The sequence below is a fragment of the Trichocoleus sp. AS-A1 genome, assembly GCF_039962015.1.
GTDB lineage: Bacteria > Cyanobacteriota > Cyanobacteriia > Cyanobacteriales > FACHB-T130 > FACHB-T130.
This window is the reverse complement of record NZ_JAMPKG010000014.1, coordinates 1-57,671: the sequence shown is the minus strand read 5'-3', so window position 1 is coordinate 57,671 and position 57,671 is coordinate 1. Positions and strand designations below refer to the sequence as shown.

The window sequence follows — 57,671 nt, the reverse complement described above, 5'->3', positions numbered from 1 at the left end:
TACCAAAGTTGCTGCTGTATCTAGAACAGCGGCGACGAAGTTGCGCTCGTCCGGCAACACTTCCTCGGCGTTGAAGGTTACACGACTTTCTGACATATTTTTTGAGATGCTTATTCAGAATTTGTTGATTCTACATGATGGTGCTATTGGTTCAGATTCTTCAGCTACAAAAATTTGGATTAAAACTGTTTAACCAAGACTTGTGTTTGTGGGAAGCAAATTACAGCAGGCGAATCTTAATTTGACTTGGCTAGAACCGATTTTGCGGACAAGCCTGACTGCTTAATCGGAAGATAAATTGCAAATTCTGTTCCTTCATTCATCTGGGAACTCACCATAATTTTTCCATGATGCTTTTCCATAATTTGATAGGAAATCGAAAGTCCTAAGCCAGTTCCCTTCCCGACATCTTTAGTTGTGAAAAACGGGTCAAATATTTTCTCTAGAATTGGTTGTGGGATTCCAGAACCATTATCCCGAATTCTCACAATTATCTGATTTTTTGCTAATACTTGGCTAGAAATAACAATTTGTTTATCTTCCCGCTCTTTCTGAGCCAGCAGTGCATCAATCGCATTACTCAGGATATTCATGAATACTTGATTGAGCTGTGCAGGATAACACTCAACAAGAGGTAACTTGCCATAGTGTTTAATAACATTAATCTCTTTTTTGAGACGGTTATTTAAAATTAACAGCGTATTGTCCATGCCTTCGTGGAGATCAACGGCTTTCATCTCCGCTTCGTCAAGACGCGAGAAGTTCCGTAAGGATAAAACTAACTCGCGAATTCGCTGCGTCCCTATCTTCATAGAAGACAGCATTTTGGGTAGGTCTTGAGCGATAAATTCTAGGTCAATTTTCTCTACAAAACTCTGAATTTTAGGCGCGGCATTAAAATATTGTTGCTGATAAAGTTTCACTAAGTTAAGTAAGTCTTGAACGTAGTCGTTCGTGTGTTGCAGATTGCCGTGGATAAAGTTAACCGGGTTATTAAATTCGTGGGCAATGCCAGCAACCATCTGACCGAGGCTGGACATTTTTTCGGCTTGAATCAGCTGAATTTGAGTTTCTTGGAGTTCTTGCAATGTTTGTTCCAGTTGCAAGGCTTTATCTTGGGCAAGATGGGCAGAATTACTAGCGTCGGCGTAGAGTTCAGCTTGGTTAATCGCGATCGCCATCTGATTAGCGATCGCGCAAAGCAGTGCCACATCAGCATCCGTCCAAGGTTTTGCTTCTTGGATGCGATTACAAATTATCAAGCCAATCCTACCGAATTGTGTTTGAAGTGGTAGCCCCAACACAGAAGCCGCACCCGTTGTCAATAACAGCTGCTGTAACGGCAGATCGTTGTTTAGAGTCTTGACATCATCGACGCGAACAATTTCTTGGCGCAGGATTTTCTCAGTAAATGCACCAAAGGCTTCATCCGGGAAAAAACCCACCCAACTACGAAGATCGGTCTTTTTGGCTTCCTTCACCGCTTCCCAACTAACAGGCTCCATGTCAGGACGGTACCAGGAAAAGATGCACGTATCTAGGTGTAACCGATGATAGATTTCATGAACAGCCGTCTCTAGAATGGTATCCAGTTCTAAAGAGTTACGGATCTGGCTAGCTAAATGATTGAAAAGTTCTTCTTGAGCCGCCAGTTCTCGGAACCGGGCTTCCGATAGCCGCAACGCTTCCTCAGTGGCTTTGCGATCGGTGATGTCGGAGCAGATTGCTAAATACTGGAAAGGATTTCCTCGCTCGTCCAGAACAGGAACGATGGCAGTATCAACCCAGTAATAAGTTTCATCTTTAGCTCTGTTCTTAATTTGACCTCTCCAAACCTTGCCGCTAGAAATTGTTGACCAAAGCTTGCTAAAAAATTCTTGTGGATGATAACCAGAATTAAGAATTCGATGGTCTTGTCCTATCAGTTCTTTTGGGGAATATTTGGATATTTCACAAAATTTATCGTTGACATAGTTAATCATTCCTCTTCGATCGGTAATAGCAACAATCGCCGCCTGATCTAAGGCAAATTTGACGTCTGACAAATCTTTGAGCGATCTTTGGAGTGCTTCCTCTGCCTGCTTGCGTTTAATCCCTATGGCAATTTCATCTGCGGCAAATTCTAGCGCCTTGAAAATAGATTCGCTCAAGGTATGGCGGGTAAACATTGCAATCACCCCTACCATCTGACCTTGGAGCATTAAGGGATAGCCAGCAAAAGCAACCATTCCCTCTCGCTTCGCCCAATCTTTATCGCTAACACGAGGATCGTCGAGGACAGAATTCGTTAAGTGTGGTTTTCGCTCTTGAGCAATCAGACCGATTTTGAATTGTCCGACTTTAACGCGGCGATGATTGCCGTTTAGGTGAGTATATATCCCTGCACTAGCTTGCAGCTCTAGTACGTTTTCCTCAACATTGAGCATCCAAATGCGGGCGAATGCTGCATCTAGGTGTTTAACCACAGCCAAGACGCAGCGTTGCAGGATACCTTGTAAAGTGTCGCTTTGAGTGAGGGCAGATCCAATATCAGCACGAAATGCGGCTAGTCTAGCTCGCTCTGCTAGGGCTTTCTCAGCAGCTTTCCGCTCAGTGATGTCGTGGAAGTAGACAGAAAGCCCCTCTTCACTGGGGTAGGCACGGACTTCAACCCAGATATCGAGAGCTGGGTAAAATTCTTCAAACGTGATAGAGACTTGTTCAGCAGCACTCTGGTGATATTGATTGTAAAAATTTGACCCAATTGCAGCGGGAAACCGATCCCAAATATTCGTGCCCAGAAGTTCGGACCGGGTTCTCTGTAAGAGTAGCTCCGCTTGCTTGTTGATATAGGTGAACTGCCACTGATGGTTGAGGGCATAAAAGGCATCCGTGATGCTTTCAAGAACCTTGAAGACTCGCCGGTTTGATGAGTGTAATGCCTCTTCTGTTTGCTTGCGATCGCTAATATCAAAGATTGCCCCGTTTAGACACAGAAGCTCTCCGGTGGAATTGAATATGCCCTGACCTTTCTCGTAGACCCATCGGATACTTCCATCGGCTCGAATGATTCGGTACTCAATGATAAAAGGCTGTTTTTTCTGCACAGCCTCTTGGATAAGCCTGTCCACTATCGCGGTATCTTCAGGATGAATAATACTGGCAAAACTGCGAACTTGATTGTGAATAAAGTCCCCAGGCGGATAACCAGAAATTTCTGCGATCGCATCGCTGATAAACTCCATCTTCCAGTCGTCATCGCAGCTACACCGATAGATGGCACCTGGAATATTAGCAACCAAAGCTCTGAATTGCTGCTCGCTTTCCTGCCGTGCTGTTTCGGCGTGTATGCGATCGCTAATGTCACGGGCAACCGCATAGATTAAACCTTCTGGAGCAAAGGGGACGCACGTCCACTCCAGCCATTTATAGGAACCGTCTTTACAGCCGTAGCGGTTTATAAAGGAGCTAACCATGACTCCGCTAGCAAGCTTCCTAGCCTCAGCAATGCTGGTTGCTCGATCTTCAGAATGAATAAAATTCAACAATGGCTTTGCTAAAATTTCTTCGCCAGTGTAGCCAAGTGTTGTTTCAAAAGCTGGGTTTATCTGCTTAAAATAGCCGTCAAACCCGACGACACAAAGCATATCGAATGAAAGGTTGAAGAAGCGATGAAGCTGTGCTTGGGTTTGCTTCAGTTCCTGGGTGTGGGTGCCGACGCTGCGGATTAGCTGGTTGAGGGAGGTTGTCAGGCGTCCAACTTCATCCTCGGTGATTACGGGTGCCTGGAGAGTAAAATTTGCTTGTTCGGTAACTTGCTGAGCAATTTGAGTTGCAGTTTCCAGAGGATGCGCGATCGCTCGACTGGAATAGCGGGCGATTATCGCGGCGATCGCCATTGACAGCAACATACTGGTAACAATTATCTGGATTCGCAGTTTCTCTACCTGCTGTAAAGCGATCGCTGTTTCTTCCTCATCGTGATTAGCAACCTCAATCAATTTTGTTAAATCATCTGAGAGACTATCAAACTTAAGCGCCTCCTGAGCATTGGTAAAATTAACCAATGAATTTTGGATTGTCGGAACTGTTTTAGGCTGCAACCCACCATCTTTATCAATTTTCTTTAAGATTACATTTAGGTTTTGGCTATAAACTTCTACAGTTCCGTCGTAAGTTTTCAACCAATTTTCGACTTCTGCAATCTCTTGAGCTGAATGCTTGAATAATTGAGATTCATTACCAAATAATTCTAATTGTGAATAAAGTTTTTCAACCTTTTCAATTTTCTCTACTAAGCGCAAAACTTCGCTGTGAAACTCTTTTGGTTTTCTTAACTGATAAATTAACTGTTGCTGCTGGTTTCTTGCTTCTAGTACAGCAATTTTCAAACTACTCAAAAGATAAGCTTCTTGCTGTGCATATTTGAGTTGCTGGGACATCTGTCGCTGGTAATATTCGCCAACGAGCAGCCCTGCACTCGCCCCCAAAGTTGCTATTCCAATGGCAACTGCATATCCATAACCAATTTTCTGCCGGATACTTAAGCAACGGATTAGCTGTTTTAGCCAATTATTCGGAGGTCTTTTAGAATGGTTTTCCGGAACAAATACATGATCTAATTTTATTTCCTCTTCAGACACTTTTGGCTTGAAAGACTGCATCAACAGAAAACCTCCGTAACTACCATTAATTTAGGCAATTCGTAAAATACTCATTTTTGCCTGAGAAGCTTCGTTTATTTATAAAAAGTTAGTAATATAAAGTTTTGATGAAGCGAATCAACGCTGTATACCTACGCACAAATAAAGTTAATAAATAGGGTGATACTGATAATGACAAGTATGAATATTTAAAATCATCAAACTAAAAGGGTCTAATTGGAATCAGCAAAATAGCTGAATCTTAATATTTATCAAAAACCTATTGTGCGATCTCAGGAAAATTACGACATAGAAGCGTGCAGGACGTTGCTAGAGAGCTTGGCGATCCGATAAGCTTTTGCAAAATGCCTCTGAACTGAGTGCGCTGCACCCAGACCTGTCAATGACTAATACTCCTTCACTGATAAGCCAAGATGCTGGGACGACAGGAGCGATCGCTTCTACCGACACATCCATTTGGCCTAACCTGCTACAACAGCTACTCGATCGGCAATCCCTGCCTCATGACCAAGCCGCCTCTCTCATGCAGGCATGGTTAAACGAGGAAATTCCACCAGTGCTATCGGGGGCGATTTTAGCCGCCCTGCAAGCAAAGGGGGTTTCGGCAGACGAACTCGCTGGGATGGCTCAGGTGTTGCAGTCTCAATCCTCCCCACTCAGCCCACTCGTCGAGAAGGCGAAGCGCCCACAGTCCCCCATCCTCACTCCAGTCATTGACACCTGTGGAACTGGTGGAGATGGGGCATCAACCTTTAATATCTCTACCGCTGTTGCCTTTGTAGCCGCTGCTGCTGGCGTCTCAGTTGCCAAACATGGCAATCGCTCGGCTTCGAGCAAAGTTGGATCGGCGGATGTCTTGGAAGCGCTGGGAGTTAACCTAAACGCCAGCAGTGAGAAAGCACAAGCCGCACTAGAAGAAGTCGGGATTACCTTTTTATTTGCACCCGGTTGGCACCCAGCGCTCAAAGCGGTGGCATCGCTGCGGCGAACCTTGAAAGTGCGGACGGTCTTTAATTTATTAGGCCCATTAGTAAATCCGTTACGCCCTACCGGGCAGATCATTGGGGTGTGCGATCCTAACCTGGTCGTGACGATTGCCCATGCTTTAGGACAGTTAGGAACTCAGCAGGCAATTGTCCTGCACGGACGAGAGAAACTGGATGAAGCTGGATTAGCAGACGCGACAGATTTAGCAGTGCTCTCTGGTGGTGAGGTACAACTGACAACGCTGCATCCCCACGAATTAGGCTTGACACCAGCACCCACCACGTCGATTCGGGGTGGAGATGTTGAGGAAAATGCCGAAATTTTGCGCGATGTCCTTCAAGGAAAAGGAACATCTGCACAGCAAGATGTAGTGGCTTTGAATGCGGCGTTGGCACTCCAAGTTGGCGGCGCGATCGCAATGGGTAGCCATGCGGAGGGCATTACAATGGCTAGAGAAATCTTGGGTAGCGGTACTGCCTGGTCGAAGTTGGAGCAGTTAGTTGAATTTCTGAAAAATTAGCCATTCGCTCATGTTTTTTTGAATGGGCGATGTCTATATAGTAGGTCTCCCGATAGTAGGGGCATGACATTGCCATGCCCCTACTATCCAATACACCCAACCTTGGAATTGCTATCGTCGCCCCTTCAATTAGGAGCTGCCAAATGCGATCGCATTCTCACACAGTACCCCCTACCTCTTATCCCAACGGCTGTGAGATGCTAACTTACCAACTAAGAAGTAATTTCTAAAAACTAACCACTCCCTTATGTCTATTTCTTCTCCTCAACCAGCTCTGCTCGTCCTTGCCGATGGCACGTCGTACAAAGGCTGGTCTTTTGGTGCCCCTGGAACAGCTATCGGTGAAGTGGTCTTTAACACAGGTATCACCGGCTACCAGGAAGTCTTGACAGATCCCAGCTACTGCGGTCAGATTGTCACCTTCACCTATCCAGAATTAGGCAACACTGGTGTCAATCTAGATGATGAAGAATCGAATGGTCCCCAAGTGCGGGGCGCGATCGCTCGTAACATTGCCTCCCGTCCCAGCAATTGGCGTTCCAGCCAGTCTTTGCCCGATTATCTCAAGCAACACAACATTCCAGGCATTTACGGCATCGATACCCGTGCCCTTACCCGAAAGATTCGCTCTGCTGGTGCCATGAATGGCGCGATTTCCACCGAAATTCTTGACCCCGTTGAATTGTTGGAGAAAGTGCAAGAAGCTCCCAGCATGGCAGGATTGAATCTAGTTCGGGAAGTGACGACTGCCAAAGTCTATGAGTGGTCTGACCCCACCGAGTCGAGTTGGGAATTTAGCCCTGGAATCCCCTCCGAAAGCGGGGAACCCCTCACGGTGGTTGCCATTGATTTTGGCATCAAACGGAACATCCTACGGCGTCTGGCGAGTTACGGTTGCCGCGTGGTCGTGGTTCCCGCCAATACACCCCCCGAAGAAATTCTCAAGCACAACCCCGATGGAATTTTTCTTTCCAATGGTCCCGGCGATCCCGCTGCTGTCACCGAAGGCATCGAAACCACCAGGGCATTGCTAGAAAGCCAGAAACCGATGTTTGGGATCTGCATGGGGCACCAAATTCTCGGTCTTTCGCTGGGGGCTGACACCTTCAAGCTCAAATTTGGTCATCGGGGCTTAAATCAACCCGCCGGTTTTGAGAAGCAGCGAGTGGAGATTACCAGCCAAAACCACGGGTTTGCCATTGACGCAGATTCTCTAAATCCAGAAGTAGAAATTACCCACCTAAACCTGAACGACGGCACCGTGGCTGGGTTGCGTCACAAATCTCTACCTTTCTTTTCCGTGCAGTATCACCCGGAAGCCAGCCCTGGCCCTCACGATGCCGACTATCTGTTTGAGCAATTTGTGGAACAGATGAGATCGCATAAGCGTAGCGCCTAGATGCGATTGCATTGTTTCGATAAGACCCGTTAGCGAGTAGATTTCCCCCTCTTTGAGGGAGAGGGGGAAAGAGGGGTGAAGGGTGTCCCGGATGAAGTAGAAAGTCTTAATATCCTTGCTCGGTCGCGAATAACTAAGGACGAATTACAACAGATGCGTATATCCGCGCATTGTGTTTTATAATAAAGCCTCGACTAAGGACAATCCAGCTAGGAGGGTGTTATTCCTGAGCCACTAACCCTAACTGTCAGCTTAAGAGGCACTCGCGAAGTTAGGGACAATTATCAGCTATTCCGCCTCACAGGCTTATTGGATGCTTTTTCCGAACCCACATTTCGGAAAGTTATCAGCAAGTGTATTGAAGATGGACCCAGCAACGTTGTGCTGGATCTTTCCAAAATTGATTTTGTTGATAGCTCTGGATTGGGCGCTCTAGTGCAGCTGGTGAAAAAGGCTCAAAGTCTTGAGGGTAGTTTGCAAATTGTTACAAATGCCCGCGTGACTCAAACTGTCAAGCTGGTTCGCTTAGAACAGTTTCTGTCATTGCAGCCTTCAGTCGAAGCGGCATTGGAGAATGTCAAGCCTGCTTGACCTATACAGAGGCGCGATCGCGTAGCGGCGCGGATGCGCTTTTCGTATGCCGCGATGATTCGGCTACTCGCGCTTGAGGGGCGGGGGCTTTAGAACCCGCCCCAATCATTTTCAAAAGTCCTGAACCGGGAATGATGGGGAAACAAAGAGCAGCGGTGCAGAGGCGTAGGAGACAAGGGAACAGGTAATTACCGATTACCCCCTACCGACTCCCGACTCCCCATACCCCATCCCTGATTTTCAGGCAAAAGCATTAAGATCAACTAGAGGGCGAGGTAGGGCATAGATGTGAGTTCACAGGAGGAAGAGTGTTCAGATTGGCTGAATACTAACCCCGTACTGGGTGAAACCAAAATATCGTTGAACTCGATCTGGGCGATCGCAGATCGTCGCACGCAAATTCAGCGGATTTCCCCGGCGTCTTTAGCTTATCTAGGAGATGCCGTGTATGAGCTTTATATCCGTAGTTTTTATCTACTGCCACCCAAGCGATCCCACGCTTATCATGACATGGTAGTGGCGCAAGTGAGAGCTGAAAGTCAGGCAAAAGCATTGCGATCGCTCGAACCCCACCTCACCAACACAGAATTAGAAATCTTGCGGCGGGGACGTAACGCCGCGGCAGGTCGTCCCAAGCGCCTCGATCCCGAAATTTATCAACAAGCTAGCAGCTTAGAGACGTTGATGGGCTATCTTTACCTAACAGATCCCCAGCGATTGAATCAGCTGCTGAGCTACTTAGAGCTAAATCCACTTCCACAAGTTAAAGATTCTTAACAATATGGCCGATCAACATCGCCGCCCTCAGCCTCCAAGCAGATCCAGCGCCAGTCGAGGGAAGCCCATTCGAGCCAAGCGTGCCTTCCCAAAGCGTCTTGGGGACAATCGGATTGGGAAGCGAATTGTAGAGCAACAGACGCCCCAGGATCGTTCCTTCTCTGATAACGAGGATGTCAATCGGGATTCGCGCCCAGTTGGGAAGCACGAGCAAGTCAAGCCAATTCTCCAGCGCCGGGAGCGTCAGCAAATCCGTCCTGCTTCCCGTCACAAAGACACAGACTCAATTGACACGCGCCGAGAGCGTCAGCAAATCCGTCCTGCTTCCCGCCACAAAGACACAGACTCAACTGACACGCGCCGGGAGCGTCAGCAAATCCGTCCTGCCTCCCGCCACAAAAACACAGACTCAATTGACACGCGCCCGACAGACAACTTCAAGCCAAAGAAGTCAATTCCCAACCGTCACGAACGGGAGATCCCCAGAGGTCGTTTTCAGGACGAGGATCGAGCAGCAGCAGCCGCACCCGAAGAAGAAAGCGATCTGATCTATGGACGGCATCCTGTCCTCACAGCCTTGGAAAAACATCGCCAGCTGAATCGGGTTTGGATACTGCCAAATTTGCGTTATGATTCCCGGTTTCACTCCCTCCTACTGAAAGCCAAGGAACGGGGAACGGTAATCGATGAAGTCAGTGCGCGCCGCTTAGAGCAAATTAGCCACGGGGCAAATCACCAAGGAGTGGTCGCTCAAGTCGCACCCTACGCTTACACTGACCTGAGTGAGTTAATCGCTCAGGCAAAATCCGTCTCGGAGCAGCCAGTGCTGGTGGTAGCGGATGGCATTACCGATCCCCACAATCTAGGAGCGATTATTCGCACGGCAGAAGCTTTGGGTGCCCAGGGATTGGTGATCCCTCAACGACGAGCAGTGGGAATCACATCCGCCGTCATGAAAGTGGCAGTCGGAGCTTTAGAAACTTTTCCTGTTTCCAGAGTGGTTAACCTCAGCCGTGCCTTAGAAGAATTGAAAGCGGCTGGCTTTTGGATTTATGGCACCGCCGCAGGCGATGGTCAAATGTTACACACTACTCAATTTACCGGGCCAGTAGTATTGGTGATTGGTTCTGAAGGTGAAGGATTGAATCTTCTGACACAAAAGTGTTGTGACTTCCTGATTTCGATTCCGCTACAGGGAAACACACCGAGCCTGAATGCGTCAGTCGCAGGGGGAATGGCTCTTTATGAGATATATCGTCAGCGCTGGTCGAATCGGCTCTACTTGAATAATCTTTCAAAAGAGACTTTCAAAAAGAAAGATGACAGAATATAACAGAATGTAAAGAACAACCTTTTAGAAGACTGCTTTGTATCCCCTAAGATAGGCCAAAAACATGAAGGAATTCTTGATTAACATTCTCCACTTCTTTGGATGGGCTTCGTGGGTTGAGATTGTCACAGACAACCCCCGTTGTACTTACTACTTTGGCCCTTTCCTCAGCTCCCAGGAAGCTGATAGAACCAAAGCTGGTTATATCGAAGACCTGGAAGCAGAAGGAGCGAAAGGCATTAAGGCTACTGTGAAGCGCTGTAAGCCAGAGAAGCTGACGATTTACGATGAGTCGGGGGAGCGTTTTGACCGCCAAAGAACAGCCACGTTTTTTAGCGGTCAGCCTTCTTAGGTTTTGAGCTTTTTCACAGGTGATATCCACTTCCTTTGAATCCCCATCTTTGGCACCTTACCCCTAACCCCTCTGGGTTTGCCAGAGGGGTGCGATCGCTAGGAATAGATGCTTCTGGGATGCTAAGAATTCACAAGATTGGAAGGATACCAGACTCGAACTTGCATCCCCTTTGGTCGGGGCTGCATCACTTCGGGACAGGGTGAGGCGACGATGGTATCTAAACTCCGGCTGGCGTCACGACTTGTGGATGGCTATCGAGCCAAGAGTCAATGTCCCGCAGTACCCGTTCGGGAATTTCCCAGGGAAATAAATGAGCGGTATTCGGGTAGCAGTGCCATTGGCAATCCTTGAGGTGATGAGCCGTTTCTAAACTCGACTCAGGGGTGATGTGGCGATCGCTTGCTCCTGCCAACATCAAACTCGGACATTGGATTTGCTGGAGATCCGCCAATCGGTTGTAACCAGCTCTCAGAGCAGTATTGAGGGCCTGTGTTGCTGCCGCTGAGGTTTGCAAGTAAGCTGACATCGCTTCCAATGCGAGGTAGCGGTAAGCGCCAGGGGTATGTTGCCCGATCAGGTAGCGATAGAGCGATCGCTTCCCAAAGGTCTCGATATTCCACTCCCACCCCGGCTGTACCCGGTTCACGATCGAAGCCAGCCCCGTGTAGAAATTATCCTGCCAGCTGATTGGCGGATGATTCCCACGGGGGCGTGCTGCTGTGGCAATCAAAATCAAACCCGTGACTCGCTTTGGCAGCTTCAGCGCCAACTCCATCGCCAAAATCCCCCCTAACGACCAACCCAATACCAGGCAACGCTCAATCTGGAAGCGGTCTAGAAGCGCCTCCAAATCGGTTAAATGGTCTTCCATTCTAAAATTACCCTTGATGCGACTATTGCCGTATCCCCGGAGGTCAGGGGCAAAAGTTTGGAATTTTTGGGATAAGTGGTTAGTGAAGACAGACATACTGCTGCCTAACCCCGGATGACCGTGTAGACAGAGAATTGGAAAGCCTTTTCCCTGGCGGAGAACGCTGAGCTGATGAGATGAAGAGGACGAGTGATGCATGAAGCCTATTTCTCTTTATATCCTCCAGCATAGGTAATCACGCACATCGATTTGTACTTTGCGTGAGACCCAAAAGCCACTCCTGCGACTCGGAAAGCCGGGTTGAAAATGTTTTTTCTGTGACCGCGATCCGGAACTCCATCATCAATGATTAACTGCATGACGATAGATTGAGGGGTGTCAGAGCCGTAACTAATATTTTCGGCTGCGGTGGTTTGCCAGGAACCGTAGCGGTTGATGCGAGAAAACGGATCGCTGCGATCGCTCCCATTGTGACCAACCTTACCTTTTGGTCCTTGGTCTTTCACATGATCCCTAGCCCCCAATGACATCCCTTTAGATGCACTTAGAGGTGGGAGAGGACGAGTGGATTTCAGGAAGCGAATCGCTTCATCGACGGCTTTCACACCTTCTTGGGTTTGTAAAAAGACGTTTCCAGACATTCTCACTTGCTTACCTTGGAAGCGTTTTTTCCAATTCTCCAGTACGGCGGCATAGGCGGCGGGATTTTTCCGCGCCTTATTCATTTCAGCAATCACTCCTTGTTCCAGCGGTGAGAGAGTAGTTGCCTGCGCCAATAAGGTAGATGTTTCTTGAGAAAGACTAACGGGGACAATATTACCGCTAACATTTTCCACAGACTGCCGCGCTTGAGCGACAAAAGGAAAGAAAGTAGCGACTAGGACGATGGGGGCAAATGCCCAAAATTGAATTCGACGCATAAGTTACCTTAAGACTCGCTGCCACGAGTTGATAAACTGTCCGTATTAGATAAATAGACAGCACCCGACGAGAAAGTTTCCCCATTTTGGACTACGAGGGGATCGTCTAAAATTTTCAGTGTTTGTGCTAGCTGAGTTTCATTTTGAATCGCGTTACAGTCGATGTCATCGGTGCGATCGCGTACTACTTAGCCTTGAAGTTAGCTTTGAAGCCGCGTTCAGTAAGTTTGTATAATTCGACGCAATTAAATTCTTGTATTGAACCTGATTCAGAATTTAGGGCGCTGGTAAGGTGGAGTGGTAGCACGCCTCTCACTTGTGTTTGTCAGCGACAAAACTTATCTATATACGCAGAATTCTTCTGTTTTTTTTGCAATTCGTTATTTCAACAAATGTTACTAGCCTTTGTGTAGAGGGAACTCTAGATATTGAATCCTCTTCGTCATCATGCACTTTGGTGTGCAGATGGGGAGGCACAGAAGCCGCAGTATTGGATACTCTCCAGTGTAGGAACCAATCCCTAATTCATGAAACAGCACTTCCCGGCTCAGAGCCAGATGAAGCACGATTGCCTTTGTTTCCAATTCATCGAAAACCTACCCTTAGCGGCTGCCATTCTCGATTGCAACCTCAACTATCTGCTCTTCAGCCAGCGGTGGTTGAGCGAACTGGGACTGAAGCAACCAGAAATTATGGGGCGATCGCATACTGAGGCTTTCAGCTCGGGCTGGGAACCATTACAGGCAGCATACCAACGCTGTTTGACTGAAGCAGTCGAAATGTTGGTTGAAGAACCGTTTCAGCGAACGGATGGCTCAACTGGCTGGCGCAAATGGGAGATTCGTCCTTGGCAAGATGAAACCGGAGTGATGGGCGGCATCATCCTGGCAATCGAAGATATCACGGAGCGCAAACAAGCTGAGGCAGCTTTAGCCGTTAAGGAGGCACGATTTAGAGATACCACCGCGAATCTACCTGGGGTGATTTTCCAGTTTACCAACCGGAAGGATGTCTGGAGAGTAGATTATATGAGCGAAGGAATCTGGAATCTTCTAGGCGTGACGGCTGAGGTGGTGATGGCAGATTTCGGCGCGTTCATTCGTCAGGTGCATCCTGACGACTTAGAAAGCTATTATGCATCGGTCACTGAAGTGATTGAGCAATCCATCCCTTGGCACTATGAAGGGCGATTAATCAAGCCAAATGGAGAGATACGCTGGTGGCAGGGTAGTTCTATCCCTACGAAAAACAATCAGGGTGAAATTATCTTCTGTGGGGTGCTGCTAGATATCACGGAGCGAAAGGAAGCGGAAGCAGCACTGAACCAAGGGAAGCTAGAGCTAGAACAACGAGTCGAGGAACGCACTCAGGAACTCCGAGCGGTGGTGGCACACCTGCAAGACGAAATTCGAGAGCGAGAGCAGGCAGAAGCCGCTTTGAAAGAGAGCGAGGCAGAACTACAAGCGATTATCGATAACTGTCCGGCAGTGATTTATTTAAAGGATATTCAAGGACGACACATTCGGGTTAATCGGGAATTTGAATGGTTATTTGGCATTACCAGAGAGGAGATTAAAGGAAAGACGAATTACGACTTGTTTCCCCAAGAAATGGCTCAGCAGTTTACACAGAACGATCGACGGATTCTGGCAGGGGGAAAAGCCATCGTCTCAGAAGAAGTTATCCTCCATGAAGATGGTTTGCATACCTACGTTTCGGTGCATTTCCCAATTCTGGATGAGGATGGTGTGCCTTACGCTCTAGGTGGAATTTCGACGGATATCAGCGATCGCAAGCGCGTCGAAGACGAACGCAAACAAGCAGAAGCAGACCTGCGCGAACGCAATGCCCTCTTAAACTCTATTTTGGAAAGTACACCAGACTTCATCCTTGTCAAAGATCGGCAGGGGCGTCATATCGCGCTCAACTCTAATTTGGCAAACTTCTTTGGAAAGCCAATTGAGGAGATTCTTGGCAAAGACGATTCTGAACTGCTACCTCCCGACATTGCCCACCAAATCATGGCGAGAGACCGTCAGATTATGGAAGCAGGCGTTACTGAAGCTTATGAGGAAGTGGTTTCTAATGGTGACATCAATACCACCTTTTTAACGACAAAAGCTCCTTGGCGGGATGCTCACGGTAACATTCTGGGTATCGTTGTCATCACGAGGGATATTAGCGATGTCTACGACGAGCTTCGCTTACGCAAACGGGTAGAAGATGCCTTGCGATTGTCCGTTCAGCAGCTAAAAGAGCAAGCACAGCGCGAACAGTTAATTAATCGGCTCACAAACCAGATTCGCAATTCTCTTGACTTTGATGCCATCTTAGAGACAACATTGCACGAAATCCAGAAAGTCCTTCAGACCGATCGATGTCATCTTGGCTGGTATCACGGCAATGTAGAGGAGCCATACTGGGAAATTTCTCCGGAAGTTCGCCTTTCTCACCTACCCGATTTGACCGGGCGCTATCCTGCATCGGCATTCGGTGTGTTAGCGACCAAACTTCTAAAGCTGGAAACCTTACGAATAGAAGATATCGAGACGGTAGAAGATCCCACTTGGCGAGACTTTGTACGCACGCTAGGAATGCGAACAGTACTGATTATCCCCGTTCAGTTACCTGGGGGTATGGTTGTCGCAATTTGCTGTAGCCACAGCACCGAACCGCGTTGCTGGAACGATAGCGAGGTCGAGTTGTTACAGGTCGTGATCGAGCAGTTTGCGATCGCGCTCAACCAGGCAGACCTGTACAATCAAACCCGTACTAAAGCGCAGGAGTTAGAACAAACGCTCAGGGAACTCCAGCAGACTCAGGCGCAATTGGTACAAACTGAAAAAATGTCCAGTCTGGGACAGTTAGTTGCTGGCGTTGCCCATGAAATTAATAATCCCGTCAACTTCATCTATGGCAACCTCACTTATGCCAACAACTATATGCAAGACTTGCTGAGGTTGCTGGAACTGTATCAAACGCACTATCCTCACCCACATTCAGAAATTCAGGAAGAAGCTGAAGCGATTGACCTAGAATTCCTGATGCAAGACCTGCCCAAGCTGCTATCGTCGATGAAAGTCGGAGCCGACCGAATTCAGCAGATCGTACTGGCACTCCGTAACTTCTCACGCATGGATGAGGCAGAAGTGAAAGCTGTCAACATTCACGAAGGAATTGACAGCACGCTAACCATCCTGCACAACCGCCTGAAAGACAAATCTGACCGTCGCGGCATTGAAATTATCAAGGAATACGGAAATTTACCCTTGGTAGAATGCTACGCCGGTCAGTTGAATCAGGTATTTATGAATGTGCTTTCCAACGCGATGGATGCCCTAGACGAACGGGACGCTCAGCGATCGCCTCAGGAGATCAAAGAAAATCCCAGCCGCATCACCATTTGTACCCAGTTACTGAATTCCCAGCAGGTGCAAATCCGCATCGCTGACAATGGACGGGGGATGACTGAAGCGGTTAGACAACGCCTGTTTGAACCTTTCTTTACTACCAAGTCGATTGGTAAAGGCACCGGATTGGGCTTGTCTATCAGCTACCAAGTGGTCGTTGAAAAACATGGTGGTCAGCTGGAGTGCATTTCTTCTCCCGGTAAGGGAGCTGAGTTTCTGATTACACTGCCTTTAGTTACCAAAGTGACAGCCTCTCTGTAGTCTGGCATTCTGTCAACTCAGAACTAAATGACTTAGGCTGTCAGAAGCGCTCAAAGGCAATGAACGCTTAAAGCGCTCCATCCAGATTCAATCTTAATGACGCCGGAATTACTTGGCAGCAGTGAGTAGATTTTCCATATCTGACAGTTGGATAGGGCCGGAGAAAGTCTCAGTATCGATCAAGAAAAAGGGAGTGCCTGCAAGCCCTAAACTCTCGGCTAGCTGAACATCGTGTCCAATCGCAGCACTAGCCGTATCGCTAGCGCGATCGCGGTTAAATTGCTCTAAATCCAAATTAAGTGTTTGGGCAATCTCCACATACAACTCGTCGCCCAATTTGTCTTGCTTGGCAAATAAAGCATCATGATATTCCCAGAATTTGCCTTGCTGCTGTGCCGCCCATGCCGCTTTAGCCGCTGGCATGGCTTCCGCATGGATTGGAGCCAGGGGAAAATGCTTGTAAGCTAAAGTCACTTCATCCGGATGCTTTGCGATCAGCTCTTTTAACGTGTCATGCGCTTGGGCACAATAAGGACATTGGAAGTCTGAAAATTCGATTAGCACAATCTTTGACGACTCGGTTCCCGTCGTCGGAGATGCACCAATCACTGCCTTGGGGTTAGTCTTGAACTCCTGCAAAAATGACTGCTGAGCTTGGCTTAGCCGCTGTTGTTGTTGTTGCTGATATGCCTGAACTGACTCCAAAACTACTTCTGGGTGCTGACGAATCACTTGTAAAATTTGCTCTTCCAAGCGCGGGCTAATTTGGGTCGCTGCTTGCACTGGAAGTGTCCAACCGAAAAATGTTAGAGACAATAGCAATAGGGTTGCGAGTCTCAATAGTTTCTGAGCGAGAAAGCGCATGGGAGCGATCGCGCAAAACTGAAATCGACGCATAATTGACCTGGCGTGTGTTACGGACACGATCCAGTATGCTCGACTTAGAGGGTAACTGGACAGCGTCGGGAAAGGGATGTCTTGTGTAGAACAACCTTCGGTTCGGCATTTCCGGGTTTGCCAAACTTCCCGCTAAAATTTCACAATCCCAAAGGATTGCTGAATTAACCACCGCGTCTAAACCACGACCTATACTAAATATCTGGACTTTGAGTCACTAAAGGTAGAAGCAAAGCATGCCATCCATCCGCGAGTTGCACAAACAACTCATTAGTAAAGAACGCTCCGCTGTAGAACTCACTCAAGAAGCTTTAGACCGCATTCAGGCACTAGAGCCGAAATTGAATAGTTTTTTGAGCGTGACGGCAGAGAGAGCATTAGAACAGGCTCATGCTGTGGATGCCAAAATCGCTGCCGGTGAAGAAATTGGGCTGATGGCTGGCATTCCCATTGGCATCAAGGACAATCTCTGTACCCAGGGAATTCGCACCACTTGCGGTTCCAAGATTTTGGAAAATTTTGTCCCCTCCTACGAGTCAACCGTGACTCAAAAACTGGCGGATGCTGGTGCGGTGATGGTGGGCAAAACGAATATGGATGAGTTTGCGATGGGCAGTTCTACGGAAACCTCTGCCTATCAAATAACGGCTAACCCTTGGGATTTACAGCGGGTGCCGGGAGGATCGTCTGGCGGTTCGGCGGCGGCGGTGGCGGCAAGAGAGTGTGTGGTGTCTCTCGGTTCCGATACGGGGGGGTCTATCCGCCAGCCAGCATCTTTCTGCGGTGTTGTGGGGTTAAAACCGACTTATGGGCTGGTTTCCCGTTTTGGTCTGGTTGCTTATGGGTCTTCTTTGGATCAAATTGGGCCATTTGCGCGGACAGTCGAAGATGCAGCAATTTTACTGGGAGCGATCGCAGGTTACGATCCCAAAGACTCCACCAGTCTTGACGTAAAAATCCCAAACTATGCCAAATCCTTGAGACCTGACCTGAGACCTAGAGGTCAGTTGAGAGTCGGTTTTATTAAAGAAACTTTTGGCGAAGGTGTAGACTCCTGCGTCTGGCAGGCAGTGACAAAAGCGATTGAGCAGCTGCAAAACTTGGGAGCGGAAATTCAAGAAATTTCCTGTCCCCGCTTCCGCTACGGTTTGCCCACCTATTACATCATTGCTCCTTCCGAGGCATCCGCCAATCTCGCCCGTTATGACGGCGTCAAGTATGGCTTCCGGACGCCTGACGCGGATAATCTCTTGTCAATGTATACTCAGACTCGCTCCGCCGGTTTTGGTACCGAAGTTAAGCGGCGGATCATGTTAGGCACTTATGCTCTCTCCGCAGGATATTACGACGCCTATTATCTGAAAGCACAAAAAGTCCGCACCTTGATTAAACAAGACTTCCAACGGGCTTTTGAAAGAGTGGATATCTTAGTGTCTCCCACTGCTCCCACCACCGCATTTAAAGCAGGGGAAAATAGCGAAGATCCCTTGAGTATGTATTTAAATGACCTGATGACGATTCCTTTAAATCTTGCAGGTTTACCTGGATTGAGTTTACCTTGTGGATTCGATGACCAGGGATTACCGATTGGGATACAGATGATGAGTAACGTGTTGCGAGAAGATTTGCTACTGCAAGTCGCTTATGCCTATGAGCAAGCAACCGATTGGCATCTACGCGCTCCAAAACTCTAGATTAGTAATCGGTAATTGGCATCACCGATTACCGATTATCGATTACCAATTACCGATTACCAATTACCAAATATGTCTTTTGTTGGTTTGCACGTTCACAGTGATTACAGTTTGCTGGATGGTGCCAGTCAGTTACCGGAACTGGTGGATCAAGCATTGAAATTGGGGATGCCTGCGATCGCGCTCACAGATCACGGTGTTATGTATGGCGCGATTGAGCTAATTAAGGTTTGTCGTGGGAAAACGATTAAGCCAATTATTGGCAATGAAATGTATGTCGTGAATGGTGATATTGAAGAACAAAAGCGTGGTCGAAAAAAATATCACCAAGTTGTTTTAGCGAAAAATACAAAAGGCTATAAAAACCTAGTTAAACTAACAACAATTTCTCATCTCAAAGGGTATCAGGGAAAAGGAATTTTTGCCCGCCCTTGTATCAATAAAGAATTATTAGCTGAATACCATGAAGGTTTAATTGTTACCAGTGCTTGTTTGGGAGGTGAAATTCCTCAAGCAATTCTTCAGCGGCGACCAGATGTTGCTCGTCGAACTGCTCAGTGGTATAAAGATGTTTTCGGTGAAGATTTTTATTTAGAAATTCAAGATCACGGTTCTCAAGAAGACCGAACAGTTAACGTTGAGATTGTAAAAATTGCGCGGGAACTAGACATAAAAATTGTCGCTACTAATGATTCCCATTTTATTTCCTGCAACGATGTCGAAGCTCACGACGCATTGTTATGTATTCAGACCGGAAAACTGATTTCTGAAGATAATCGGATGCGCTACAGCGGCACTGAATATCTGAAATCCGCTGATGAGATGAAATATCTGTTTCGAGATCATCTACCGGACGACGTAATTGAGGAAGCGATCGCAAATACCCTAGAAGTCGCAGATAAAGTTCAACCTTACAACATCCTCGGCGAACCTCGCCTTCCCGACTATCCTATCCCAGCCGACTACACCGCCGATACCTATCTCGAAAATGTTACTTGGAAAGGTCTCTTAGAACGCTTTGGTTATCGTTCGCGTGCTGAAGTCGATCCCATCTATAAAGAACGGCTGGAATACGAGTTGAAAATGATGCAACAGATGGGATTTTCAACTTACTTTCTAGTTGTTTGGGATTATATCAAATATGCCAGAGATAATAATATTCCAGTGGGGCCTGGTCGCGGTTCTGCGGCGGGTTCTCTAGTTGCTTATGCCTTAAAAATTACTAACATCGATCCCGTCCATCATGGGTTACTATTCGAGCGATTTTTAAACCCAGAACGGAAATCGATGCCGGATATTGATACGGATTTCTGCATTGAACAACGGGACAAAGTGATTGAATATGTCACCCAAAAGTATGGCACGGATAGGGTGGCGCAGATTATTACCTTTAACCGCCTCACGTCTAAAGCGGTGTTAAAAGATGTCGCCAGAGTGTTGAATATTCCCTATGGGGATGCAGACAAAATGGCAAAACTGATCCCAGTGGTGCGAGGTAAGCCCACAAAACTCAAGGTGATGATTTCGGATGATACCCCCGCACCAGAGTTTAAAGAAAAATACAATAATGACCCCATCGTTCGCCATTGGATTGATATGGCAATGCGAATTGAAGGAACGAACAAAACTTTTGGGGTACACGCAGCCGGAGTCGTGATTTCAGCAGAACCTTTAGATCAAATTGTGCCGCTACAACGAAATAATGACGGCTCAGTTATTACCCAGTATTTCATGGAAGACTTGGAATCGCTGGGGTTATTGAAAATGGACTTTCTGGGTTTAAGAAACTTAACCATGATCCAGAAAAGCATCGATCTAATTAAGCAAAATAAAAATATTACCCTCGATCCCGATCAACTCCCACTTGACGAAAGAAAAGCTCAGAAAATCTTAGCCAAAAGTGAAGTTAAAAAAATACCCCCGGATATTCAAAAGACCTACGAAGTATTAGAAAAAGGTGAATTAGAAGGCATCTTTCAATTAGAATCTTCTGGAATGCGTCAGATTGTGCGCGACCTAAAGCCTTCCAGCATCGAAGATATTTCCTCAATTCTTGCTCTCTATCGACCGGGACCATTAGATGCGGGTCTGATTCCTCTGTTTATTAACCGCAAGCATGGTAGAGAAGAAATTAAGTATGTCGATCCCTTACTAGAGCCAATTCTGCAAGAAACCTATGCGGTTCTTGTTTATCAAGAACAAATTATGAAAATGGCTCAGGATTTAGCTGGATATTCTCTAGGTCAAGCAGATTTATTGAGGAGATCGATGGGCAAAAAAAAGGTTTCGGAAATGCAAAAGCATCGAGAAGCCTTTATTGATGGAGCTGCTAAAAATGGGGTAAAGGAAAAGATTGCTGAAGATTTATTCGAGCAGATGGTTAAATTTGCCGAATATTGCTTCAATAAATCCCATTCAACGGCTTATGCTTATGTAACTTATCAAACGGCATATTTAAAGGCAAATTATCCCGTTGAATACATGGCAGCGCTGCTGACCTCTAACAGTGGCGACCAGGATAAGGTGCAAAAATATATCACCACTTGTTTGAGTATGAATATTCAAGTGGAGCCGCCAGATATTAATCGATCGGGAGTTGATTTTACACCCCTGCAAAATAGTATTTTATTCGGATTGTCGGCAGTCCGAAATGTGGGAGAGGGGGCAATTCGGTGTCTTTTGGCAGCACGGGAAACCGGGGGCAATTTTAAGTCTTTGGCTGATTTGTGCGATCGCGTGGATCTTCGCACGGTTAACAGCCGCGCCTTAGAAGCTTTGATCAAATGCGGTGCTTTTGATACCCTCGAGCCCAACCGACAGCAATTAAGCAAGGACCTTGAGCTAGTTCTCCCCTGGGGACAAAACCGCGCTAAAGACCGAGCCAGCGGTCAGGGAAATCTCTTTGACTTTGGAAATACGACAACAGAAAGTAGCTTTGAATCTGCTCCCAAGGCTTCAGCTATCCCTGATTTTTCTCAACACGAAAAGTTACATTTTGAGAAAGAACTGCTAGGCTTTTACGTCTCGGACCATCCCCTTAAATCTGTGCGAAAATCCGCTCAAATTCTCGCTCCGATTAATCTTAGCGAACTCGGCGATCAGCGGGAGGATTCGACTCTTAGCGCCATTGTGATAGTCAGCGGGATCAAACCCGTAGTCACCAAAAAGGGCGATCGCATGGCAATCTTGCAAATCGAAGACTTAACAGGTCAATCTGAAGCCGTCGTCTTTCCGAAAACTTACGAACGCATTCACTTACATCTGGTCGTGGATAATCGCCTGATTATTTGGGGAAAAGTAGACAGGCGAGACGATAAAACTCAGCTGATCGTTGAGGATACAGAACCCATTGAACAAGTGCGGATGGTGATGGTGGAACTGACACCTCATCAAGCGGGTGACATTGCGGAACAGCATCGCTTGATGACCAATCTCCAAGAACACTCAGGCGATAAAGACAAAGCAAATGTCCCGGTGATTGCAACGGTGAAAGGAGGACAGCGGCACTTAACCGTTCGCCTTGGTCGTCAATTCTGGGTGCAAGACCACAACACAGCGGTTGAGGCGCTCAATTCGGCGGGTTTTCCGGCTCGCGTTCAGCCTCTGATCGCTGTTTGAGATTGTTTAATTGATGGCGGTGCCTTCCAAACAGCCATCCCCAAGGCGCTAGCTCTGAGGGGGCTTTTTGGGCGTTGGAGATCCCAGAAACTGACTTTTTAGCTCCTCCAATTCCAGATCGACCTGGCTGTTAGCTTTAGCAGGATTTGAAGATGGAGGTTGTGGGGACGCCGATTTTTGATTTTCGTTTTTGGCGGTGCTACCACCCATTATTTCGGCTTTTAAAGCCTCTAATTCAATATCAATTTGGCTTTTGGATGGGTTAGGGGGCTTGTTGGCAACGGGTGGTGTCACTGGCGATGATTTCAGAGGCTTGGCAGGTGTCGCTGGTGTATGAGAAATTACCGTGACTTGGGCTGGCGAAGGATTCAGGTCTTTCAAGACTTCTTCTACTGATTGATAGCGCCGACTGGGAGCAGTTTGCAGCATTTTGTCCAGAATTTTGCCCAACGAATCGCTAACTTTAGAGATTAAATATTGCCGCCAAATCCAAGCATCTTCGTTAATATCGTACAAGTCAAACGGAGAGCGCTGAGTTAATAGATGAATGCAGGTGACGCCTAAACTATAAATATCGCTAGCGAAAGAAGCTTTGCCTCTGGCTTGCTCTGGTGCCACATATTCAGGGCTGCCAATGCTGGTTCCCGTTTGGTTGAGGGCGTTAGTGGTGGCAACTTTAGACGCGCCGAAATCAACCAGAACGAGCTTGCGATCGCGACTTCTGCGAATAATATTTTCTGGCTTAATATCTCGGTGAATCACTTGTTGGCTGTGGACAAATTGCAGCACTGACAATAAATCATTCAGCAACTGACGAATCTGAGATTCGCTAAAAGCTCCAACCTGTGCTAATTCTTGGGCTAAGTTTTGCCCATCGATAAACTCTTGCACCAAATACTGGCGATCGTCTTGAGTAAAATATGCCAGTAATTCAGGAATCTGGGAATGTTTACCCAGTTCATCCAGCCGCATCGCTTCTTGGTTAAATAACTCAATTGCCTTTTTAACCGTGCTGGTGCCTTGGGCTTGCGGGTAAAACTGCTTGATTACGCAGCGCGGTTTAGAAGGTTTGTCTTCATCCACTGCCAAAAAAGTTCTACCAAAACCGCCTTGCCCAATCGGTTTGATGGCACGGTAGCGGTCTTTGAGCAGCAACTTAGTGCCGCAAGTCAGGCAAAACTTTGTATCAGAAGGATTTTGAGGGTTTGGGCAAGCTGGATTGAGGCAATAGCTCATAGTGGGAAGCGCTGCAACTGACTAAATCTATGTTGACACTCCTAGCGCTAAAGCCTTGTCTTTTTACGGGCTTTTTCCAGAATTAATGTTTTTCTGGCTGGAAGTTTCTTCCCAATCTAAAAACTCACAGCTAAAACCTGATATTTAGGGTGTCTCTTCTAAATCTTCTGGCACGTCGGTATCGGGCCACAACAAGCGGACGGCAATTAAGGCAAACCCAATGGCTGCGATCGCTTTAAGTAACCGCGCAGGCAACAGCACCGCCACGCCTTCCCCAGCAATGACTCCCAGGAAGCTAGCCAGCAGCAGTGCGGCGATCGTTCCGAGAAACACGGCGCGGGGAGATTTAGAACTGCCACTGAGCGCGATCGCTGCCAATTGGCTCTTATCTCCAATCTCCGCCAAGAATACCGTGATGAAACTAATTCCGAGAAGATGCCAATCCATAGTTGAAGGTTGGAAGGGTTAAAGGTTGAAAGTTTTGAATCGCTGACAGGTTGAACTTTCAAAGTGCCAACCTTGCAACGTGAAAATCTTGCAACTTAAAAATGCACGACATCCCACAGCAGCATCACAGAAACGAAAAGCAAACAAGCTCCCGCTGCCATGTCCAAGGTTTTAGGAGACAGCCGAGTTGCCAGCCAGCGCCCCAACAATACACCGACTAAGCTTGTAGCAATCAGTGCCACTGCCGCCCCCGCAAACACCAACCACGGCGACTGAGATTCTGCACTCATCAGCAGCGTTGCCACCTGAGTTTTATCTCCCATTTCTGCCAAAAAGATCGTCAAGAACGTGGAGCTAAAGACTGTCCAAGGCACCCGCTGGAAAAGCTTCACTTTTGGCTTTTGAGATTTAGAATGGCTAATCTTTGAAGAGGGTGAAGGCGCTGATTCAACGGCAGGTACCTGGGCGCTAGGACGCTCTAAGGCAGGCAGGCTAGGAGGCAGTGCAGAAAGTTTCACTATTGAGTTAGGCTCAACGCTAGCTAATTTTCATATTCTTTTCATTTTCTCAGAATATGGTACAAATATCAACCTTTGGTTGCTTGCAGAAGATTTAAGTTCCTAATCGGTTTCAAAAGCCAACTTCCTGGTTAAATCGGATCATTTCTAAAGAGCGATCGCCATAAACGCCTTCAATCTGTTCGCGGCAACACTCCACCGCAAAGTCATTGAGTTCCTCTGGCTCAATGCCGTACAATTCCTCAAAAACATCTGCCTGCACCCGACAAAAGCGAGGACGATCTAGATAAATCTGACATTCTCTCGTCTCCCGATCGAAATTCACACACCATCCCCCTTCGCCGACCATGCTCAGATATAGCTGTAACTCCTCTGGCATGAGATATTGATCTAAGTCAGGGCGATCTGCTGGATCGAGATGACAGCAGGCTCCACATTGCTTAACACATCGCCAAGTCGGCATTGTTCCAAACCATCTTTCAAAAAGTTCTCGTCTCTTCAGTTTAGACGCGATAAATCGCGCCTTGGAGAGAGGTTTTTCCTTGCCAGCTACAAGAAACGACTTTCTGAGGGTTTTTTGTCATTGTTTATACTTTTGTAAAGTTCTTTAAATAAAAGACGCGATCGCTGGGTAAGATTAGATGGCAAAATTTGCCAATTAGCTATTCAAATCAACACATTGTAAATACCCGTAGAAAGGCAGGACAAATGGAGATTTTCAGCGACTTGTTCAGCGGTTTGAGCAGCATCAACTGGGAAGTCATTGCTCAGCTAGGCTTTGTGGCGGTAATTATGCTTGCTGGCCCAGCAGTTATCTTCGTGCTGGCATTTCGAGGCGGCGACCTCTAAAATACTGGCATTTTGACACAAAATCGTATTTTCAACGCAAAGTACCGCAAAGGATAGCGCAGAGTCTACGCGAAGGATGAGCAGATAGCTTTGCGTAACTTGGCAAATCCCTTTGCGTTACTTTGCCTTAAAAAATCTTATCTCGCTTTCTCAGAAAACTTAGGTATTTTTCCCCGGTAGATCCAGCGCTTGCATTGCCGCTTTAATCAATGGATAAAACGGAGGTTTCGTCACATCAACCTCTTTGGCATTTTCCCGCGTGATTCCGAGTAAACCCATTCTGTGTCCTTGCTGAATCGCCAGAACCTTGCCTTCGGGATTTCTAATTTTTAACTCTTTTAAAGACTCAGAAAGGCTACAGGTATAGCGACGCTGGTTGTAGTGAAACTCAGCTTTCAGACTTGGGGAGAAGGACAATTGATGAGGTTCCCCCGTGGAACGTCGCAGACCTACTAACTCCAGTTGTACCGTGGTGTTGCCATTCCAGGTATTTTGTCGCAGTTTGTAGGCGATATCAACCCGCGACGGTAAAGGGTAATAATTGCCCCATCGCCAAGCGATCGCTTCGATTTTCCGAACCTGACTCCCGTTATCCCCAGAGTCTTGGAATTTTAATTTGACGTGACCCTTCCCGACAATTTTTTGCTCAACTACGCGGACATTCGGCGTCCAGAATACGGGATCGGCGTTTTCAATCCCGCACGGGTGAAGGGCATCAATCTGTTGGTACAGATCAAGATTAATATCGTCGAGGTTAGCCTGAACGTCAATCTTGAGCAGCGGCTTTAGGTGCTGGGGTTCCAGACACTGATGAGCAAAAAGGCTAAGACGCGATCGCAATGCAGGGAGATTTTCGGCTGGCATCGAAAAGCCCCCCGCCGCCTTGTGTCCGCCAAATTTCCCCAGCAAATCCTGACAAAACTGCAAAGCTTCAAATACGTGAAATTCAGGAATCCCCCGCGCCGAACCCCGGACGTGATGCTCATCTTCATAAGTTCCGATAAACACCGGCACGCCGTAGCGTTCCACCAAGCGCGAGGCAACAATTCCAATCACGCCATGATGCCATCCCGGTTGAACCAGCACTAACACCCGTTCTTGCTGGAAGTCAATCGACTTATCTGGAATTTGAGGTAAAACCTCACTGGCAGAATCTAACTTTTTATTCGGGGTTCCAATAATCTGGGTTTCTTCACACCAAGTAACAGCATCCCGTTCAATCTCTTCACAGAGTTGCTGTCGGTGTTTGTTAATTTGTTCGCACTGCATCGCCCGTTCCAGTGCGATTCCCATATCATCAGTTATCAGCAATTCAATCACCGTCTGCGGGTCGGCAATCCGTCCCACGGCGTTAATTCTTGGCCCCAGGCGAAACCCAATATCCTCTGGCTTTAAGGATTGTGGATTTGGGATTTTAGATTTTGGAGTTTCCGCTTCGCTGTTCTCTGTGCCTTGAGGTACACCCGCTATCTGAATCAGCGCCTGAACTCCCGCTAGTTGAGAATTCGGTAATTGTTGCAAACCCCGCTTCACCCAGCGGCGGTTTACCCCTGTTAACGGTGCTAAATCGGCAATTGTTCCGAGGGTAAAAAGTTCTAATAGTGGCTTCACCAATCCCTTCGTTTGCCCCAGCTGTTGGGCGAGGGTGACAGCCAAGATATAAGCGACGCCAACGCCCGCCACCCCGCGATAAGGAGAAGATTCTCGAATCAGCTTGGGATTGAGAATGGCATCGGCTGGAGGCAGTTTTTCGGGAATATCGTGATGATCGGTGACAATAACTTTGACACCCAGCTGCCGTGCCCGATCGATTGGCTCAAACGCAGAAATGCCGTTATCTACCGTTAAAATCAGCCAAACGCCTTCCCGGTGAAATTCTTCGACAATGCGGCGATTAATCCCGTAGCCTTCACTCATGCGGCTGGGAATCGCATAATCCACCTGTGCCCCTAACCACCGCAGTGCCCGGAGTAAAAGCGCAGTGCTAGTCATCCCATCCGCATCATAGTCTCCGCAGATCGCAATTTTGTGCTGGGATGCGATCGCTTCTTGCAACAACTCCACACTAATTGCCAAGTCGGGAAATTCTTCCAACGGTGAGGGCAAAACCTGAGATTCTGGATCTAGGAATGCTTGTGCCTCTTCTGGCGTCTCAATGCCTCGGTTAATCAGTACCTGACTCAACAGTGGTGAAAGACCCGTTGTTTTAGCTAACTGTTGGGCTAGTTCGTCTCGTACTGGAAATATTTGCCATCGATGATTGGGCAATCGGGCAGGACGAGGGGATGATTCTGAATGAGGACGATCTTGCACAGGCGTCGTATTTCCAGCAGTCTGGCTCAGCCCATCCTATCAGTTTTAATTCGTTAAATGACTGGGTCTATAGGGATATGCGATCGCTTTTAATAAACAGCAACCCGACCGTCATCTCTTAAATAAATTGTGCGATCGCCTGGAGGACGCCCACCAGGACGGACTTCGATTCGTAAAGTTCTAGGATTCGGTTTAGCAAGTCTCACTCCTAGGGGTAAACCCGTCGCATCCCACAGCAAAAGTGATAGATTCGGGTCTGTACCCCCTCCCCTCGTGAAAGACACGACTTGTCCGGGATTGAGGGGAATCGGATCGGTACCTACCACCTTTTGCATCTGAACCAAACTCGATGTCAGGTTTACCACCTCATAGGTGATGCGTTGTCCCGGTACGAACTGAATCGGGGCTGGGGGGCACTTTGCCGCACAAGTTCCCGCCAAAGCTGGTTGGATGTGTGCCGCTGCACCAACGCTAAAAGCAGCTACGACTAAAACTGCTGGTAAAAATTTAGACATTAAAGGCTGCGTTGTGACTTGCTGAGAAGTCTGTTCCCGAAAGCTCATTTACTCAAATTCTGTAATCTATTTATCTAAATTTTAAACTTTTTCAGAGTTTTTTGCTTTTTGCTGATACGCTCAAACCTGCTTTTTAGTTTATGTAATTATACGTATACTGAACAATACTTAGTATGAAAAATACGCGCATACTAAGTAATACTGAATCCTTGCAGATTTAGCACAAATTCAAGCAAGACTTTTACAGTAAACGCAGCTGGGAATCTGTCGTTGCCACAGATTGCTGACTCGGTTGATTCGTTCCTATCGCTGATGCTTCCTCAATGTCAGAAGCGTTGAACCACGCCTCTTCCTCATGTGCCAGTAACTTCTGGGCTTCTTCCAGCATCAAGGCGGCAATATCCTTAAGGTCTTCCCGATTGGCTAAGTAAGTTTTCAGCGCTTCCACAGGATCGGTGCTGGCACTAGAACCGAGTTCGGGCAAGCGAGGACGCGCTAGCTGACTGACTAATTCCGCCTGAATTGTGTAGGTGTGGGCGTCACTTAAGCTAGCGTGCAGGGCATTATTATCAATCAAATCTATCTGCTCGGAACGCAGTTTGTAGATTAGCCGCACGACAGCATCTTTGATATCTTTTTTGCCTATCGCTTTGATTAAAGCGGCTTGCGGCTCAGATGCATCAGAGACATCCACTTCGATAGTCCGGAAGGGGCGCACGGGAAGAGGACAAAATTCCCACTGGGCGTTGCCTCGTTCCAGCTGAATCATCACATAGCCTTTGTCTTCTTTTTCTTCGCTGAAATCGACTCGCTCAATACTGCCTGGGTAGATAACTGGAGGCTGGTTCGACTTGTTGAGATTCTGATGTCGGTGGACGTGCCCCAACGCGACGTAGTCAAAGCAAGGTCGCGTCAGCATCGAGATGGGGATGGTAAACCCTTTGCCGACTGCTAGGAAGCGCTCTGCACCTAAGTTAGCTCGGTCTGCCATCAGGTGAGCTAAAAGAACGGTTGGCACTTCTGGATCTAGACGCCGGATTTCTCCTTCTAGGCAAGGCTCAAGACGCTTAATTAATAACTCGTTGACTTCGGCTAGAGACAAATCTTCGGTTTCTGGGCGCGTCAGCAGGGCGGAACGGGTGAGCCAAGGGAGGGTAATGATTTGGACGGGACCGCTGCGGGTTTCGATGCGGTGGGTGACGATGCGATCGCCTACAATAAACCCCGGCACTCCTAATGTCCGATAAATACATAAACTTGCGCCTCCCTGCCCCTGAGAATGCTGGTCGTGATTCCCCACGAGCAACACCGTTGGGATCTGAGCATCGACTAAGCGGCGAAACTGACTAGCAAACGCTTCCTGTACATATGGCGGCGGCGTTGCATCGGGAAAAGCATCTCCACCGAACAAAACTAAATCGACGGGTTCGCCATTCTCTCCATCTGAGCTTTGCCCAATCGCTCGGTCAATACACTTTGATAAAGTATTGACAAAATCCTCAAGCCGTGTGTTTACTCCGGTTTCCGGATTGACCCGTCCGTGGGAGAAGCCACTCCCCATGTGAATATCGGATAGGTGGAGGATTTTAATCATTTTGCTAATTGGTAATTGGTGATTGGTCATGGGTAATGGGTAATCTTCTTGCCATTACCCATTACCCATTACCTATTACCCATTAGACATTCTAAATGTGAATTCCACATTCGGTTTTACCCATGCCGCGCCAGCGACCTGCGCGTTCGTCTTCACCCTCAGCAACGGGTGTCGTGATGGGTTCGTCGCCGATGCTGGCATATCCCTGATCGTGCAGAGGATTGTAAATCATGCCATGCTCAGCCACATAAGCCCAGCTGTCCTTGCGTGTCCAGTTGGCGAGAGGATTCACTTTCAGCCGTTGCTGTGAATCTAGTTCCAAGACTGGCATATCAGCACGAGTCACGGCTTGGTCGCGGCGGCGTCCGGTAATCCAGGCAACGGTGCTGAGTTCTGCTAGACCCCGTTGCAATGGTTCAATTTTGGTCAGGTGGTGAAATTGAGTGATGTCCTTATCCCACAGCGCTTCGCCGTATTTAGCCGCAAAGGCTTCGCGGGAGTCTAGATCGGGAATTTTGTAAGTTTGGAGGTTTAAATTGTAAAGTGCCTGCGCTTTAGCAACTAACTCCAGGGTTTGAGGAAAGTGATACAGCGTGTCCAGAAATAGGACTGGCACTGGCGTTGCTGGTTTGAGATCGCGGTATAAAAGATCCGTAATTACCAAATCATCCACATTAAAGGCGCTGGTTTGCACCAGTCCCGTGGGGATATTTGTAACACACCAAGCCAGGATCTCTCTGGGATGAGCTGTGTCAAATTTTTGGTTAAGCTCATCCAGATTAAACGAGGAGATGCTAACGGGAGCTGTGGTGCTATCGCTCATGGTACGTTTCTAGTGAATTTCTGAATTCTTTATTACAAATTATTTTACCTCTTATAAGCACCTAACCCGATCGGAGAACAGGGCTATAAATGAACATCGTGTAAAGAATTGCATGGCGCTTTACTGGCGCAGACATGGGCGCGGACAAGAATCACCCCGCCTACATTCCCTCGCCAACATCCTGCTATCGAGAGGAAGGATTGTAGAGGCAAAGCGTAGCCAGTCACAGAATGATTCTGCTGCTTTTTTTTGGGATGGGTGTCCGCTTTGAAGAAAAGATGAGATAACTTCTAATTGTTGAACCGGCAATTGATTTCTGCCAAACTGCACTAGGAGCTATCATCGCCCTATAAAAGTTTTTTGGAGAGATTGAGTGCGGTTAATTCTGTACAGCAAGCCGGGTTGCCACTTGTGCGAGGGGTTACAAGAAAAACTCGAACAAGTTTCAAACCCCCCCATTGAACTGGAAATCCGGGATATCACTACCCGCGAAGATTGGTTTCAAGCCTATCAATATGAAATTCCTGTCCTGTTTAGGGTTCGATCTCAGCGTACAGATCGAGTAGAAGAACCGTTGCCCCGTCCTTCTCCCCGCGCTACGGTGCAACAGTTGGCGCAAATGTTACAGAAATATTTGCTTGTAAAAGATAAAGAATAAGCGCGAATAGTCTTGAGTCGAGCGTCCGCCTGCTAACGATCCGATGACTCATGACTAACGATTAATGACTCGTGACGATTGTGAGGAGTTACTAAAGATGAAATTGCGAGAGTTATTAGCAACCATTCCCCAGATTGAGCAACCCTCTAGTCAGACTGCTCTGGAATTGGAAGTTAAGGGCTTAACGACAAATTCCCATGCTTGTCAACCGGGAGATTTGTTTATCGGGATGCCCGGAACGCGAGTGGATGGAGGGGAGTTTTGGGAAGGCGCGATCGCATCCGGTGCAGTCGCCGCCCTGATTTCTTCCCAAGCTGTCCAAAAACATCCCCCCAAAGGGGAAGACGCCTGCGTAATCCCAGTCGCAGACATGACTCAAGCTTGTGCCCAAGTCGCTGCTGCCTTTTATGGCTACCCAGCGCAACAGCTAAAACTGATTGGTGTCACGGGCACAAATGGCAAAACGACAACGACCCATTTAATCGAATTTTTCCTGACTCAGAGCCAGTTACCGGCGGCTTTATTTGGGACGCTGTATGCCCGTTGGGCTGGCTTTACACAAACCGCTGCCCATACGACGCCTTTTGCGGTCGAACTGCAAAAACAACTGGCAGAAGCGATCGCAGCCGGATCTCAGATGGGTGTGATGGAAGTGAGTTCTCACGCTTTGGCGCAAGGTCGGATTTTGGGTTGTCCGTTTTCCGTTGCGGTGTTCACCAATCTCACTCAGGATCATCTAGACTTCCACCACGACATGGAAGATTACTTCAATGCAAAAGCGTTGCTGTTTAGCCCTGAATATCTAAAAGGGCGGGCGGTAATTAATTCAGATGACTCCTACGGACAGCGATTGATCGAGCGGTTACATCCAGACCAAGTATGGCGCTACAGTGTCAACGATTCAACCGCCGATTTGTGGATGAGCAATCTGAGTTATGAGCCAACGGGAGTCAGCGGGCTAATGCATACCCCCAAAGGGGACGTGACTTTCCGTTCGCCCCTGGTAGGGCAGTACAATCTGGAAAATTTACTTGCCGCTGTGGGAGCAGTGTTGCATCTGGGAGTAGATTTGGAGTTAATTGCGGCGGCGCTACCCCAATTTTCGGGAGTGCCGGGACGGATGGAACGAGTGCAAATCGGTTCCCAGCAAGAGATTAGCGTTATTGTCGATTATGCTCACACGCCGGACAGTTTGGAGAATTTGCTAAAAGCGGCGCGTCCGTTTATTCCCGGTAAGATGATCTGCGTCTTCGGTTGTGGAGGCGATCGCGATCGCACTAAACGCCCGAAAATGGGTCAAATTGCCGCGCAGTTGGCAGACAAAGCCGTTGTTACCTCCGACAACCCGCGGACGGAAGATCCAGAACGGATTTTGCAAGATATTGTCGCCGGGATACCAACCTCGGCTCAACCAATCGTGGTGATTAGCGATCGCGCGACTGCCATTCATACCGCCATTTTAGAAGCCCAACCGGGTGATGGCGTCCTCATCGCGGGTAAAGGTCATGAAGACTACCAAATCTTAGGAACGGAAAAAATCCACTTTGACGATCGAGAACAAGCACGCGATGCCCTATTAAAGCGGATGCCTGGTTAAAGCAATTATGGATTTTAGATTTTAGAGTGGAGCGGTTAACTTGTAACTAGGCGCAATTCAATCTAACTTGTTGTCTCTTGAAATGGAGATTGATGGCTGGGAAAGGATTAAAGAGACACTCGCTAGATGGGTAGAAATCAAGATGAAACTATCTCTGGTTTCTCCCAATCTGCGATCCGCACCGCTGCGCTAAAAGTAGCTACAAAGAAGTTTCCAGTCAAAAGTCTTCAAAATCATCCAAGTTGATTTTCACCCATTTGTTGAGACATCAGTGCATTTAACAAGTCACCTTTTCATCCAAAAGCAACCTCTAAAATCTTAAAATCTTATGGATGCATCCCTTTACCAATTGGCTCTGCGTGTAGAGTCAGCGCCTCAGCCGCTTGCCGTGAGTGCAACTACGCTCAAGTCCTTGCTGTGGGCGCTGATGGACGTACTGATTGACCAACAACTGCCAGCCAAACTCTGGGTAAAGCTACCGCCTGGAGAAGGCTGGCAGGCGCAGATAGAACAATATCAGGAGCGGGGGCAGGTTGGGCATACCATTTATGTCTGTAACGGCAAAGAGGGACGAGAGCAGGAGAGAGTAGAAGCAGGAGAGAGCCAAAGCCAGGAAGAATTTGAAAATTCCCCTTATGCACTCACCGGATCCCCAAAAATTTCCCCCACCGCCTCGCAGATTATTCCAGTTCAACTGAAGCCGGAAAACGCAATTTCCAGAGAATATTTTTTGTTAGTGCTATCCGAACGCTTTTGCGGCTTAATTTTGGCTCATCGACCCCGTAGCGCTAAGCCATCTGCCCAGACAACTTCAAAGGATTTGGATCAAATCAAAAATATAGACTCAAAAGAGTTTCTCGCTTCTCAGTACCCGAATAAGAGCGCCCTAGGCAATCCTTACGGGGCACAGTCAGGCGTTAGCGAAAGCGTTTTGGCTTTGCAAAAGCAAATGGCTACAGCAGGCACGGAGGACAAGCGAGGACGACCGCTGCTGACAATTTGCGCTTTTGACAAGCCAGTGATTCAGGAGGTTTTGCAGGGAATCCGACCCGCGATCGCGCCCACTGAAGAGACTCTCCTCAGCAACTGGGACAAGCTATTTACCTTACCGCAATCACCCGATTTAGTACAGAATCGAGCGATCGCATCCATCCTGACTCAGTTACTGGTAAAACAAGTCCAGCAGCAAGAGGAAATCGGGCGGGGTGCTGCCGCCAATCATGCATCAACAACGGAAATCGCCGAACTCCAGCGGCAAAATCAAGCTTTGCTGGATGAAGTGCGCTTTAAAGATGAACTACTAAGCAATGCGCTGTTGGAACTGCGGACGCCGCTAACCAACATGAAAACCGCGCTGACGCTGCTAGAGTCCCCACAACTCAAACCCTCGCAGCGTCAGCGCTACCTGCATTTGCTGCATACACAGTGCGATCGCCAAGTTTCTTTGATTAGCGGTTTGATGGAGCTAGTCCAGCTAGATCGGGCAACAACACCAACGACTCTGCATCCGGTGCAGTTAGCAGACATTGTGCCTGGAGTTGTCAGCACCTATCAAGCGATCGCTCAAGAAAAAGGCATCCAGCTAGGCTACACGGTCAGTCCTAACCTTCCGGCTGTCTCCTGCTTAGAGGCATGGCTGCGACAAATTATTATCAATCTGCTACACAACAGCATTAAATTCACTCCCACTGGCGGTCAGGTGGTGGTACGCACCAAGCAACAAGGCGAATACGTACAGTTGGAATTTCGCGATACCGGCATCGGCATTGCCCCGAACGAATTGCCCAAGATTTTTGACCGCTTTTATCGCGGACGCCTAGCACCGGGCGAAGAAGTTTTCGGTGCTGGATTAGGTTTAACCATTGTGCAGCAACTTCTCCTACGTTGCGCTGGCTCTATTTCTGTCACCAGTAAACTTGGTCAGGGTTCTACTTTCAAAGTGTTGTTACCCGTTCACCATTCGACATCTGTTCAGCCGTAAGTTGGGTATCTGAATACCATTGCACGGGATATCTACCATAGATTCATCTATACCATTTCTCAGTTGGCTGGAATATATTACGCTTCTAACGGTAGGGGCTTTTTGATTGTCATGCCCCTACAGATGTATCCCACCCCATCCTGGAATGGCGATAATTGCTTATGTTTCCGCCGACTCAAAGGTAATTGACATCGCCGCCAACTCTTGAGTATCGACACGATTAATTAGCCCCAGTCCCCGAACCTCTGCCTTCTCACCACCACGACTATTTCCTGCGCCTCGGTTAAAGTCTTCTAGCAAACCATCAATTAACTTAGTTGGTTCCTCACCCAGCGTCATTGGCAACCCTGGTGCCTGTCCTCGCACCCTCGCCACTTCCTGTAATGTCTTGAGCGCTTGCTTAAGAGGAGTACCACTGGCGATTATCAGAACCTCCACCATGCCGACGGGTTTTGCGACTTTAAATCTGAACTTATCTTTTCCCGGTTGCGGGATTTGTCGCGTTTCTCCGGCTTTTACCAGAGTCGCACTCTCTTCTACCGTCCAGGTATTCGGAAAAACGATCGTCATTTCTCCTTCAGGATCGATTACTAAAACGGATACGTGAAGATCCCGATTTTCTTGGTTCGTCACCACAAACTGAAGCGGCGTTCCCAAGGGGAGTTTTAAGTTGTCGGGACCCGATCGCTCGCGGTTGAGGTTTGAGTTTTGAGTTGAAGAATTGCTGCTGTTTTGTGCGCCGCGAACCGGGAAAGTAGTTGCAAATGTCTCGCCCTCTGCTCTTTTCATAGAAGCCACCACATTCAGCCGAGAGGAACCGGGATTGAGTATCATCTTGGCAATGTGAGCTGCTAGCAGTGACTTAAATTTCGGGGTGAGACGGGCGATAGCCGCCTCTATCGATTCACCAGATGCACCAAAAGAGCCAGGAATTTGTTCTAGTGCTGGAGTGAATAAGCCGACACTGGCCATATCGGGCACAGAGGTTAAATCAGGAGTCTCTCCATTTTGCTGAAATTGACGATTCTCCTGGGTGATGCGACCTAAGAGGTAGGCGACATATTCTTCCTGTTGTACAGGCAAGACTTTGAGGCGCACAATTGCCTTAAGCGCTTGTTCTGCCTTGGCTGTGTCGTTACCCAGCGATGGATCTAGACCAATCGGTAACGTCATATCGCTGGGAATCCCGCGCATTCGCTCTTGCAGCAATGTTCCCAGTTGCGGGGGCGAGGAAACCCCGCCCCTTCCTGCATTTAGGAGTTTGCCCCGCGCCGTTAATCCTTTGCGCGAGTTCGCTTCCAACTGTACCAATCCCTGCTCCTTGCCTTGAGCGTCTATCACTGTCAAAATCGCACCTCGATCGAAGGCAGGGATGCTTTGGGAATTGACACCTCCCAACCACAACTGCACCCCATCTCCCTCAACTTTGGTGATTACCGCTTCCGCCGGGAGAGTCTGTTGGTTTAGGAAGTAAGCGGGTTCCTCTTCATTGCTTTTTTGCTTAGCTTCATATTCTGGAATTTGACCCGTAGAAGAAATCTGGTTAGTAGTACGGGCAATATTTGCGATCGCACTCGCCACGGGTTCATCCCCGGTTTGCTGCCAAAGATACTGCGTCATCACATAAGTAAATGCCCCCGCCGCAAAGCCGTTGAAGCGCTGATCCGCCGCCAGTTGCTTGCGATCGGCAGCGGCAATAACGACCCCTTTTGCAACTCCGGCTCTGCGTGCCTGAATATACTCATCCGGGGATAAATTTACCCGCGATAGCAATTGTCGCTGATATTCTTTCTCTACTGGGCTGACTTTAACTTGAGTGCCACCATCCAGCGCCCTGACGTTCAAATTCCCCCGTTTCCCGCCCCCAGCATGACAACTATCTAGAACCAGCGTCAGGTTTTCCGTATTCACTGCTGACGCCAGCAAAAACAGCGTGTGTCCTGTGATATCGGATGCAATACCCCCACGGCGACGGGCAACCACAGGTAGAGAGTTATCGGCAGGGACAATGGTACTGTTTAAACAACTTTCGCTCAGTTTTAAGACCACTTCATCGCATTCTGGGCTGTCATCTACTCGCGAACCGTGCCCGGAGAAGTGAAACACCACAACATCTCCCGGCTTCGCTTGCCCAATCAGATATTCGTCAAATGCACCCAAGATACCTTCACGAGTGGCTTGAGCATCTGTCAGGATATGGACATCCTTCTTGTTGAAGCCAAAGCGGTGAATGAGTAGATGTTGCTGCATTTCCACATCGGTGATGCAACCCGCTAAGCGATCGCTACTATTTTGATAAGCGTTAATTCCCACCAGCAGCGCCAGTTTGCGGGGTGTGCTTTGCGCGAGGACTTTGCCATAGCGATCGCCCTTTCGCATCACATCCAGATGGCTTAAACCCAAAGTTGCCAGCGTCGATCCGGCAAATTGCAAAAACTGACGGCGCTTGATGTGAGACATCATCAATGTTTCCTCAAGTGGTGCAGGATGAAAGGCTGAGATTACTGAAATCCTGTGTTCAACGAGCTATGTTGACGACGGCACAGATTAGTGACATGGTTAACTGTGTTCTATTTATATCGGAAGTCGTTAACGATGCGCTGCGCTATTTTAAGTCGTGCTGGTCAAGTTTTGGCAAACGGAAATTTTATCATTCAACAAGATGAAAATGGCGATCTGAGGTTGGATTTCCGCACAGATGGAGGAAAAATCCTCCAAGGAGGAATCATCGAGCCGGATGGCGACTTAACCTCAGCCAGTAAAGTTCTCTATCGCCAGTTTTTTGAAGCTTGGGGAGTCAGCGAGATCGCACTGACCGCTATGCCTAAGTTCTAGCGTCAACTTTGGGTGGAAACTTATTTTATTTGTCAGGTTGGTAATGGTTAATAAAGAATAGGTGGAAGGATAAAAAAACAATTATCCATTACTGACCAATCATCAAAAAAATAATTAACTAGATTCGATTTCACTTATTTTTCCTAATCGTTGTAGAAAAAATTTTGTCATTAGTTAGAAATAAATTCTCTAACAAATCTTTGCCAAGCGCTCAGATGAATATTGCCTTATTCAGCTTCGCCAATCAAAGTAAATGCTGCCCACTGCACGGGATCTGAATATTGTTGCTGTTTCATGGTTGTCAGCATCGCATTTCGCAATGCCGTAGCTTTATCAGCCTTTTGCTGAAGATTTTTATAAAACTCCGTCATCAAAAAAGCAGTCGAATTATCCGGGACTTGCCATAGAGAGACCACCACGCTAGGCACACCAGCGGAAATTAAAGAACGGGATAAACCAATAACACCATCGCCCGTAATGCGTCCTCGTCCGGTGTCGCAAGCACTCAGAACCACTAATTCAGCATTCAATTTTAGATTGAGGATTTCTTCAGCAGTGAGCAACCCATCATTCTGGTTAGATGGAGCGAGAGCGATCGCACTTCCCAATCCCCGGTAATCATCTAGTAAGCCATGAGTAGCTAGATGAATGATTCGCGCTTTAGGCAATGCTTGCGCGATCGCGACTTTGGTGGCTTGGCTACCAGTAATCGCTTGAGTTTTGAGTAGTTTAGCAATATCCTTTGCTTCCTGTTCAGCCCACGGCAAATTAGGTAACTGCTGCGCTGGTTCTCCAGGGTTCAGCACCACTCCAGGCATTATCGGATTACCTACTACTAACGCCTCTTGTAGAGATGGGATTGATTGTGTCTCCACACGTTGCCTTTGCTGATGAGTTAAATCCAGCACTTGAATTGAAGGAGCCGTGAGAATCGTATGTTTTTCAATCAGGTATTTGCCAGAAGCATCTTGGAGAGCTGGAAAAGGAGTAAGGAACAACTCGTGCTGCGGGATAAAGATTACACGAGCTTTTGGATCGCTAGGCAACCGATCGCCAATCGGTTCAATAAGCAATTTGTGAATTTGTTGTAATCGTCTAGTTGGTTTTTCCTCTTCTATAAGCTCCGCTACCACACCTCCACCACGTCCTCTGACTCCCATTGATTGACGGGAACTGAAAACCAGGTTTGCCAGCGAGGTATTCTGCTGCTGCCACAAAGGTTTGAGATCGACTTTGCGAAACGTCACTTCACCTGTAGGGTTGATTACCCAAATATAGAGTTCTGATTCCTTAGTTTGTTCTTTACCTTGAACTTTGAAAGCATCGTAAATAATCGAATACTGAACTAGGGTGGCATTTTGAGAGGCGGCAATTTGTTTGATTCGCTCGATAGTAGGAGATTGCAGCTTAGAAGGTTGATTTGAACCTTCAGCCTGTAACTTATCAATCTGCAATCTACTAGCCAGTAACTCTACAAAGGCCCGTGCCCGACCCCGCTCGGCAACTTCCAGCGCTGCATCGGTCTTATTCTGAGCAATGAAGACTTGTTGTAAAGTGCGGTAGCTATTAGATTGCATTTCAAAAATTGACACTTTGTTGGCATCATTTAACTCACGCCGTAGAGATTCCCTCACCTCAATTGCGTCGATAAGGGTTTTCTCCGCTGCTTTTAGATTGCCTGCTTTATAGAGAGCAAGCCCTAGATTTCCTAGAGCTTGTCCCTCTCCAGAGCGGTCTTTGATAGCCTTAGCGATCGCTAAAAACTGCCGTTGGTACTCAATCGCTCGTGGAAAGTCTCTCAGAGAATAATAAGTGCCTCCAAGATTTCCCAGAACCTTCCCCTCGCTTTGTCGGTCTTTTATTTGCTTGGCAATCGCTAAAGTCTGCTGGTAGTAATCAATTGCCCGTTGAAAGCCCCCCAGGGAATTGTAAGCAAGTCCCAGATTGCCCAGAGCATGACTTTCGCTAGAACGGTTCTGGATCGCTCGTGCGATCGCCAAAACTTGCTGAAAATAATCAATTGCTTTGCTGTAGTCGCCCAAGGCAGAGTAGGCAACTCCCAGATTTCCCAAAGCATTCCCCTCGCCATAACGGTCTTGGATTTCTCTTGCGATCGCTAAATTCTGCTGATGATACTCAATCGCCTGTGGAAAATCCCCCAGGTTACGGTAAATAACGCCCAAACTTCCCAGAGCTTTTCCTTCGCCGGAGCGATCTTTGATTGCCTTTGCGATCGCTAAATTCTGCTGTTGGTACTCAATCGCTCGTGCAAAGTCTCCCAGAGAATTGTAGGCAAGTCCCAGATTTCTTAGAGCATTCCCCTCGGCTTGGCGATCTTTCATCTCCTTCGCGATCACTAAGTATTGCTGGTTGTACTCAATCGCCCGTGGAAAGTCCCCCAGGTTACGATAACTAACTCCTAAATTTCCCAGAGCCTTTCCCTCGCCAGAGCGGTCTTGGATTGCTCTAGCGAGTGCTAAATATTGCTGGTGGTACTCTATCGCTCGTGGAAAATCTCCCAAGGCGTTGTAAGCATTGCCCAGATTTCCCAGAGCCTTTCCTTCGCCAGAGCGGTCTTGGATACTTTTTGCAAGTGTTAAATGCTGCTGGTGGTACTCTATCGCTCGTGCAAAGTCCCCCAGAGAATGGTAAGCATTCCCGAGATTTCCCAGAGCATAACTCTCAATAGAGCGGTCTTCGTTCTCCTTGACAATTGCCAAAACTTGCTCGTAGCAATCAATCGCTTTGCCGTATAACCCCAAGGAAAAGTAAGCAACTCCCAGATTTACCAGAACCTGCCCTTCACTTGGGCGATCTTTTATCTCCCGATAGATCATCAATGCCTGTTGCCAAGACTGTAAAGCTGCCTCAAATTGACTGGTCTGAAACTGCTGAACACCTTGCTGAAACAGTTGGTCTGCTTCGGTACGGTCATCTTGTGTTTGCGCTAACGCTCGTGGTGCAGACAATGGGAATGGAAAATTGACAAGCAAAGGCGTCGAGACACTACTTAGGAGGGTGATGAAGGCGATTCGGATGATTCTTTGAGAAGGGATTGCTTTCACTGCTGGGTAGATGAATTGTTTTGTCAAATTGACTGGAATGAAATCAAGCACAAATGGGCTGCGCCTACGGTTCGCCAATGAGGATGAAACCCGCCCAGTTTATTGGGCTAGGATGTTTTTTCATAGTCGCTAGCATGGCGCTTCGCAGTGCAGCAGCTTTATCGGGATTCGATTGAAGATTTTTATAAAACTCGGTCATTAGAAAGGCAGTCGGCTCATCCGGCATAGACCCTAGGGGGGCAATGACGCTGGGAACTCCCGCTGCTAGAAAAGAGCGCGTTAGCCCAATCACACCATCTTCGGTAATGCGACCCAAACCCGCATCACAGGCGCTCAGGACAACTAACTCAGCGTTTAGCTTCAAATTCAGGATTTCTTCTGCTGTCAGCAACCCATCATCGGTGTTAGAGGGAGCCAAAGCGATCGCATTTCTCAATGCCTCCTCCTCATCGATTAACCCAGTCGTTGCGAGATGAATAATTCGCGCTTGGGGCATTTGCTGCACAATCGCGGTCTCAGTTGCTGCGTCGCCGGTAAGCGCTTGGGTATTGAAGAGATTCGCGATCGCGTTTGCTTCCTGTTCCGCTCCGGGCAGTTGCTGTAACAACACCGGCTTTTGTCCTATCTTGGGAGGAACGCGGGGCATCGTCGGATTCCCCACCACCAGCACATCCTTGGCAATCCCTTGGATTCGCTGTCGATGCTTGTAAAGTAAATCCAGCGACTGAATCGAGGGAGCGGTAAAAATTGCGTGTTGCTCGATCAGGTATTTGCCTTGTTTATCTTGCAGCGCTGCGAAGGGAAGCAGAAACAGAGATTTTTGCGGGATAAAGGCGACACGAGCGTTCGCAGCTTTTGGCAACAATTCGGCAATCGGCTCAACAAGCAGCTGATGAAGTTGCTGTAACTGCTTGCTTAGGCGATTGTCCTGTTTTGTCGTCACGACGATGCCACTCTTATTTGCAGCACTCCCAATCCCCATCGCCGCACGACTACTAGTCACCAACTCTGAGAGGGAGGTATTTTGCTTCTGCCACAACGGTTTAAGGTCAACCCGTCGTAAGGTGATTTCACCTGTAGGTTGAACCACCCAAATCAGCAGTTCTGATTCTTGGGTTTGTTCTTTTCCTTGAACGGGGAACGTCTCGTAATTAATTGAGTATTCAACGAGTGTGGCGTTGTGTTCTTTAGCAACTTGTCGAATTTGTTCGATATTGAGTGGATTGACGGTCGCTGGAGCCTCTGGAGTTTGTGCCAACACCTGAGAGCCAGGGAAAATTTCAGCCGTCTTCCCTGGGAAAGGGGTTAAGACAGTTGCCACAAAAGTAATCAGTAAGGGTACAAGGTTTTGCACCCCGGTAAGGCTGATTTTCTGGAGTTGCATGGCTGACAAGGTAAGTAGATGTACGGACAGTGTTTACACTGTCTTAGCCCAGGGAATCGGGCGTGTCCAGTGTTGGCTGTATCCTGGGGTAGTGGTGACGCCAACGCGACAAACCAAGCGATCGCGTATGCACTCTGATGCGCTGTTTGTGCCTCCTCTTGGGCACCCCAATATCTTGAAACCCAGTTAAAACTCTACCCAAATGCTGCTCATCCACAGCATTTTTTGATTAGAGTGGAATTATTACCTGTATTGCTGTCCTTCAGCCCAAAGACCATGAGTTTACTTGTCAAACAGCTGACCACTTATCTAGCTTTGCTGGCTATCGGCGGTGGTGCAGGAATATATGCCAGTCGCCATTTCGCAGCAGACAACCCCAGTGTCGAAGGCAGAATCCCATCAGCGATTCCAGCCGCGCTACAGCAAATCTCCCCGCCCCAGAATCGCGCTCCCCAAGAGAACCTGAATTTTATTGCCGAAGCAGCCGAAAAAGTTGGCCCTGCTGTCGTGCGAATTGATGCGGCTCGTACCGTATCGCAGGACATTCCAGATACTTTCAGAAGCCCGTTTTTCCGACGATTTTTTGGGAACGAAACGCCGGTTCCGGAAGAACGGGTGGAACGAGGTACCGGATCTGGCTTCATTCTCAGTGCTGATGGTCGCTTAATGACAAATGCCCACGTTGTCGCGGGGTCAGATAAGGTCAAGGTGACGCTCAAAGATGGTCGGACGATGGAAGGTCGAGTGGTGGGAGCCGATCCGGTTACGGATGTGGCAGTTGTCAAAATTGATGCGACAAAGTTGCCGACGGTACGCTTGGGAGACTCGAATAACTTAATACCGGGACAGTGGGCGATCGCAATTGGCAATCCCCTCGGTCTAGATAACACGGTGACGGTGGGTATCGTCAGCGCGACGGGTCGCTCCAGTTCGCAGGTAGGTGTCCCGGATAAGCGAGTCAGATTTATCCAAACCGATGCCGCTATCAACCCCGGTAATTCCGGAGGTCCCTTGCTAAATGCCAGGGGTGAAGTGATTGGGATTAATACAGCCATTCGGGCAAATGCTCAGGGACTCGGTTTTGCCATCCCGATTGAAACCGCCGAACGAGTCGCCAATCAGCTATTTAGCAAAGGTCGCGTCGAGCATCCCTACATGGGAATTCAAATGGTAACGCTGACGCCGGAACTAAAAGACGACATTAACAAAGACAATGAGGCGGGCTTCAAAGTTACGCAGGATAAAGGCGTTGTCATCGTTCGGGTGGTCAAAAACTCACCCGCAGAACGCGCTGGCTTGCGTGCAGGAGATGTGATCCAGAAAGTTGGCGGTCAAGCGGTCGCAAGTGCCGATCAAGTGCAAGAACGGGTAGAAGCGAGTAGCGTCGGCTCCAGATTAGAAGTAGAGGTCAACCGTAGCGGTCGGACTGAAACTGTCCAAGTACAACCTGGTGCCTTCCCTGTGGAGTAGCATCAATAATTTCTGTTTTTAACGCAAAGGTACGCTGAGGTTGGCGCAAAGGTACGCAAAGCAGTAGGGAGCTAGGTTGAGGAAGGAAACCCGAACCTTAGACTAGACACGCTTCTAGGGAGCGGGTCATTTTGGGGCAAGGAAGAAAGTAATTGTGCGTAGTTTTGCATTAAAAAAGGGCTGATGAGCGCCCAAAAGCAATTCATCAACCCTTATTAGCAATTAGCGATTAGCACTTAGCACTTAGCTAATTACTTGCTTTCCGTAAAATCAGCATCAATTACATCATCCCCAGTACCAGTGGACTGACTGGAACCACCACCACCACCAGGGGTGCCGGTGCCATCGCCAGGAGCTGCACCTGCGCCGCCTGCTTGTTGATAGATGTTCGTGCCGATGGTGTAGAGAGCCTGCTGTAGCTCTGTGGTAAGCGTCTTGATGCGCTCATCGTCTTCCTTAGCGATCGCATCGCGCAGGTCTTTGACCAATCCATCGACCTTGCTCTTGTCAGCAGCGGGAACTTTGTCACCCAAGTCAGCCATTTGCTTCTCAGCTTGGTAAACGAGGGAGTCAGCTTGGTTCTTGCGGTCAATCTTCTCACGACGCTCCCGGTCAGTGGAGGCATTTTGTTCGGCTTCCTTAACCATCCGCTCCACTTCGTTTTGGGGCAGGGTGGAAGCACCCGTGATGCTGATTGATTGCTCTTTACCAGTACCGCGATCCTTAGCTGTGACGTTCAGGATACCGTTGGCATCAATATCGAAGGTAACTTCAATTTGTGGCATTCCACGAGGAGCCAGAGGAATCCCATCCAGACGGAAGATCCCCAACTCTTTGTTGTTCGCCGCCATCTCCCGTTCGCCTTGCAGAATCTTGATTTCTACGTTGGTCTGATTATCTACAGCAGTAGAGAAGACCTCAGACTTCTTGGTAGGAATCGTGGTGTTGCGGGGGATAATCTTGGTCATCACGCCACCGAGGGTTTCCACACCCAAAGAGAGGGGGGTAACGTCGAGCAGCAATAGTCCTTCAGTTCCAGCTTCACCTGTGAGGACACCGGCTTGAATTGCGGCACCGATAGCTACCACTTCATCCGGGTTGACGGTTTGATTGGGTTCTTTGCCCAAAACCCGCTTCACCAGTTCTTGTACGGCAGGAATCCGGGTAGAACCACCGACCAGCACGACTTCATTAATTGCACTCTTGTCTTGCTTGGCGTCGCGCAGGGCGTTCTCTACAGGAATGCGGCAGCGATCGATCAAGTCAGCGCAGAGTCCTTCAAACTGAGCGCGAGTCAGGGTCATATCCAGGTGCTTTGGACCATCCTGGGTAGCGGTGATAAATGGCAGGTTGATTTCCGCTTGTGTGACGCTAGATAACTCAATCTTGGCTTTTTCAGCGGCTTCCGTGAGACGCTGGAGGGCTTGACGGTCTTTGCGGAGGTCAATGCCTTCAGATTTTCTGAATTCTTCGGCTAAGTAATCAACGATTTTCTTGTCGAAGTCGTCACCACCCAGGTGAGTGTCACCAGAGGTCGCTAACACTTCAAACACGCCATCACCCATTTCCAGGATGGATACATCGAAGGTACCGCCACCCAGGTCAAATACCAGAATGGTTTCGTTGGCCTTTCTTTCGAGTCCGTACGCCAAGGAAGCGGCGGTCGGCTCGTTGATAATCCGCATTACATCAATCCCGGCAATCTTACCAGCATCTTTGGTAGCTTGGCGCTGGGAGTCGTTGAAGTAAGCGGGAACGGTGATTACAGCTTGGGTAACGGTTTCTCCAAGGTACTTGCTGGCATCATCCACCAGCTTGCGAAGCACTTGGGCAGAAATTTCTTCTGGTGCAAACTGCTTGCTCTGAGCGGGGCAGTCTAGCTTAACGTTGCCGTTGCTATCGCGCAGCACTTTGTAAGAAACTTCGGTGGCTTCGTGGGTGATTTCTTCAAACTTGCGTCCGATAAAACGCTTGACCGAATAGAAGGTGTTTTCGGGGTTCATCACCGATTGACGCTTGGCAATTTGACCCACTAAGCGATCGCCATTCTTGGCAAATGCTACGACAGAGGGGGTTGTCCGAAAACCTTCTGCGTTAGCGATCACAGTAGGTTTACCACCTTCCATCACTGCTACGCAGGAGTTTGTCGTACCTAAGTCAATTCCAACTACTTTTGCCATAGGGGTATTTCGGCTTCCTAATAACTACAAAAACTTTTGAGGGCGGATACGGAACTACAAATTGAACCAACCGGGTTAAATCAGCAGCTCTTTCCAGATTTAATAACCATTGGTGCGTGCGTACCGATCTATATAGTGTGCGGGATTAGCCACTCTGGTGTTGTGGGGTTTTCCGAACCTGAGGAAGGACGGTTAACCTTCAGGAGGCATCCCCTTTGGCTCAATCACTTAACATCTGCTGATTGCTTTCACTGTGTCTACTGTAAGGAAATCAGGGGCTTTAGGTATGGGGGCAAGCCGTAATTAAATAGGTGTATTTGCCGTCTAGAGGAATTCAATGCGATCGCGATTAGCTCGTTGGACTCTCTACCAACACAACCTAAATCATTCACGATTAGTTCGTTCTCAAAGCTTGTATTATATGTATTACAAAAGATGCGATTTTCGAGCCATCGTTCGGAATTTCTAAAAAAGAAGAGTTGTACTAGCTATGCGCCGTGCTTCTGGATGCCTGTTTGGTTTAGCTTTTGGTGACGCGCTCGGTGCTGTAACTGAGTTTCTCAATGTTGACGAGATCCTGCGCCGCTTCCCACCCCAAGGGCCGCAGCAACCTATGGGCAATCCGGCTCGCGTTACAGACGACATGCAGATGACTTTAGCGGTTGGAGAGGCACTTTTGGAAGTAATACCGCCTTTGGGTGCTGAGAGCCTAGAGCCGCTGCTACGCCGCGCCTTCATCGACTGGTGGGACAGTCCTGACAATAACCGGGCACCGGGAAGAACTTGTCTAAATGCCTGCGCTAACTTGGCAGATGGCCTGCCGTGGGAGCAGGCAACGGTAGCAACCTCAAAGGGTTGTGGAGCCAATATGCGGGTGGCACCTGTAGGTCTGGTCAACAATCTGGACACAACGACCCGCGCCGCGATCGCTCAGTTCCAGGCAGCTTTGACCCACGGGCACCCCACCGCCCTTACTGCCTCGGATTTAACGGCAAGAGCGATCGCTGACCTGGTAGCGGGTGGCGATCCCAAAGGGCTACCTTCTCGACTTCGCGCCTATGCTGAGGAGCAACGCTCGATCTACCATGCCAACTGGCTGGGGTTGCTCTGGCAACGTCCCTCTATCAATACACCAGAGGAATTTATCAGTCGTGGCTGGGATGAATGTTTGTCCATCCTTGATCGTCTGGATGCCGCCTTGGCAGAACCGAACCGGGATGCAGACCCCTGTTTAGCAACGGGGGAAGGATGGATCGCAGAAGAAGCCTTTGCCACAGGTCTACTGTGCTTTCTACTGTTTCCTGAAGAGCCAGTAGCGGCGCTCCGGCGTGCGGCACTCACCGCAGGCGATTCAGACTCTATTGCCTGCCTTACGGGTGCTTTCGCCGGAGCCTATTTAGGGATGGCAGCATGGCCCGAAGATTGGGTAAGCCGCATCGAGTACCGCGATCGCTTAGCAGCACTCGGCAACCGATGGGATGAGGAAGCAACTTCAGATGCCAGTGGCGCTCAGGTGCCCTTATCGTAAGCGATCGCAATTCACAATAAAGATCGGGGCGCTCGTCATAATCAAATGGTTCAACAGCGATCGCTCGTAAAATGGAAAAGCCCGGTTGACCGCGATAAAACCTATGGTTACTCTTTCTCCTAGCCTGCAATCCCGACTCTCGACACCGCTGAAAATTGGCTCTTTTGAAGTCAAAAGCCGGGTTTTACAATCGCCCCTCTCTGGCGTTACCGATATGGTGTTTCGTCGCCTGGTGCGCCGCCATGCGCCCGACTCAATGATGTACACCGAGATGGTGAACGCAACGGGACTCCATTACGTGAAGGAACTCCCCAAGATTATGGAGGTAGATCCGAACGAAAGACCGATCAGCATTCAGTTGTTTGACTGTCGCCCAGATTTCTTGGCAGAAGCGGCTGTAATGGCGGTGAAAGAGGGCGCTGATACGGTTGATATCAACATGGGTTGCCCGGTCAACAAAATTACTAAAAACGGCGGTGGTTCTTCGTTGTTGCGGCAACCAGAGGTCGCTGAGGCAATTGTCCGGGCGGTCGTGAAGGCGGTGAATGTGCCGGTGACGGTAAAAACGCGCATCGGTTGGACAGATAAGGAAATCAATATTCTGGACTTTGCCAAGCGCATGGAAGATGCGGGGGCGCAAATGATTACAGTCCACGGTCGCACCCGTTCCCAAGGTTACACTGGCCCAGCCAAGTGGGAGTGGATTGGGAAAGTGAAGGAAATTCTGTCGATTCCAGTGATTGCCAATGGCGATATGTTTTCCGTGGAGGCGGCGGTGAAGTGTTTGGAACAAACCGGCGCGGATGGGGTGATGTGTTCGCGGGGAACTCTGGGTTATCCCTTTTTAGTGGGAGAAATTGACTATTTCCTAAAAACTGGGCAAGAAAAGACGCCACCAACGCCGATACAACGGTTGGAATGTGCCAAAGAACATCTGCAAGCTTTGTGGGAATATAAAGGCGATCGCGGAATTCGGCAAGCTCGCAAGCACATGACTTGGTATGCCAAGGGTTTTGCTGGTGCTGCGGAGTTGCGCGGACATCTAGCGGTGATCGAAAACCTTGAGCAGGGGTTGGAGACGATCGATCGGGCGATTGAACGACTGGCTAATTCTACTTGGCAGGAGGTGGAAGAAGAGGAGTTAGCATTGGTGGAGGTTTGAACCGCTCTAGGCGCAGAAGGCGCGAAGGAGAACAAGGGAAGGAAAGCGATCGCCTAGAATAGACGCCATCTACCTGCATTGTTTGCCGTCATGAGCAACTCCTCACACACTTTAAGTCCCCGTCCCCGCTATCAGACCATTCGAGAACTTGGGCGCAATCGCGCTGGGGGTCGCATCACTTATCTGGCAAAGGATAACGTCACAGAGCAGTCAGTCATCCTGAAGCGATTTCTATTTGCCCAAGTTGGGTCTGAATGGTCGGGTTTTAAAGCTTATGAGCGCGAGATTCAAGTGCTACGAGGACTTGATCATCCTGGAATTCCCCGTTACCTCGATTCCTTTGAAACCCAAGCTGGTTTCTGCATGGTGCAGGAGCATAAAGATGCCCTGCCTTTATCTGCTCCACGCAGTTTTGACCCGGATGAAATCCAGAAAATTGCTGCTTCTGTCCTAGAAATTCTTGTTTATTTACAAAATCGGATTCCATCTGTAATTCACCGGGATATTAAACCTGAAAATATCCTCGTAGACGAACAACTAAATGTTTATCTGGTGGATTTTGGCTTAGCTCGAATTGGCAGTGGGGAAATGGCAATGAGCAGCGTCGCTGCTGGGACATTTGGGTTTATGGCACCCGAACAGATATACAACCGCCAGCTAAACGAAGCGACAGATTTATATGGTTTAGGCGCAACACTCATTTGCTTATTAACTGGGACAAAATCAACGGCAATTGACACCTTATTTGATGAAGATGGTCGCCTTAATTTCAAGCCGCTGCTTCCCAAGCTGAGCCTGCGTTTTGTGGATTGGCTCTCAAAAATGGTCGAACCCAAAGCAAAAGACCGTTTCCCCAATGCTACGGCTGCTTTGGAAGCTCTCAAGCCGATTTATGTTAATCGCTTACCGGAAGTTAAATTTAGCCAACTGGCTTTGGAATTTAAAACAACACAACTAGGCGAAAAATTAACTCAAACCGTTAGGGTTAATAATTCCGTTCCGGACACTTTGCTAGAAGGGACTTGGGAAGTAGCCCCCCACCACAGCGATCCGCGCTATTCCAATTCTCATGCTTGGATTTCCTTTGAACCCGCCACATTTAAGAGTAATCATGCTGATTGCAAAATCACCGTGAATACGAATAAGTTGATGGCAGATAAAACCTACAGCCGTCAGATTTTATTACACACCAATTCTTCCCCAGAAACTTACCCGCTCACGATTACAGTTCGCACAACTCTGCTTGAAACTCCAAAGCCGCCTTATATTTCAATGGCTTTGCTATTAGGAATTGCTTTAGCAATGACTGGATTTTGGACAGGTGCGATCGCTTGGATGGTAGCAATTCTATTCAAATTTACCTCTTGGACATCTGTAGCAATTTTTGAAGTTGGAGTAATCGCGGTATTTTTGGCTTGGTTTAGCGCCGGAACTCTACTGGCAGCAGTTGGCATCAGAACTGTGCTAGGCATAAAGATTGCAGCTTGGTTGACCACTGTGACAATGTTAGTTGTTTTGTTGTCATCAGGGTTCTTACCGGCGGCGATTACTGCCTTGGGAACCTTGGCAGGTCTAGTAATTGGCTTCCTAAATGGGGCAGTAATTAAAAATTATAAAGAAAGGGGATTTCCTGAAAAGATTGCCATTGGCAGCGCACTTTTAATAACAGGTTTCGGCATGAGCTTAGGGACAGGATTCAATATCGGCTTCTTCAATTTCTTTCTGTTTTTATCCTTACTAGGAACCAGTTTATCCTTAGCTGCTATCATGTATTATCCATATCAACAGCGAGAAAAACTGATGGCTAACTATCGCCATGCAACACAAACTAGGCGTCTGATTAAGCCATAGCAGAGATCGTGGGGAAAGAACGAAATAAAAAGGGCGATCGCTCTTTTTATTTCGCTTTATCGCTGACAAACAATAAATTATTTGCTGCCCTTCACAATTTCACATTCTTCGTCCCGGAATTAATAAAATCTTTTATGTTGATGCTTTGGTTTAGATAACACGCTTGTGCTGATAAAACACATTAACTACCAATAAGAACTAAAACTGCTATCAGCAGGCTTAATCCCAACAAAGTTTCTGATAATTTCGATTTTTTTATTCAAATTATAGACGATATTAGAAGTAACCCTAAAATCATCCAAAAATGTGAAATTAATCAGCGGAATATTCTATGGAAATTTTTGAGCTGGTGCAATAAATTTATAAGAACATGGCATTGCCATGCCCTACAAACGTCAGAGCCTTAATATAACCTACCCAAATAAGAAATACTATAAAGTGGAATACCAAAACTTCTCCTATTAATGAAAAATCTTACAATTCGTACCAAGCAAAAACTATTACTAAATATTGATGGTAACTTCTGGGTAAGTTAAATTTAGAACAGTGTTGAGCTATTTTCTATAATTCTTTACTTACTTAGTCCTATTTGCAGGTAATTTATAAATTACTAATTATTACTGACTCCTTATTAAGGATACACCTTCTAGTTTATGAAACATTTTATACATAAACTCCAGAAATTAGCGAAACTATCAATTCATCTAATTTGTTAAATTTCAAAATGTAAATTTATAGGGGCCTTAGGTAAACTCTGAGTAATGTTTAAGTAGGATTACCCAAAAAGGCAAGTTCTGCCCTTGTATAAATGTATGGTGGGCAATTTCTCTAGCAGAAAGAATATTTACTCGTTTTGGATTACTAATGGGATTGCCCTCTGCTGTCTAGTGACGGCAACCCCCAGCGTGGCTCAAATTGTCCCCGATGCCACTTTACCTAACAATTCCACGGTTACAACCAAGGGGAAAGTTAGCACTATTACTGGGGGAACAGTAGCAGGAAACAACCTGTTCCACAGCTTTAAAGAGTTTTCTGTAATTAATGGGAGTACGGCATACTTCAACAATGGTTGGGCTATTGAGAGCATATTGACCCGTGTGACAGGTTCATCCGTCTCTAACATTAATGGTTTGATTAAAGCTAATGGCGGTGCTAGCTTATTCCTAATCAATCCAGCAGGAATTATCTTTGGTTCCAAAGCCAAACTAGATATAGGAGGTTCGTTTCTAGCAAGTACCGCCGATACTTTGCTGTTTAACAATGGTATAGAATTTAGCGCTACAAATACTCAACCAAAACCCCTCCTGACAGTAAACACGCCTATTGGTTTGCAATTGAGGGACAATCCTGCCAGTGTAGAGGTGGAGGGGTCTAATCTAAAAGTCGAACCAAATCAAAATTTAGTTCTGGTAGGCGGTGAGATTCGCTTACAGAAAACGAAACTAACAGCACCGGGAGGACGACTTGAGCTAGGAGGATTATCTGTAGCCGGGGAAGTTGAACTCAAGGAAAATGGCAGTTTGAACTTTCCTAATAATGTAGCGCGAGCAGATGTGTCTCTTACTAATTATAGTTCTGTTGATGTGGGTGCTGGAGGTGGAGGCTTTATTGGAATTCATGCTCGTAACTTTAAAGCCTCGGAAGGAAGTAAGCTTACAGCTGGAATAGAAAAAAATTTAGGAACACCGGAGGCTCAGGCGGGAGATGTGGAAATTAATGCTTCTGATGCAGTCTCTTTGGATGGGAGTAAAGTAGAAACTCAGGTAGATAAGAACGCCAAGGGTAATGCAGGCAATATCAAAATTACCACTGGCTCACTTTCGCTTACTAATCAAGCCTCACTGAAGGCAAACACTCTGGGACAGGGAAATGCAGGTCAGGTAATCGTTCGTGCCAGCGATACCATTTCTTTGTGGGATGAAGGTTTCATCACCAGCAGAGTGGAAGAGAACGCCGTGGGCAGCTCAGGGGGCATCGACATTACTACAGGAACCCTGTCTATGGTGAATAAAGCTGGACTAACTGCTTCCACCGAGGGTACAGGAAATTCCGGTGAGATAATCATTCGTGCCAGCGATGCCATCTCCTTGCAGGATGGAAGCTTTATCAACAGCAGGGTGGTCAAGAACGGCGTAGGCAACTCAGGGGGCATCAACATCACCACCGGCTCACTTTCGCTTAGCAATGACGCCTCAATGAATGCCAATACACTGGGAAAGGGGAATGCAGGCAATATCAAAATCACTACAGGCTCGCTTTCTCTGAACAATGAAGCCTCATTGAGTGCCAACACTCTGGGACAGGGAAATGCCGGTCAGGTGATCGTTCGTGCCAGCGATACTATTTCTTTAGTCAATGGAAGTATCATCACCAGCAGAGTAGAAAAAAACGCCGCAGGCAGCTCGGGCGGCATCGATATGACCACAGGCATCCTGTCTCTAGTGAATGAATCGGGACTCACTGCCTCTACCGAGGGCACAGGAAATTCCGGTGAGATAATTATTCGAGCCAGCGATACCATCTCCTTGGATGGGAGTTTCATCAACAGTAGGGTAGTAAAAGACAGCATCGGCAACTCAGGTGGCATCAACATCACCACCGGCTCACTGTCTCTGACCAATGACGCCTCAATGAATGCCAATACACTGGGAAAGGGGAATGCAGGCAATATCAAAATCACTACAGGTTCGCTTTCTCTGAACAATGGAGCCTCATTGAGCGCCAACACTCGGGGACAGGGAAATGCCGGTCAGGTGATCGTTCGTGCCAGCGATACTATTTCTTTAGTCAATGGAAGTATCATCACCAGCAAAGTAGAAAAGAACGCCGCAGGCAGCTCGGGCGGCATCGATATGACCACAGGCATCCTGTCTCTAGTGAATGAATCGGGACTCACTGCCTCTACCGAGGGCACAGGAAATTCCGGTGAGATAATTATTCGAGCCAGCGATACCATCTCCTTGGATAGGAGTTTCATCAACAGTAGGGTAGTAAAAAACGGCGTCGGCAACTCAGGTGGTATCGACATCACTACCAAAACACTGTCTGTGACTAATAATGGAGAGCTGAATGTCAGCAGCTTTGGACAGGGTAATGTAGGAAACCTAGATATTCAGGCTGACTTTATCCTACTTGAGAACCAAGGAAAACTAACAGCAGAAACTGCATCGGGTAATGGCGGCAATATTACGCTACAGGTGCAGGACTTATTGCTATTGCGCCACAACAGTCAAATATCAACTAATGCAGGCACTGCCAAGGCTGGTGGAAACGGCGGTAACATCACCATCAACGCCCCATTCATCGTCGCCGTTCCTTCAGAAAATAGCGATATTACCGCAAACGCCTACACAGGTACTGGCGGCAAAGTCAAAATCACTGCTCAAGGCATCTTTGGCATCCAATTTCGAGAACAACCGACAGCACAGAGTAGTGACATTACTGCCAGTTCCGAGTTTGGGCTTTCAGGAACCGTGGAAATCAACACACCCGATGTCGATCCCAGCCAGGGGTTAGCCGAGTTGCCAGTTGAGCCAGCGAATGTGGAAGTTGCACAGGGGTGCCAAGCAGGTGGAAAACAGGCGGCTATAGGGTTTTTCAGTACGGGTAGAGGAGGCTTAGCACCTAATCCTTACGAACCGATTAGCAGCAATAAGATTTGGGAAGATGTGCCACCACCAGCGCGGAGGGTTGAGAACTCGACGGCTGCTAGTGCTTCTGCCTCGCTACCACTGCCACCTGACAAAATTGTAGAAGCCCAAGGGTGGAGCGTTAACGATAACGGAAAGATTGTCCTCGTTGCCCAAATGCCCGCCACTCAGTCGCAACGTGGCTGTCGCCTACATTAGCTACCTGTGACTGTTTGATTTCACAGTTGAGAACAAGCAGATGAGCAGAAAATTACTTAGATTTTGGGATTACATCCAACGCTCGGTGAAGTTTGCGTCACTCAAGGCGTACCAGCGGATACTAGGACTAATTCTTCTGGCACCGTTGGCACTCATTACAACTTTATATATCCCGGCTGTTTCAGCTCAACTCGTTGAGGAAATTTCTCAAGTTGATTCTCAAACCTCAAATGCCCAGTTTCTACTGCAACAGGGTCTAGAACTTTATGAAGCCGAAAAGTATTCACAGGCAACAGAAATCTTCAGGCAGGCGGCTTCTGCATTTGCAAACCAGGGAGATAGTTTGAACCAAGGGCTGGTGCTGCGCTATCTTTCGTTGGCTTATCAGCATTTGGGAGAGTTGCAGGAAGCAGAAAAAGCGATCGCTAACAGCTTCAAACTGCTAAACGAGCGGCAAAACACAACTAACACTCAGGATTATTTAGACGTTTTTGCTAAAGCTTTGAACACTCAAGGTCGCTTGCAAGCGACAAAAGGGCAGTGGTCGGAGGCTCTAGAAACGTGGAAGAAAGCAGCAGCTACTTATAAAAAAGCTGGCAATGAAACGGGTGTCATTGGTAGCGCGATCAACCAAGCTCGTGCCCTGCAAGCATTAGGATTAAGCAGTCAGGCTGAAGCGGAATTAACACAGGTCGAACAAATCCTCCTAAAGCAATCAGATCCGAACCTCAAGGCAACTGGATTGCAGAGTCTCGGTGAAGCTTTCAGACGAGTTGGTGAGTTGAAAAAGTCTCGTGAGGTTTTGCAGCAAAGTTGGGCAGTCGTGGAGAGAGAATTTCAACTTTCTAAAGTTCGGGGTTCTACTTTGCTCGAATTGGCTAATACCGAACGCGCTTTAGGTAATAGAGCGATCGCAATCGGCAACGTGAAAGATGCTCAAGAGCATATTCGAGATGCGATCGCATATTATCAACAAGCAACCAATTCACCCAACCTCCGACTCCAAGCTGAGTTGAATTGGCTGAGTCTGTTAGTAGAAACTGGGAAATGGTCAGAAGCAGCGCAACTCGGCTCGACAATTCACCAATCGATCGCTAGCTTGCCTCCGAGTCAAACAAATATCTACTCCCGGCTTAATTTTGCCCGGAGCCTGACTTGTCTCCATCCCGGTCTTGACAAAAATTCGCTTTCTTGCAGTAATTCCGATCGCTCGTTGAAGCTGAGGGAAGGCTTTTCCGAGCTAAGTGCTGTTTCGTTGCCAGAGATTACGCAGATATTAACCACTGCTATTCAACAAGCTCGTAGCTTGAAAGACCGCAGAGCCGAATCCTATGCCATTGGTCAATTGGGTGGGTTGTACGAGCTAACCGCGCAATCGAGCGCAGCTCAAGACTATACTCAACAAGCTCTCGTGTTAGCCGAGGAAATTCAAGCCCCTGATATTCGCTACCGCTGGGAATGGCAGATGGGGCGTTTATGGGAAAAACAGGGGAATCTAAATAGAGCGATCGCTACCTATCAAGAAGCGGTTAAAACTCTTAAATCCGTTCGCAGCGATTTGCTTACTATCAATTCCGACGAACAATTTTCCTTTCGGGATAATGTCGAACCCGTTCACCGCAAATTAGTCGATTTGCTATTGAGAGCTAAAGGAAACTCAGAACCAAGCCAAGAAAATCTCAAGCAAGCGATTGAGGCAATTGACTCCCTCCGCTTAGCCGAACTTGAAAATTTTCTCAACTGTAACCTTTCGCCGACAGTACGGCTGACGCAGGATATTGACAAGATAGACCGGAAAGCAGCATATATTTATCCAATTATTTTGGAAGACCGATTAGCGGTTATTTCCCAATTGCCAGGGCAACCTCTAAAGCATTCTGTCACTCTAGTCAAACAAATTGAGGTAGAAGAAACGGCGAGCGAACTGCGCTCTAACATCCTTAAACGCAACCGGCCAGAAGACGTTATAGAAAAGGCTACACGGGTATACAACTGGTTGATAGAACCTCTAGAGAAAGATTTAGAAAATAATAGCAGCGAAGTCAAAACTGTAGTATTTGTCCTAGATGGAGTTCTGCGAAATATTCCCATGTCAGTTCTGTATGATGGCAAACGGCAAGAGTATCTGATGCAGAAGCCGTATGCCCTCGCCGTAGTTCCAGGTTTACAACTTTTCGACCTCCGGCCTTTGCAGCGAGAACGGTTAAAAGTTTTAACAGCGGGAGTAAGCGAACAACGGCAATTTGGGGTGCGAAAGTTTGAAAAGCTTCCGAACGTAGTACAAGAATTGCAGCAAATTAAGAATATAGTGCCTTCAGAATCGCTGCTAAATCCAAAATTTACAGGAGGAAATCTCGAACAGCAAATTAATTCCGGAGCTTTTTCCGTAGTTCATATTGCCACTCATGGCAAGTTCAGTTCTAATCCCGAAGAAACGTTTATTCTCACTTACGATCGCCTTCTCGATAGCAATAATTTAAATAACTTACTTCGAGTTAACAATCAAAGCTCATCAAATATCATCGAATTACTCGTCCTCAGTGCTTGCGAGACAGCTAAGGGAGATAACCGAGCGACTTTGGGACTGGCTGGAATAGCCGTGCGGGCAGGGGCACGCAGTACGCTGGCAACGCTGTGGCAAGTTAGCGATCGCTCAACCTCTGAACTGATGGAGCAGTTCTATAAGCAGTTAACTAAGCCTGAATTGACGAAAGCTGAAGCACTTCATCAAGCGCAGTTAGAACTCTTTAAGCAATACAAAGCTCCCTACTATTGGGCACCTTATGTTCTAGTAGGGAATTGGCTTTAGTCTTTGCAGTATTGAGAGTTTTTGTTACTCAGCTTAAACACTTAGGGCGTGTCATCAATTAGATAAGCTAGAGCAAGAGAGAGAAGTAAAGGCTGAGCAATGACACGACGGTATGCCCTGCGCGATGACCAATGAAAGCGGCTCCAAGACTTGTTACCGGGACGAGAAGGAACAGTGGGTGTGACAGCTCTCATACAATCGATTGTTTGTCGAAGCCGTGCTGTATCGCTATCGGGCGGGGATTCCTTGGCGGGACTTGCCGACACGATTTGGCGATTTTCGGGTGGTGCATACTCGCTTCAGTCGCTGGTCAAGAACGGGCGTGTGGGAGCGAGTATTACAGCACTTAGGGTTGGATGCCGACAACGAATATGCCATGATTGACTCCACGATTGTCCGTGCGCACCAGCACAGCGCGGGCGCAAAGGAGGGGAGCCATCGACCGAAGCGATTGGACGCAGCTCTCGTTGGATTGAGTACCAAGATTCATGCCACCACCGATGCGTTGGGCAACCCTTTAGGCTTTCATCTCACGCCGGGACAAGCCTGTGATCTTGAGGGAGCGGACCAACTCCTTGCCGAACTGGTGGCGGATACGTTGCTTGTCGATAGGGGCTATGATTTCACGGGGTGACAACCCCGTCAAAATATGCGTAAAATCAAGGACATAGCCCTCAGACCTCTCTGAAAAAATGGCAGCTTGTTACGTCTTATTACCATTAATTCATGAACAAT

At 47.8% G+C, this 57,671-nt stretch carries 38 protein-coding genes and 1 pseudogene (1 of these 39 running past the window's edge); 22 read left to right on the top strand and 17 right to left on the bottom strand.

Annotation, left to right across the window (positions count from 1 at the left end; genetic code table 11):
- Positions 1 to 96 carry the 5' end (the start) of a PAS domain S-box protein gene (locus NC994_RS12810; RefSeq protein WP_190433536.1) on the bottom strand. 2,700 nt of this gene lie to the left of the window's left edge, so the window shows 96 of its 2,796 coding nt (coding positions 1-96); its start codon is at positions 94 to 96; its stop codon lies beyond the left edge, outside the window.
- Between the two features lie 140 nt (positions 97 to 236).
- Positions 237 to 4,643, bottom strand: coding sequence for a PAS domain S-box protein (locus tag NC994_RS12805; RefSeq protein WP_190433534.1), 4,407 nt, complete (start codon positions 4,641 to 4,643; stop codon positions 237 to 239).
- A gap of 382 nt (positions 4,644 to 5,025) precedes the next feature.
- Between NC994_RS12805 and trpD the strand changes: the two genes are divergently transcribed.
- From trpD to NC994_RS12775, 6 genes are all read left to right on the top strand, one after another.
- The gene (gene trpD, locus NC994_RS12800; protein ID WP_190433664.1) at positions 5,026 to 6,150 is read left to right on the top strand and encodes an anthranilate phosphoribosyltransferase; all 1,125 of its coding nucleotides are present in this window, start codon (positions 5,026 to 5,028) and stop codon (positions 6,148 to 6,150) included.
- Positions 6,151 to 6,397: 247 nt separating this feature from the next.
- Complete coding sequence (gene carA / locus NC994_RS12795) at positions 6,398 to 7,549, top strand: glutamine-hydrolyzing carbamoyl-phosphate synthase small subunit (protein WP_190433533.1); 1,152 nt, start codon at positions 6,398 to 6,400, stop codon at positions 7,547 to 7,549.
- Between the two features lie 222 nt (positions 7,550 to 7,771).
- Positions 7,772 to 8,140: an anti-sigma factor antagonist gene (locus NC994_RS12790; RefSeq protein WP_190414821.1), complete on the top strand. Its 369-nt coding sequence runs from the start codon at positions 7,772 to 7,774 to the stop codon at positions 8,138 to 8,140.
- 339 nt (positions 8,141 to 8,479) lie between these two features.
- Positions 8,480 to 8,917, top strand: coding sequence for a ribonuclease III domain-containing protein (locus NC994_RS12785; protein WP_242028867.1), 438 nt, complete (start codon positions 8,480 to 8,482; stop codon positions 8,915 to 8,917).
- Between the two features lie 412 nt (positions 8,918 to 9,329).
- Positions 9,330 to 10,250, top strand: coding sequence for a 23S rRNA (guanosine(2251)-2'-O)-methyltransferase RlmB (gene rlmB, locus NC994_RS12780; protein WP_347276055.1), 921 nt, complete (start codon positions 9,330 to 9,332; stop codon positions 10,248 to 10,250).
- 61 nt (positions 10,251 to 10,311) lie between these two features.
- Positions 10,312 to 10,599 carry a DUF1816 domain-containing protein gene (locus NC994_RS12775; RefSeq protein ID WP_190414796.1) on the top strand — a complete coding sequence of 96 codons (288 nt, stop codon included), beginning with the start codon at positions 10,312 to 10,314 and terminating at the stop codon, positions 10,597 to 10,599.
- A 220-nt stretch (positions 10,600 to 10,819) separates the two neighbouring features.
- Here the strand turns inward: NC994_RS12775 and NC994_RS12770 are convergent, their stop codons facing one another.
- Positions 10,820 to 11,671, bottom strand: a complete 852-nt coding sequence (locus NC994_RS12770) for an alpha/beta hydrolase (protein WP_190433524.1) — start codon at positions 11,669 to 11,671, stop codon at positions 10,820 to 10,822.
- Positions 11,672 to 11,676: 5 nt separating this feature from the next.
- On the bottom strand, positions 11,677 to 12,393 hold the full coding sequence (locus tag NC994_RS12765; RefSeq protein ID WP_190433522.1) for a CAP domain-containing protein: 717 nt from the start codon (positions 12,391 to 12,393) through the stop codon (positions 11,677 to 11,679).
- A 527-nt stretch (positions 12,394 to 12,920) separates the two neighbouring features.
- On the opposite strand from NC994_RS12765, the gene NC994_RS12760 reads away from it, so the two are divergent.
- The gene (locus NC994_RS12760; RefSeq protein WP_190433520.1) at positions 12,921 to 16,064 is read left to right on the top strand and encodes a PAS domain S-box protein; all 3,144 of its coding nucleotides are present in this window, start codon (positions 12,921 to 12,923) and stop codon (positions 16,062 to 16,064) included.
- A 108-nt stretch (positions 16,065 to 16,172) separates the two neighbouring features.
- Here the strand turns inward: NC994_RS12760 and NC994_RS12755 are convergent, their stop codons facing one another.
- Positions 16,173 to 16,961 carry a thioredoxin domain-containing protein gene (locus NC994_RS12755; protein WP_190433518.1) on the bottom strand — a complete coding sequence of 263 codons (789 nt, stop codon included), beginning with the start codon at positions 16,959 to 16,961 and terminating at the stop codon, positions 16,173 to 16,175.
- A 236-nt stretch (positions 16,962 to 17,197) separates the two neighbouring features.
- On the opposite strand from NC994_RS12755, the gene gatA reads away from it, so the two are divergent.
- Together gatA and NC994_RS12745 are read left to right on the top strand one after the other, a co-directional pair.
- On the top strand, positions 17,198 to 18,655 hold the full coding sequence (gene gatA / locus NC994_RS12750; RefSeq protein ID WP_190433516.1) for an Asp-tRNA(Asn)/Glu-tRNA(Gln) amidotransferase subunit GatA: 1,458 nt from the start codon (positions 17,198 to 17,200) through the stop codon (positions 18,653 to 18,655).
- A 72-nt stretch (positions 18,656 to 18,727) separates the two neighbouring features.
- The gene (locus tag NC994_RS12745; protein ID WP_190433662.1) at positions 18,728 to 22,273 is read left to right on the top strand and encodes a DNA polymerase III subunit alpha; all 3,546 of its coding nucleotides are present in this window, start codon (positions 18,728 to 18,730) and stop codon (positions 22,271 to 22,273) included.
- Positions 22,274 to 22,321: 48 nt separating this feature from the next.
- Here the strand turns inward: NC994_RS12745 and NC994_RS12740 are convergent, their stop codons facing one another.
- From NC994_RS12740 to NC994_RS12725, 4 genes are all read right to left on the bottom strand, one after another.
- Positions 22,322 to 23,509 (bottom strand): serine/threonine-protein kinase, encoded by a 1,188-nt coding sequence (locus NC994_RS12740; RefSeq protein WP_190433514.1) that lies wholly within the window; start codon positions 23,507 to 23,509, stop codon positions 22,322 to 22,324.
- 144 nt (positions 23,510 to 23,653) lie between these two features.
- Positions 23,654 to 23,956 (bottom strand): TMEM165/GDT1 family protein, encoded by a 303-nt coding sequence (locus tag NC994_RS12735; protein ID WP_190414788.1) that lies wholly within the window; start codon positions 23,954 to 23,956, stop codon positions 23,654 to 23,656.
- A gap of 95 nt (positions 23,957 to 24,051) precedes the next feature.
- Positions 24,052 to 24,378 carry a TMEM165/GDT1 family protein gene (locus NC994_RS12730; RefSeq protein ID WP_347275957.1) on the bottom strand — a complete coding sequence of 109 codons (327 nt, stop codon included), beginning with the start codon at positions 24,376 to 24,378 and terminating at the stop codon, positions 24,052 to 24,054.
- A gap of 208 nt (positions 24,379 to 24,586) precedes the next feature.
- Entirely contained in the window at positions 24,587 to 24,937 is a 351-nt protein-coding gene (locus NC994_RS12725) for a YkgJ family cysteine cluster protein (protein WP_190429480.1), read from the bottom strand.
- A 263-nt stretch (positions 24,938 to 25,200) separates the two neighbouring features.
- Between NC994_RS12725 and NC994_RS12720 the strand changes: the two genes are divergently transcribed.
- The gene (locus NC994_RS12720) at positions 25,201 to 25,323 is read left to right on the top strand and encodes a photosystem II reaction center protein Ycf12 (protein ID WP_190414819.1); all 123 of its coding nucleotides are present in this window, start codon (positions 25,201 to 25,203) and stop codon (positions 25,321 to 25,323) included.
- A gap of 159 nt (positions 25,324 to 25,482) precedes the next feature.
- Here NC994_RS12720 and recJ read toward each other — a convergent pair whose 3' ends face one another.
- The 4 genes from recJ to cysH all read right to left on the bottom strand — a co-directional run bounded on the left by recJ (position 25,483) and on the right by cysH (position 30,568).
- A complete protein-coding gene (gene recJ / locus NC994_RS12715; RefSeq protein WP_190433511.1) occupies positions 25,483 to 27,636 on the bottom strand; it encodes a single-stranded-DNA-specific exonuclease RecJ in 2,154 nt (717 codons plus the stop codon).
- A gap of 89 nt (positions 27,637 to 27,725) precedes the next feature.
- Positions 27,726 to 28,199 carry a hypothetical protein gene (locus NC994_RS12710; protein WP_242032508.1) on the bottom strand — a complete coding sequence of 158 codons (474 nt, stop codon included), beginning with the start codon at positions 28,197 to 28,199 and terminating at the stop codon, positions 27,726 to 27,728.
- A gap of 193 nt (positions 28,200 to 28,392) precedes the next feature.
- The gene (sbcD, locus tag NC994_RS12705; protein WP_190433655.1) at positions 28,393 to 29,745 is read right to left on the bottom strand and encodes an exonuclease subunit SbcD; all 1,353 of its coding nucleotides are present in this window, start codon (positions 29,743 to 29,745) and stop codon (positions 28,393 to 28,395) included.
- Positions 29,746 to 29,836: 91 nt separating this feature from the next.
- Entirely contained in the window at positions 29,837 to 30,568 is a 732-nt protein-coding gene (gene cysH / locus NC994_RS12700) for a phosphoadenosine phosphosulfate reductase (RefSeq protein ID WP_190433507.1), read from the bottom strand.
- A 373-nt stretch (positions 30,569 to 30,941) separates the two neighbouring features.
- On the opposite strand from cysH, the gene NC994_RS12695 reads away from it, so the two are divergent.
- The 3 genes from NC994_RS12695 (at position 30,942) to NC994_RS12685 (ending at position 34,804) form a co-directional block, all read left to right on the top strand.
- Positions 30,942 to 31,226, top strand: coding sequence for a glutaredoxin family protein (locus tag NC994_RS12695; protein ID WP_190414783.1), 285 nt, complete (start codon positions 30,942 to 30,944; stop codon positions 31,224 to 31,226).
- A 97-nt stretch (positions 31,227 to 31,323) separates the two neighbouring features.
- Positions 31,324 to 32,823 (top strand): UDP-N-acetylmuramoyl-L-alanyl-D-glutamate--2,6-diaminopimelate ligase, encoded by a 1,500-nt coding sequence (locus tag NC994_RS12690; RefSeq protein ID WP_190433505.1) that lies wholly within the window; start codon positions 31,324 to 31,326, stop codon positions 32,821 to 32,823.
- Positions 32,824 to 33,151: 328 nt separating this feature from the next.
- On the top strand, positions 33,152 to 34,804 hold the full coding sequence (locus tag NC994_RS12685; RefSeq protein ID WP_190433503.1) for a DICT sensory domain-containing protein: 1,653 nt from the start codon (positions 33,152 to 33,154) through the stop codon (positions 34,802 to 34,804).
- Positions 34,805 to 34,963: 159 nt separating this feature from the next.
- On the opposite strand, the gene NC994_RS12680 is transcribed toward NC994_RS12685, so the two are convergent.
- Positions 34,964 to 37,267, bottom strand: coding sequence for a caspase family protein (locus NC994_RS12680; protein ID WP_242030576.1), 2,304 nt, complete (start codon positions 37,265 to 37,267; stop codon positions 34,964 to 34,966).
- 87 nt (positions 37,268 to 37,354) lie between these two features.
- Here NC994_RS12680 and NC994_RS12675 point away from each other — a divergent pair, with 87 nt between their 5' ends.
- Positions 37,355 to 37,639 (top strand): hypothetical protein, encoded by a 285-nt coding sequence (locus NC994_RS12675; RefSeq protein ID WP_348225583.1) that lies wholly within the window; start codon positions 37,355 to 37,357, stop codon positions 37,637 to 37,639.
- A gap of 227 nt (positions 37,640 to 37,866) precedes the next feature.
- Here the strand turns inward: NC994_RS12675 and NC994_RS12670 are convergent, their stop codons facing one another.
- Both NC994_RS12670 and NC994_RS12665 read right to left on the bottom strand, forming a co-directional pair.
- Positions 37,867 to 40,755, bottom strand: coding sequence for a CHAT domain-containing tetratricopeptide repeat protein (locus NC994_RS12670; protein ID WP_347276594.1), 2,889 nt, complete (start codon positions 40,753 to 40,755; stop codon positions 37,867 to 37,869).
- Positions 40,756 to 40,768: 13 nt separating this feature from the next.
- On the bottom strand, positions 40,769 to 42,088 hold the full coding sequence (locus NC994_RS12665; RefSeq protein WP_190433500.1) for a CHAT domain-containing protein: 1,320 nt from the start codon (positions 42,086 to 42,088) through the stop codon (positions 40,769 to 40,771).
- Between NC994_RS12665 and NC994_RS12660 the strand changes: the two genes are divergently transcribed.
- Both NC994_RS12660 and NC994_RS12655 read left to right on the top strand, forming a co-directional pair.
- The gene (locus NC994_RS12660; RefSeq protein ID WP_190414778.1) at positions 42,087 to 42,278 is read left to right on the top strand and encodes a hypothetical protein; all 192 of its coding nucleotides are present in this window, start codon (positions 42,087 to 42,089) and stop codon (positions 42,276 to 42,278) included. The two genes, NC994_RS12665 and NC994_RS12660, sit on opposite strands and share 2 nt — an antisense overlap.
- A gap of 86 nt (positions 42,279 to 42,364) precedes the next feature.
- Positions 42,365 to 43,558: an HhoA/HhoB/HtrA family serine endopeptidase gene (locus NC994_RS12655; RefSeq protein WP_190433498.1), complete on the top strand. Its 1,194-nt coding sequence runs from the start codon at positions 42,365 to 42,367 to the stop codon at positions 43,556 to 43,558.
- 251 nt (positions 43,559 to 43,809) lie between these two features.
- On the opposite strand, the gene dnaK is transcribed toward NC994_RS12655, so the two are convergent.
- Positions 43,810 to 45,738: a molecular chaperone DnaK gene (dnaK, locus tag NC994_RS12650; protein WP_190433496.1), complete on the bottom strand. Its 1,929-nt coding sequence runs from the start codon at positions 45,736 to 45,738 to the stop codon at positions 43,810 to 43,812.
- A gap of 490 nt (positions 45,739 to 46,228) precedes the next feature.
- Between dnaK and NC994_RS12645 the strand changes: the two genes are divergently transcribed.
- The 6 genes and pseudogenes from NC994_RS12645 to NC994_RS12620 all read left to right on the top strand — a co-directional run.
- Positions 46,229 to 47,266 carry an ADP-ribosylglycohydrolase family protein gene (locus NC994_RS12645; protein ID WP_190433487.1) on the top strand — a complete coding sequence of 346 codons (1,038 nt, stop codon included), beginning with the start codon at positions 46,229 to 46,231 and terminating at the stop codon, positions 47,264 to 47,266.
- Positions 47,267 to 47,369: 103 nt separating this feature from the next.
- On the top strand, positions 47,370 to 48,428 hold the full coding sequence (dusB, locus tag NC994_RS12640; protein WP_190433485.1) for a tRNA dihydrouridine synthase DusB: 1,059 nt from the start codon (positions 47,370 to 47,372) through the stop codon (positions 48,426 to 48,428).
- A gap of 90 nt (positions 48,429 to 48,518) precedes the next feature.
- Positions 48,519 to 50,279 (top strand): serine/threonine-protein kinase, encoded by a 1,761-nt coding sequence (locus NC994_RS12635; protein WP_190433482.1) that lies wholly within the window; start codon positions 48,519 to 48,521, stop codon positions 50,277 to 50,279.
- A gap of 812 nt (positions 50,280 to 51,091) precedes the next feature.
- Complete coding sequence (locus tag NC994_RS12630) at positions 51,092 to 54,127, top strand: filamentous hemagglutinin N-terminal domain-containing protein (protein WP_190433480.1); 3,036 nt, start codon at positions 51,092 to 51,094, stop codon at positions 54,125 to 54,127.
- Positions 54,128 to 54,167: 40 nt separating this feature from the next.
- Complete coding sequence (locus tag NC994_RS12625) at positions 54,168 to 56,936, top strand: CHAT domain-containing protein (protein ID WP_190433478.1); 2,769 nt, start codon at positions 54,168 to 54,170, stop codon at positions 56,934 to 56,936.
- A 150-nt stretch (positions 56,937 to 57,086) separates the two neighbouring features.
- Positions 57,087 to 57,513, top strand: a pseudogene (locus NC994_RS12620) (IS5 family transposase); the annotation flags it as partial.
- Positions 57,514 to 57,671 lie beyond the last annotated feature (158 nt).

Bases quoted from the DNA above. Each gene is read 5' to 3' on its own strand.
- NC994_RS12685 (WP_190433503.1), top strand. From the start codon at position 33,152: ATGGATGCATCCCTTTACCAATTGGCTCTGCGTGTAGAGTCAGCGCCT.
- NC994_RS12765 (WP_190433522.1), bottom strand. From the start codon at position 12,393: ATGCGTCGAATTCAATTTTGGGCATTTGCCCCCATCGTCCTAGTCGCT.
- NC994_RS12725 (WP_190429480.1), bottom strand. From the start codon at position 24,937: ATGCCGACTTGGCGATGTGTTAAGCAATGTGGAGCCTGCTGTCATCTC.
- dnaK (WP_190433496.1), bottom strand. From the start codon at position 45,738: ATGGCAAAAGTAGTTGGAATTGACTTAGGTACGACAAACTCCTGCGTA.
- NC994_RS12665 (WP_190433500.1), bottom strand. From the start codon at position 42,088: ATGCAACTCCAGAAAATCAGCCTTACCGGGGTGCAAAACCTTGTACCC.
- NC994_RS12625 (WP_190433478.1), top strand. From the start codon at position 54,168: ATGAGCAGAAAATTACTTAGATTTTGGGATTACATCCAACGCTCGGTG.
- NC994_RS12775 (WP_190414796.1), top strand. From the start codon at position 10,312: ATGAAGGAATTCTTGATTAACATTCTCCACTTCTTTGGATGGGCTTCG.
- NC994_RS12755 (WP_190433518.1), bottom strand. From the start codon at position 16,961: ATGCGTCGATTTCAGTTTTGCGCGATCGCTCCCATGCGCTTTCTCGCT.
- NC994_RS12680 (WP_242030576.1), bottom strand. From the start codon at position 37,267: ATGATGTCTCACATCAAGCGCCGTCAGTTTTTGCAATTTGCCGGATCG.
- NC994_RS12645 (WP_190433487.1), top strand. From the start codon at position 46,229: ATGCGCCGTGCTTCTGGATGCCTGTTTGGTTTAGCTTTTGGTGACGCG.
- gatA (WP_190433516.1), top strand. From the start codon at position 17,198: ATGCCATCCATCCGCGAGTTGCACAAACAACTCATTAGTAAAGAACGC.
- cysH (WP_190433507.1), bottom strand. From the start codon at position 30,568: ATGAGCGATAGCACCACAGCTCCCGTTAGCATCTCCTCGTTTAATCTG.
- trpD (WP_190433664.1), top strand. From the start codon at position 5,026: ATGACTAATACTCCTTCACTGATAAGCCAAGATGCTGGGACGACAGGA.
- carA (WP_190433533.1), top strand. From the start codon at position 6,398: ATGTCTATTTCTTCTCCTCAACCAGCTCTGCTCGTCCTTGCCGATGGC.
- NC994_RS12690 (WP_190433505.1), top strand. From the start codon at position 31,324: ATGAAATTGCGAGAGTTATTAGCAACCATTCCCCAGATTGAGCAACCC.
- NC994_RS12660 (WP_190414778.1), top strand. From the start codon at position 42,087: ATGGCTGACAAGGTAAGTAGATGTACGGACAGTGTTTACACTGTCTTA.
- NC994_RS12740 (WP_190433514.1), bottom strand. From the start codon at position 23,509: ATGAGCTATTGCCTCAATCCAGCTTGCCCAAACCCTCAAAATCCTTCT.
- NC994_RS12710 (WP_242032508.1), bottom strand. From the start codon at position 28,199: ATGAGCTTTCGGGAACAGACTTCTCAGCAAGTCACAACGCAGCCTTTA.
- NC994_RS12655 (WP_190433498.1), top strand. From the start codon at position 42,365: ATGAGTTTACTTGTCAAACAGCTGACCACTTATCTAGCTTTGCTGGCT.
- NC994_RS12770 (WP_190433524.1), bottom strand. From the start codon at position 11,671: ATGCATCACTCGTCCTCTTCATCTCATCAGCTCAGCGTTCTCCGCCAG.
- NC994_RS12745 (WP_190433662.1), top strand. From the start codon at position 18,728: ATGTCTTTTGTTGGTTTGCACGTTCACAGTGATTACAGTTTGCTGGAT.
- dusB (WP_190433485.1), top strand. From the start codon at position 47,370: ATGGTTACTCTTTCTCCTAGCCTGCAATCCCGACTCTCGACACCGCTG.
- NC994_RS12760 (WP_190433520.1), top strand. From the start codon at position 12,921: ATGAAACAGCACTTCCCGGCTCAGAGCCAGATGAAGCACGATTGCCTT.
- NC994_RS12635 (WP_190433482.1), top strand. From the start codon at position 48,519: ATGAGCAACTCCTCACACACTTTAAGTCCCCGTCCCCGCTATCAGACC.
- NC994_RS12735 (WP_190414788.1), bottom strand. From the start codon at position 23,956: ATGGATTGGCATCTTCTCGGAATTAGTTTCATCACGGTATTCTTGGCG.
- NC994_RS12805 (WP_190433534.1), bottom strand. From the start codon at position 4,643: ATGCAGTCTTTCAAGCCAAAAGTGTCTGAAGAGGAAATAAAATTAGAT.
- NC994_RS12630 (WP_190433480.1), top strand. From the start codon at position 51,092: ATGGTGGGCAATTTCTCTAGCAGAAAGAATATTTACTCGTTTTGGATT.
- sbcD (WP_190433655.1), bottom strand. From the start codon at position 29,745: ATGATTAAAATCCTCCACCTATCCGATATTCACATGGGGAGTGGCTTC.